The following is a 55,743-nucleotide window of genomic DNA, read 5'->3' as shown; positions in this document are numbered from 1 at the left end:
TCCGGCCCTCGCGTACTCGTTCCACGGTCATCCGCTGATCATGGCCGATCGACCGGATCGCGCCCACCGGCGTGGCCGTCGCGGTCAATCAATTGGCCAGCGGGGAAAGACCGTTCGGGCGCCGCACGGCCTAGGTTCCAAATCGAGACCGCCGAAAGGAGCACGGCCGCGATGACGCCGTCCACCAACAACCTCCACTCCACCCCCGTACCCGGGTCCGCCGCACCCGATGTCGAGGTCGCCATTATCGGCGCCGGCTTCGGCGGGCTGGGCGCGGCCGTCGAACTGCGCCGCGCCGGCATCGAGCGCTTCGTCATCGTGGACAAGAACTCCGATATCGGCGGCACCTGGCATGCCAACACCTATCCGGGTGTGGCCGTGGACATTCCGTCGGTGTACTACAGCTTCTCCTACGAGGCCCCGCAGACCTGGTCGCGGCTGTTCGCGCCGGGCGGCGAGGTGAAGGCGTACGCCGATCAGATCGCGGACAGATACCGGCTGCGTGAGCACCTGCGGCTGAACACCCGCGTCAATGGAGTGACCTGGAACGAGGACACTCACCGGTACCGGATCGACACCGAAAGCGATACCTTCACCGCGCGCTTCGTGATCGGGGCGGTGGGCGGGCTCGAAGTGCCGCGTATGCCCGATATCCCCGGTGTCGACGACTTCGTGGGCAAGGTCGTGCATACGGCCCGCTGGGATCACGACCACGACTACCGGGGCAAACGCATCGCCGTGATCGGCACGGGAGCCACTGCCCTGCAACTGATTCCGGAACTGGCCGACCGGGCCTCGCACCTGACGGTCTTCCAGCGGACCCCTATCTGGGTGGTTCCCAAACCCGATATGCGCATCGACTGGGGGTTCAAACAGGCCCTCGACCTCGTGCCCGGACTGCGGCGCCTGGTGCGGCTGGGCGTCATGGCAACGTTCGACGCGGGCGTGTCCACCGCGGGCGTCTTCTACCGGACCACCAGTCCCGCCATCGGGTTCACGGGCCGAATCATCAAACGCTGGTACGGAACCCAGGTCCAGGATCCGGAATTGCGCGCGCAACTCACGCCCGGCTACGCGCTCGGCTGTAAACGGCCCTCGGTGTCGAACAAGTACCTGCGCACCTTCACCCGCGCGCACGTCGAGCTCATTACCGAACCCATCGCGAAGATCACACCGACCGGTATCGTCACCGTCGACGGCACCGAACACGAGATCGATGTGCTCGTGTGCGCGACCGGCTTCAAGGTGATGGAGAGCGGCGCGACCCCGCCCTTCCCGATCCACGGCAGCCACGGCCTGGAACTCGGACAGTTCTGGCAGGACAATCGCTTCCAGGCCTATCAGGGCGTCTCGGTCCCCGGCTTCCCCAACTTCTTTCTCATCACCGGCCCCTACGGCTTCGCCGCCGCCTCCTACCTCGCCATGATCGAATGCACTGCCCGCCATGCCCGCCGCGCCATCACCGCAGCTCGAGACCGCGCCGCGACCGCCGTCGAAATCCGGCGGGAACCCCATGACCGCTACTGGCGCAAGAGCCTCCGGCGCCACCGCAATGCCCTCTGGCTCAATAACGATTGCGAGTCCTCCAACACCTACTACATCAATCCGCACCACGATGTGGCGGCCATCCGGCCCAGCACCCATCTCGAAATGTGGTGGGGCAACAAGCACTTCCCCCTGACCGATTACCGCTATTCCACCCTGTCCGACTGATCGATCGAATGGCATTTCCACGCCCCGCAGGTGCATGATGTCGGCACTCTCCGGCATCCTCGGAGGAGACCGACGTTTCATCATGCCCGGAGCACACCATGACGACCCGCCGCAGCGCGTCCACCTCTTTATCCGACACCGACATCCAGCGCATCGCCGCGGAGGTCGAAGCAGGCCGCTCGCCCCGAGTCTGGTTCACCGCCGCCGCGGTCGGGATCGACGAAGGCCGATCCGGCAAAGTGGTCGCCGTCGCCGACCCTGCCGAACCCGACTACCTGCACGTCCTGCCCACCGGTAGCGACGACGCACTCGCCTTCTCCCCCGATGAGCTCAGCCTCACCAGACCACCCCGGCGACAGCACACCACCCACAAGCAGCACCACCACGCCGACACCACCGCCCCGGCACTGTTCGACGATTTCGACGGTCACAACCGTGTCGGCGAACGCCCGTGACGGAATAATGGCCTTCGGCGAGTGATACGTCCGGCGAAAGGCGTTGTGCGATGCGGATTCCCCTCACTGACGAAGCCGACTGGGACGAGCGGACCCGGAAGACGCTCGATCAGCTCCAGCGGTTGAACATCTTCAGGGCCCTCGCACATCACCCCGAGCTGCTGCATCGATGGCTGGTGTTCGGGCGGCATGTGCTCGGCGGATCGACACTGCCGGCGCGGGAACGGGAACTGGTCATTCTCCGGACCGGATGGCGGTGTGGGTCGGAGTACGAGTTCGCGCAGCATCGGGTGCTTGGGCGGCGCAGCGGGCTGACCGACGCGGAGATCGACAAGATCGCCTCGGACGCCGACGACTGGGCTGCGCGGGACACGGTGTTGTTGCAGGCCACCGACCAACTCGTCGCCGACCATCGCCTGGACGAGGAGCTGTGGAAGGCGTTGTCGCAGGAGTGGTCTCGGCAGCAGGTGATGGATCTCGTGTTCGCCGTCGGGCAGTACACGCTGGTCTCCACCGCGCTGAACACCTTTCAAGTACCGCTCGACGAGGGATTGCAGGGGTTCCCGTCATGAGCGGACGTCTGCAGGACAAGATCGCCGTCGTCTGCGGCGCCGGGCAGACGCCCGGGACCACCATCGGAAACGGGCGCGCCACAGCGATTCTCTTCGCTCGTGAAGGGGCGAGTGTGCTCGCGGTGGACCGGGACGAGAAGTCACTGGACGAGACCTGCGCGATGATCGCCGAGGCCGGCGGGACGGCCCATCCGCTGGTCGCCGACATCACCGATACCGCCGACTGCGGCACGATCGCACGCACGGCGCTCGACGTCTTCGGCCGAATCGATATCCTGCACAACAATATCGGGATCGGCAGTCGCGACGGCAGCGCGCTGGACGTCACCGAGGAAGCCTGGGATCGCATCCACGCGGTCAATCTGCGCGCGCCGTGGGTCCTCTGCCGGGAAGTCGTTCCGCATATGCGGGAGCGCCGCGCGGGCGTGATTCTCACTGTCTCGTCCATCGCCGCGGTCTGCTCGGCGCCGCTGGTCGCCTACAAGGTGTCCAAGGCGGGGCTCAATGCCCTGACCCATGCCTTGGCAATGGAGAACGCCGGCTACGGGATTCGCGCGAACGCCATCATGCCGGGGCTCATCGACACCCCGATGGCGATAGAGGGCATCTCCGCCGCACTCGGCATGGACCGCGATGAAGTGCGCGCGGCCCGCGACCGCATGGTCCCCCTGAACCGTCATCAGGGCACCGCTTGGGACGTCGCCCATGCCGCGCTCTTCCTCGCCTCCGACGAAGCCGCCTTCATCACCGGCGTTCTGCTGCCGGTCGACGGTGGGCAGAGCGCCCGGATCGGCTGAATCGCCCGATCCAGTGAGGATTCTCAGCGTCACCACAGCGACCGATCACTACCGTCCGGCGTGTGACTGAGAAGACGATGGCCGAGGCCGGCCTCACCCGCCGGATGCTGAGCAAGGTTCCCGAGGTCACGGTGTGGTTCTGGATCATCAAGATCCTGTGCACCACCGTGGGCGAGAGTTTCGCCGACTGGATCAACAGCTCGCTGGGGGTCGGCCTGAGCGGCACCGCGCTGCTGTTCACGGCGATACTCGCCGTGACGCTGGGCTGGCAGCTGCGGCTCAACCGGTATGTGCCGTTCGCGTACTGGCTGACCGTCGTCGTGGTGAGCGTGACCGGCACGCTCTACACCGACATCCTGACCGACAACCTCGCTGTGCCACTCGTGTTGAGCACCGGCGTCTTCGCGCTGGCGCTGGCGGTCGTGTTCGGGATCTGGTTTGCCCGCGAACGCACTTTGTCGATCCACAGCATCACCACCTTGCCGCGCGAATTGTTCTACTGGCTGGCGGTTCTGGTCACTTTCGCGCTGGGCACCGCCGCCGGTGACTGGACATTGCAGCTGACCGGGTGGGGAGCGGGCACCTCGGTGCTGTTGCCCGCCGGGCTGATCGCCGCGGTGGTGCTCGGCCGGCGATTCGGCGCGAATGCCGTGCTGTCGTTCTGGCTCGCGTACATCCTGACCCGCCCGCTGGGCGCCAATCTCGGTGACTGGTTCGCCTCCCCGTCCGCCGATCACGGTCTGGGCCTCGGCACCGCGCTGACCAGCGTCATATTCCTCATCGCGATTCTGGCGGTGGTCGTCTACCTCACCGGTACGCGCAAGGACGTCGTCGACGAGCAGCGCCCGCCGCACGCAGCCGCCGTCGCCGACCCGCAGCGCGAGCGACTCATGCTCGGCTACTACGCCATCGTCGCGATTCTCGCTGGGGCGCTGCTGGTTTGGGCCGCCAACCAGCCGCACGCCAACACGAACAGTGACGAGGAAACAGCGACCACGTCGGCCACTGCGGCCGGACCAGGAGGCCCGACGGCTCATTTCCCGGCCGCCGAGGTCGCCAAGTTCCGCGTCATCACCCAGGACACGCTGGCCAAGGTGCAGGCCGGTCGACAGGGCGATGCCGTCACCCGGATCAAGGATCTGGAAACAGCCTGGGATCAGGACCAGGACACCCTGCAACCGATGGACGACGCCGGGTGGAAGGTGCTCGACGGCAAGATCGACGCCGCATTGAAGGCGGTACGGGCCAAGACCCCGGACTCCACTGTCGAATCACGGGCGCTGACGGCACTTCTCACCGCGCTCGGATAGGACCCAGGATATTCAACCGAAGGGTTGACAATCCTGCCGGGCGCTGACATATTCAACCTTGTGGTTGAGAATTCATCGCAGCAGCTCGATGCCATCTTCCACGCACTGGCGGACCCCACCCGCCGGGCCATGCTGCGCATGCTCGCCGACGGCGAGCTCTCGGTGAGCGAGCTGGCGGCACCGTTCCCGGTGTCGCTGGCCGCGGCGTCGAAGCACATCAAGACCCTCGAACGCGCGGGCATGATCCGGCGATTCGTGCACGGCCGCACACACACCTGCGCCTTGGATGCGACACCGCTGCGTGACGGGGTCGCATGGCTGCACTACTACGAGCAGTTCTGGAACCAGCGATTGGACGCCCTCGAAGCGGCCCTGGCCGCAGACCATCTGGACAAGGAAAAGCCATGAGCGACAGCGAATACGGCGCCCTGATCACCCCGGACACCGTGCGCATCGAACGCGAGTTGCCCGGTCCCATCGAACGGGTCTGGGCCTTCCTGACCGAACCGGAGAAGCGCAAGACCTGGCAGGCGGGCGGCACCTTCGATCCGCGCGTCGGCGGCGCGGTGAACCACGTCTTCCGCAATGCCGAACTCACCGGCGCACCACGCGGCCCCGTCGACGAATACCTGATCGACAGCACGATATTGACTTGGGAGCCACCGCGATTGCTGTCCCACACCTGGGAGGACGGCTCCGTGGTGACCTTCGAGTTGACGCCCGTCGGCGACCGGGTCCGGCTGGTCGTCACCCATCGCCGGATCGCCGATCGCAACGGCCTGGTCAATTACAGCGCGGGCTGGCACGCCCACCTCGACCTGCTCGCCGATCGCCTGGCCGAACGCACACCACCGCATTTCGACGACACCATGACCGATCTGCGCCGCCGATACGCGGCGCGAATCGACGGAGAACGTGAAACACGCTAGGAGACACCGACAATGCGCGAACTCATCGCCGCTTTCAAGATATCGGCAGACGGCAGGATCGAAGGCTCGCAGGGCTACGCCGACTGGGTCGACGGCTGGTCGGACGACTACGGCCTGACCGCACAGGTGGACGCCTGCGTCCTCGGCGGGCGCATGTACCCCGGCTACGAGCAGTACTGGACACGCATCCAGCACCATCCGGACGAGGTACATCCGCAAAGCGGCAGCGTGCCAACGGCTTCGGAGGTCGAATGGGCGAAAGCCACGACGGCCCTGCCGCACTATGTGGTCTCGAAATCGCTCACCTCGGCCGAATGGCCCAATACGAGATTCCTGCGCGGCCTGGACGATGTCGAGGCCCTCAAACATGAAGAGGGCAAGGACATCTATCTCATGGGCGGCGCACGCATCACCGCCGCCGCCATGGATGCCGGACTCGTCGACGAATTGCGGCTGATCGTCTACCCGCTGCTCGCGGGCGAAGGCACCGCCCTGTTCGCGACATCCACCCAGCGCCGCCCACTCGAACTACGCAGTTCCGACCGATGGCCGGACGGCCGACTCAGCCTCGTGTACCGCGTGGCCGGCGCCTGACATCGACAGGGTCGACAGATAGGCGAAGACCGGGCCGAGGAAGTTCATCGCCACCACCGCCACCCAGGCGGCCAGGACATTGCCGTGCTCGAAGCCGAAACCGCCGAAGTAGGTGGCGAAGTACGAGGCGAATCCGAAGAACATGCCCGGGATCAGCGAGAAGACCGGGATACGGCCGGTGTACATCAGAGCCGTGTTGACCACCAGGATGATCAGCGCGAGGACCGTATCCTGGGCGACGCGCGAGGAACCCAGCACGGTACCGATGTGCTGATCGGCGACGACGATCACCAGGGCGAAGGTGGAGCCGACAGGCATTGCGGCCCAGAGCTTCTGCGCCACCGCCAGTGAGGGCCCACCGGCCAGGAACGTGCCCGCCCAGCCGATGAAAATGGCCCACGGCGGGAGATTGAGCGCGGTGCCGCCGATGAAGGCGGTCAGGCCCGCCAGGACGGAGGCGACGATCTCGTGCGGTATGCGGTCACGCATGGGTGAGTACTCCGGTCTCGAAGGCATTCGGGCGCACCAGTTCTCGGGTGCGGGTGGTGCGGGCGACAATGCGGCCGCGTTTGATCACGTAGCAACGGTCCGGCCGATCCAGCAGGACGTCGGCGACGCGGCGGGTGGACAGCACCACCAGATCCGCGGTGGCGCCGGGCCGCAGACCGTACGAGTCGTGCAGCCCGACCGCGCGGGCGGCATTGCCGGTCACCATGTCCAGTACCCGGGCCAGGTCGGCGCTGCCGGACAGGTGGCTGGTCTGGGCCAGGAACAGGCCGATATCGAGCAGGTCGGCATTGCCGTACGGGGTGAAGGCATTGCGAACATTGTTGGAGGAGAACGCGGTCAGCACACCCGCCTCCCACAGCTCCCGGATCGGGGCGATGCCGCGGCGGGTGTTGACGGTGTCGGCGCGGCCGCCCAGATGCATATCGGTGGCCGGTAGCGGGACGACCGCGACTCCGGCGGCGGCCAGCCTCGTCATGGTCGCGCGGCGTTCGGCGGCCGGGCGGCCGGCGAGGGAACTCATGTGGCCCAGGCTGACTCGGCCGTGCATGCCGGTGCGGTCGGTCACCTCCGCGATCCGGTCGGCCAGCGCGAATCGGGGATCGCCGGCGTCGTCGGCCAGGTCCGCGTGCATATCGACCGGGGCGCCGAATTCCGCGGCGAGTTCGAAGACCAGATCGATGTGCCGGTGGCAGTCGGCGAGATCGGCCTCGTTGTAGCAGCAGCCGCCGACCACGTCGGCGCCGCGGGACAGGGCCTCGCGCAACAACTCCAGCGTGCCCGGCGCCTTGAGGATGCCCTCCTGCGGGAAGGCCACGATCTGCAGATCCAGCAGGTCGCGGTATTCCTCGCGGAGTTCGAGCAGCACCTCGACGCCCAGCAGGCCCACGATGGGATCGACGTCGGGGTGGGCGCGCACGACGGTGGTGCCGTTGCCGATCGCCATATCGAGCAGTTGGCGGGCGCGGCCGAGTACCGCCTCCCGGGTGAAGCCGCGCTTGAGTTCACCGGTGACCGCGATGGCTCCGGCCAGCGTGCCGTCCGGGTTGGGGCGCTCACGGTCGAGCAGCGCCTTGTCCACGTGCAGGTGGGATTCGATCAGACCGGGAATGACAACGCGTCCGGCACAGTCGATTTCGGTAGCGCCGGTCACGGCGAGCGCGGGGCCGATCGCGGTGATGACGCCGGCGGTGACGGCGATGTCGACCGTTCCGGTGTCGTCGTCGACGCGGGCGGTGCGGAGCACGAGATCCGCCATGGGTACCTCCGAGGGGAGAGCAGGAACCCGTTTTGTATACGAACCGCGTGTTGCCATCTCCCACGGCGACTTTGTCCGCGATGTTACGAACTGCTCGCAGCGCCCTCGAAATGTTTGCTGCGAGAGTGATATCTACTGATCGAACAGGCAACTATGCCGTCGACCACCGGGTTTCGACCCAACGGTCTCCGAGTTCGCGAACAGCCGGCAAACACCGCCCGTGCGGGGCGGATTCGTATACGACTAGGACTCGGCTGCGCCGCGCAGGCGGTACGCCGAGGCAGCCCGCGAGATGTGCTCGGCGACGATGCGACCGGCCAGCTCCGGATCCCCGGCTTCGACAGCGGCGCAGATCTTTTCGTGCTCGGCCCAGGAATCTCGGCCGCGCCGTGGCAGCTCCACCGCGTACACCCAGGCGATCTTCTGGCTGAGCTGGGTGATCTGCTGCAGCAGTACCGCGCTGCCGGAGGCCTCGGCCAGCACCTCGTGGAAGCGGCTGTTCAACCGCGCCAGCTCGGCGAAACGCTCATCGGCCAGCGCATCCAAGCCCAGGCGCACCAATTCCTTGAGCCGCCCCACCTGTTCCGGGGTGCGGCGCTCAGCGGCACGGCGGGCGCACAACGGCTCCAGCAGCGCGCGGATCTCCAGCAGGTCGGCGGCCTCGGATTCGGTCAGCTCGGCGACGAACACCCCCACATAGGGCCGTGACCAGACGAAACCCTCGGCTTCCAAGGTGCGCAAGGCTTCTCGCACCGGCACCCGCGATACCCCGTACCGTTCGGCCAGCGCCTCCTCGGTCAGCCGCTGCCCCGGCGGGAGGGTGCGCCGGATGATGTCGTCCCGGACGGCCCGGCAGAGTTGCTGCGGCGACAGCCGCCCGGTGGCACTGGTCACACTGACTTCCTTTGCGCGGCCGCTGAAGTGGCGGGCTCGGCCCGGCAGTGGTTGTATACGACCACCTTCCACACCGATTCGGGATGCTCGATGAATCTACTACAACCCAGCTCCGGCACCATATCCGGCGGTGTATACCTCGATGCCGATCCGGACCGCGTCAGCTGGGGCCTGCTGCCCAATGCCCTCGCGAAACCCGTGCTCACGGTCGCCTCGGGCACCGTCGTCTGCGTGGACACCATCAGCCACGAGGGCATCCTCGAGGATCAGGGCCGCGATCCGGCGGAGTTCTTCGCCGCGGCCGGGATCACCGAAATCCTCTCCGACACAGCCGCGGTCGCGGCGACCGTCGCCCACGATCCACTGCGGCAGGGCCCGCATGTGATCACCGGGCCGATCGCCGTCTCCGGTGCGCGGCCCGGCGATGTGCTCGAGGTGGAGGTGCTCGAACTGCGCCGCCGCACCGACTACGGAGTGATCAGCAATCGGCACGGCAAGGGCGCACTGGCCGGCGAATACCCGCAGCCGCCCGCCGGGTACGATCCGGCGCTGCCGGTGCCCCCGGCCTGCACGGTGGCCACGGTCGAAAAGAACCGCGGCGTCATAGGTCTGGGCGACGGGCGCGCGATTCGCTTCCCGCTCGAGCTGTTTCTCGGCATCATGGGCGTCGCGGCGGGCACCGAGCAACAGGTGCATTCGGTGCCGCCCGGGCCGCACGGCGGGAATCTGGATATCCGGATGCTGGGTGTGGGCGCACGACTGTTTCTGCCGGTCCAGGTGCCCGGCGCATTGTTCTACACCGGCGACCCGCATTTCGCGATGGGCGACGGCGAGGTGGCCTTGACCGCCTTCGAGGCGCCGCTGCGTGCCACGCTGCGGCTGACCGTGCACAATGATGCCCGGATGCGTTCGCTGGCAAGTACATTGGCCACGCCGTTCGCCGAGACCGCCGCCGATCATCTGGTGATCGGACTGGATCCGGACCTCGATATCGCCGTGCAGCAGGCCACTCGCAATGCCTTGGCGTTCCTGTCCGAACGCTATGCGGTGCCCGCGCCGCTGGCGCTGGCGTATCTGTCCGCGGCGGCCGATTTCCGTATTTCGCAGGTGGTGGACCAGGTCAAGGGTGTGCACTGTTGCCTGCGCAAGAGTGATCTGGAGGGGCTGTGAACGGATTCGTCTCGTGGCTGCCGGTCACCGCTGCTCCCGCCGGGTTGCGCTTGGCGGTCAAGGATGTCATCGATGTCGCGGGCATGCCGACCGGTGCGGGCAATCCGCGCTGGCTGGCCACCCATCCGATCCCGGAGCAGGACGCGGACGTGGTGCAGCGGCTGCGCCGGGAGTTCACCGTCGTCGGCAAGACCCACACCGATGAACTGGCGTACAGCCTGACCGGCACCAACGCGCATTACGGCACGCCGGTCAATCCGGCCGCGCCCGACCGGATGCCGGGTGGCTCGTCGAGTGGCACCGCGACCGTGGTGGCGGCCGGGCTGGCCGATCTGGGCCTGGGCACCGATACCGCCGGATCGATCCGGGTGCCCGCCTCCTACACCGGTCTGTACGGTCTGCGGCCCAGCCATTCCCGCGTGCCGCGTACCGGAATCGTTCCGCTCGCACCGTCGTTCGACGTGCCCGCACTGCTGGCGCGCGATCCACAGACTCTGCGCGCCGGCGCCCGGCTGCTGCTGGATGCCGTCTCGCCCGCCACGTTGCCGCGTACGGTCTGGTGGCCCGGCGATATCCCGGTGGCCCCGGATGTTCGGGACCTGTTGCGCGGCACTCTGTCCCGTTTGGTGGGCGCGGGCCTGGAACTGACCACCGCACCGCTGTTCGACAGCGGCGGCTGGGACCGGATCCGTGCCGCGTTCACCACCGTGCAGGCCGCCGAGGTCTGGGAACAGCACGGCGACTGGATCCGGCGCGAACGGCCGATCTTCGGCCGGAATGTCTCCGCTCGCCTGCAGCTCGCCGCTGAAGTCACCCCTGCATTGGCCTATGAAGCGCGCTCGATTCTCCGCGAGGCAGCCGATCGCCTGACCCGCATGCTCGGCGAGGATCGAGTATTGGCACTGCCCGCGACTCCCGAACCCGCTCCCCCGCTCGATGATCCGGGACATGCCCGCGCCGCGGTCGTCCGCCTTACCTGCCTCGCCCCGATCCTCGGCGGCCCGTCGGTGAGTCTGCCGGTCGCGCGTTATCACGGCCTGCCGCTGGGACTTTCACTTCTTGCCGCGCCGGGACGTGATGAGACCTTGCTGACGCTGGCCGAGTTGCTGAGTGGGCAGGGGCCCCGGACGTTCGCGGCCGAATCACCGTGACCGCCCGCCGCGGCCCGCGAGTGGTTCCGTGTCGGCCTCGCCGTGCACGGTCCGAACTCGCAGCGACGCCCGCGCCAGCTCGGCGATGGCTGCCATCGACGACTTCAGCGCTGCGGGATCGGGTTCGGCGCCGAACTGCGCGGGCTCGGCCGTCGGGTCCGGTCAATTGTCGGAACCGAGCCGGTGGTGGACCTCGTCGTCACCCACGAGGTTCTCGAGAGTCCCGGCGTCACGTGGTCCGCGACAACGGGATTGGTGATTCGGGGTTGCGGCGTGTTGCGCGATAGAAATGAGACTGGTCGGTTTAGATAGCGGTCGATGGCGAAATCGTGGCAGGAGATTGCAGGCTCGTCCGGCACGCGCATCGGTCGATCGACCGTCCCGATGGCGCTGATCGTCCTGGCCTGCGCGCTGACAGCGGCCCCGCCGGCACCGGTATCCGCGGCTCCGATCGAGGCAGGGGACACATTCCTCGCCACGAACATGCGGGACGGGAGCGCACGAGTTGCGCTGGAGTCCGGGCATTTCGCATTCGATGCCGCCACCGGGGCGGTTGCTGTCGTTGATCAGGCAGGGCGGGTCACCGAGCGAGTGGCGCCGAAAATCCTCGTCGACGGCCGGGTCCGGGATATGCGGTTCGTCCTCGGAAACGCGGGTAAGGAGTTGTCGGTGCAGGTGGTCGGCGGGCTGACCGCCGGCTCGCAGATCGCGGCCGGCGTCCTCGACAAGGTGGGGGTCGCCGCGCAGGCCTGTTTCAACAAGGGCCTGCCCGCCGCGATATTGCCCGGCATTCTCGCCGCCCTCGCCGGCGGGCTGATGGCCCTGCCGTCCGGACCGGCGGGCATCGTGACCGCCGCGGCGCTCGCGGGCCTGGCCGGTGCGTGGACCGGATTCGTCACCGCATGCACCATCGCGGCTCAGGAGAGCTGGGAGAACTCGACTGCGGCACAGGTCCACCGGCTGCACCAGAGCATGCTCTGATCGCCGGTCACCCGATTCGCGGTTTTCGCATTCCGCCGTAGATTCCGCGTCGCACGATAAACGGTTGCAGTAGCGACCAGGCCGGAATCCGGAAGGATCGGCCGCTCGTGGTGAACACTTCGAGGCTGTTGTGCTGTACACCCACGACCGAACCCCAGCGGCGGGCCGCGGGTGTGAAGGATTTCGGTGTGCCGCCGTTCAGTTCCGCACGGATGTTGTGGGCCAGCAGGCCGTCGGCGCGGCTGCGCGCGGATGTGCGGAGCGGGTCGGTGGCGGCGACATCACCGATCGCATATACGCCCGCTGCGCCGGGGACGCGCAGGTAGCGGTCGACCACGACGAAACCCTTGTCGTCGAGCAGATCAGCGGGCAGCCAGCCGGTGTTCGGGGTGACGCTGCCGATCGTCCAGAGCACGGCGTCGGCCTTGCTCGCCGATTGCCCGGTACTCCATTCGACCGGCCCGCTGGTGATCTCGTCCCCGCCGAACCCGTCGGGCACCACCGCACGATGCCGTGGGTGCAACCCGACCCCGAGGCGTTCGAGGCGCGCGCTCAGTGTGCGCCAGACCTTGCGGTGATGGTGCGAAAGTGCTTGCTCACCAGGGAAGTACAGGTCCATGCGCTTGTCCGGCCAGGTGGTGGCCACGTTCAGCGCGCTGCTCACCGCGGCCGCCCCGCCGCCGAGCACGATCACCGTAGCGGCGGCCACCAGACGGTCGTGATCCGCGGCGAGCGCGGCGGCGACCTGGTCGCGGGTCTGCAGATCCGGGCGGCGCCAGAAGCCGTTGGTCACGCCCGTCGCGATCACCAGTACGTCGAAAGGCTCGGTGGCGGAAGCGCCGCCGGGCGTGGTGAGGTGGACGCACCGCGTCGCCAGATCCAGTCGCGACAGGGTGCCGTGCACGGTTCGCACCGAATCGAGCCGGTGATATCGATCGAAGGGCACCCAGTAGTCGCGGGCCCACTCTCGCGGCCGGGCGAGCCGCAAGCCCAGTTCCTGGCCGCTGACCAGACCCGGCTTGCTCGAAATGCCGACCACGTCAGCGTGTTTCGACAGGCGGATGGCCGTCAGCAGCCCGGTGTCACCCAGACCTGCCACCAGCACGCGGGGGCGGCTCATGCTCCGACCGTACCTAGAACATGTTCTTACGCGCATCGCAATCGTGATCAGGATGGAACCGGACGGAGTCCAGCCGTCGGCAGTCCCGCCATAGCCTGGAACGCGTGCCCGAACAGCGAATCGTCAGCGACCAGCGTCCTCCCGTAGTCGTTCGGATCGCGGGAGCGCTGGTGGCAGCGGAAGGACTGGCCGGAGCGGTCGCGGCGGTGATATCGGTGGTCAAGTCCGCCAATACGGAAGGCCCCGACACGGCTTCGGCCGGAGTGACGCTCCTGGTGCTGTTGTCACTGGCCGGAGCGGTGTCCTCCTTCGGAGTCGCCTTGTACCGAGGGCGCTGGTGGCCACGGACATTGACGATCATCGTGCAGATCCTGCTGCTGGCGTATTCGTGGATGGCGTTCACCCAGGGCGCGACGGTGATCGGCACCCTCGTCGCCCTGACCGCGGCAACCGTTCTCGCACTGACCTTTTCACCGCCGGCCAACCGCTGGATGGCCAAGGCCTTCGACCTGTCGGTGCTGCCCGCGGAGCTACCGCGCCGCCGCGGGTGGTTCGCCTCCTCGAATGTGTCCTGATCAGACCGCCAGCAACTGCTTGCCCAGCCGCCAGCGCGGCGGAATCACACCCTCGGTCCGGAACATGCGCAACAGCCGCACCGCGGCATGATGCAAGGTCGGACTGACAGGAATCCCCACACCCGCCAATTCCGGCGGCAGCGGCCGGCTGGGATGCGGAACACCGATCGCCCGCATACCCAGCGTGCACGCATCCAGCAGTCCGGACGTGGAATTCAGCAGCGCGACAACATTATCCGGCGCCATACCGAGCGATTCCAGCACGGTGTAATGCAGGTCCATCGGCGTGTGACGCTCGCTGAAGTCACCGACGACAATGCTGGACACCGGCTCGAACAACCCCGGCATGAGATCGGTCAGCAGCGCCGCATACCTGGCCGCCGCGGTAGTGGCCACCACCACGGGCACATGCGCGGCAACGGCATGCACCAGCGCTTCGGCCCCCGGCACCGGCGCCAGCGTATGCGCCCGCTCCATGACGTAGTCGGTAGCCGACTCGTGTACCGCGGCTTCGTCGCCGGCCGCCGCACTGTGGCGCAGCGCAGCTCGCCAAAGGGCGGTCGATTCGATCAGGGTTCGGTCGAGATCCATCACCACTGCGGCGATCACGCGCACCTCCAACAGTCGACAATCCGGACAATTCACCCACAAGCCTAGCGAAAGCCACGGCACACCAGCGGCTAATCCTGCGGTAGGAACAGGTCAAGCAGTTGAAATCGCCTCGCACACAACTGTGTCAGACGGCGTTGACCTGCGCAGTCATCTGGAGAAGTTCCTCGACGTGATAGATCTCGGTGATCTTGCCGTCGAGAATTCGCACGATGTCGGTGCCGTTGAACCGCACCGGTTTTCCACTGGCCGCCAACCCGAAGGCATCCCCGGTATGCGTGGCGGTCATCTGCCAGTGATTGACCACCCAGCCGCCCGACAACTCCTGCTGGAACAGGATCCGATGCCGCGTACCGGTGAATCCGTCCCGGACCTGACCGATCAGGTACCGCATCCCCTCGATGGCGGAGGCCACTCCCGGCACCGGGTTGTGATCGACGAGATCGGCGGCGAAGACCTCATCGACGCCCGCGACATCACCGGTGTCATAGAGCTCGTAATTACGGCTCGCCACCCGCAAGGCCGCACTGGTAACAGTCACAGTCATTGTTCCTCCTCGAAGAAGCAGATCAGGCTTACAACCTGTATGGTTCCCTCAGGGAACCAGTTACTTCAAATGAACTAATGGAGGAATCGTGAGTGAGGTCGATCACCCACTGCCGGAATGCCCGATCGCCCGCTTCCTGACCGTCCTCGACGGCCCATGGGCCACCCTCATCGTCCGGGAACTACTGACCGGCCCGAAACGCTTCACCCAACTGCGCGCGGCCCTCCCCGGAATCAGCCCCAAAACGCTCTCCTCCCGGCTGCAGCGCTTCCAGCAAACCGGACTGGTGACCCGTACCGCCTACGCCGAAATCCCACCCCGCGTCGAATACGAACTCACCCCCGCCGGCCATCGATTGGACGTCGTCCTGGCAACGATGGCCGACTGGGCCGAACGCGACCTCCCCCGAAACGCCCTGCAGAACAACGCGTAGCAGCCCGCGAGCGACCAATTGGGACAGAGGCTGCTCGACAGGCGTTTCTCTGCACGATAAGGACCGGTAAGCAGCTTTACAGTAGGCCGATCAGCATGCCGAGCTTCTCTGCGGGAAAGGACCACGATGACCACGGAACATCTCGCGTCACCGGCAATCTCGCCGACAGCGATACGAGTCCGGGCGGTACCGGCGATCAGCCGGGATGCCGAGGCCGGCCGCGCGGCACGAGCGCGTGCGCCGCGGCGCGCGGCGGGTGAGTGGGATCCGGACGGGCGTACCGTGCCGGCTCTCGGCAGGTTGCAAGCTCAAGAGGCTGTCCGTGACGCCGAATTGCTGCCCCTGCGGTACGCCCGGATGGCGTCGTCACCATGGGCATACCTGCGTGGCGCAGCGGCGGTCATGGCCGCGGATCTGGCAGCTCGCGAGCATTCCGGATTGACAGTGCAAATGTGCGGGGACGCACACATTCTCAACTTCGGGTTGTGGGCATCGCCGGAGCGGCAATTGCTCTTCGATGCCCGCGACTTCGACGAGACACTGCCCGGCCCGTTCGAGTGGGACCTCAAGCGTCTCTGCACCAGCGTGTACGTACTCGCCGCCACCGAGGGGATCGCCGACACGACGGCCGAGGCCGCGGCAGCGGCGGCCGCGGCCGAGTACCGCTCGGCCATGCGCCGCTACGCTCGAACCGGCGAGCTGGATGTGTGGTACGACCGGATCAGCGCGGATGTGCCACTGCAGCAACTCACCTCCGAATTCGCCAAAGAGGCCAAACGGACGATCGAGAAACAGAGCAGGAAGCGCTCACAGGAGGGCACGGCCCGGCAGCTGGTGACCGTGGAGAACGGCCGCCGCCGCATCTCGGATGATCCGCTCAAACGCCGCCATATCGATCTCACCGACGAGGATCAGATCAATGTGTACGAACAGGTCTTCGAAACCTATCTGGCATCGATCCCACCCCATCTGACACGGCTCGTCGGACGATTCTCCCGGGTCGATACGGTCCAGCAGGTGGTCGGGGTCGGGAGCGTCGGAATGCGCGTCTACCTGCACTTGATGGAGGGCGACACCGGGCAGCTGGTGTTCTTCCAGTTGAAGCAGGCGACCGCCTCGGTGTACGAGGAATTCGTCGGTGCGAGCGAGTTCGACAACCACGGCGAGCGTGTCTGTGTCGGTCAGCGCTTGATGCAATCCGCGAGCGATATCTTCCTCGGCCACGTACGCGTGGACGGAATCGACTATTACGCACGCCAATTCCGCGACATGAAGATCATCCCCAGCGGTAACGAGATTGCGGGTTACCTACCTCAGTTCGCCGGAATGTGCGGAAAAGCGTTGGCCAAGTCCCACGCCCGCAGCGGCGAACCCGAGGCGATCGCCGCCTATATCGGAAAAGGCGAGGCATTCACCTCCGGAATCCTCGACTTCGCTCGCGCCTACGCAGCCCAGACTCATACCGATCACGCCGCGCTGGTAGCAGCGATCGAATCGGGCGGAGTGCGGGCGGCCGAACGGGGTTGGTGAGAGAGTACCGCCATCGCGACGCCGGCGAGGAGGCCGAGGATTGCGGCGGAACCGAAGCCGAGGCGGAATCCGCCGATGTCGATGGCGAAACCGGCGAGGGAGGCGCCTATGCCGCTGCCTAGGGTCATGGCGGCGCCGTGCCACAGCCCATGGCCTCGCCGCGGCCGCCTTCGGGGACTATTCGGCTCAGTTGGTCCACGGAGGCGGTGAGGGTGGGGGCGCAGAATATGCCGGCGATGAATCCGGTGAGGGCGAGTAGCACTGCTACCGCTACGCCCGCGCCGACGCACAGGGCTACGAATTTCACGCCGAACCATTCGCGGCGCGGCACGGCCTCGGTCCGTATCGAATCATCGGTGCGCAGTGCGGGATTCAACCCACATCAGCATGCCCGCGAGTACCAGGCACACCTGGACGGCGAACAGCACCATCCTCGTCGATCCCGCGGCGGTCGCGGCGATACCCACTACCGGCCCGGGCCAGAGGTCAAACGGGAAGGTGAGGGCACGAACTTCTCGATTAAGGCTCGAGAGTGGCGAGGTATGCTGCGGCAGGATTTGCCTCGGGCACCTTTATGCGCCGGAAGATCTCGATAGCTTCCTGCAGTTCGGTGACACCACCACCAAAGTCGCCAGATTCGATGCGGCAGCGGGCAATTCCTTCATGGGCACGGGCTTCTTCAAATGGGGAGTGGACGTCATGCGCCAGTCGGAGTGCATCGGAAAATCGTGTCGATGCCGTATCAAGGTCGTGGGCATTCATCGCCAACGTAGCCAGATCGTTGAGCACCTCCGTCTCGCCGTTGCGGTTGCCAATCTCGCGATAGATGTCCAATGATTGCTGCAGTGAGTTGGATGCCGTCGATCTATCACCGCTGTGCCCGTACGTCAATCCGAGGTTGTTGAGGGCTTCTGCCTCCCCAGTGCGATGCCCGATCTGACGGTGAATCGTTAGAGCCTCTTGCAGCATCTCGACCGCGGTCGATGTGTCGCCGGATTGTTGCCGTGCCCAGCCGAGATTGATCAGCAGATTTGCGACGCCGAGTCGATGGCCGATCTCGCTATGGATCGCCAACGACTGCGCCCATGTCCCGGCTGCGCTCGAGTAATCCCCGGTCCGTCGTTGGACCATACCGAGACCCCGCAGTGCGGCAGCTTCGTCCACCCGATTACCGAGAGCGCGATGGATGGTCAGCGCCTGCTGAAACAGTTCGGTCGCGGCGGGGTAATCGCCGGATCGTTGTCGAACCCAACCCAGGTCGTGGAGCGCGGTGCCTTCCCGAGATCGTGGCCCGATCTCGCGATAAATTGCGAGAGCTTGGTTCAACACCTCAGCGGCAGCAGGAAGTTCGCCTACGTATAGCCGCACCCAGCCAACATCCTGTAGAGCGGCGGCTTCACCACGCCGATCGTCGAGATCGCGGTAAATCGCCAGGGCTTGCGTCCAGGCCGAGGACGCACCAGGAATGTCCGCCATCCGTTCGCGTACCCAGCCAAGATCTTGAAGGCCGTCGGCCTCGCCTGCTCGGTTGCCGAGGTCGCGGTAGATCGTCAATGCGTCCCCCAACAGTGCGACTGCCAGGGGATAGTCGCCGGTTCGGTAGCGCACCAAGGCCAGATCGCGGCGCACATCGGCTTCACCTGCTCGGTCGTCAAGCTCACGGAAGATCGCCAGCGCCGGCTCCAAGAATTCCGCTGCGGCCGAATAACTCCCTGTGAGCTGGTGCGCTACGCCCAGGTCATGTAGGGCGCGTGCCTGTCCAAGCCTGTCACCGAGATTCGTAGCTGAAATGACGGCCCGCTGATAGAGTCTGAGCGCTTCCGACCATGGGCCGTCCAGCTCGAACAAGTTCGCGAGAATGCTGGTGATGACCATTGCCGGTGAAGATTGTTGGCGCGCTGCGTAATCCAGACACGCGAGCATGTTGGGACGTTCAGTTCGTAACCACTTCAGCGCCTCCGGCGCACTATGAAATACCCGATCAGGTAGATGTCTGACAACCTCGTCCGTTTCAGCGATGGGACTTACCACAGTTCGGGTTATACGAACGTCATGTGCAGCCTTGGTGGCCGTCCGTTGGTAGTACTCGATCAGTCGGTCGACCGCTCTGTCGCGAATGTCCGGATCGTCCGCGGACAACAGGGCCCGGGCGTAATCGCGTAACAGATCGTGAACCCTGTAGCGGCCAGGGGTGGTTTCGTCGAGGAGATGATCGGCATACAGCGCCTCCAGCTCGCGCCGCGCGTTCGAGAGCGGAATGTCGCCGAGCGCAGCCGCGGCATACGCATCAACATCCACGCCAGGGTGGAGACCGATCCGGCGGAACAACTGCTGCCGTTGAGGAGGCAAGTCCTGGTAGGACATAGCAAAGGCAGCATAGACGGCACGCTCGCCCAGAGCCAGCGCGTCGAGGCGGTCGCGTGTCGCGGCGAAATCCTCTGCCAGGACTGCAATTGTCCATGTGGGATGATGGGCGAGGCGGCCCGCCAGCAGTACGATCGCCAAGGGTAGATATCCGCATAAACCGACGATTTGTTCAACTGCGGCTTGTTCCTCCATGCTGATGGCCAGGCGGCGAGTCAGACTGATGAACAGCTCGGCTGCGCGCCTAGGCTCCAGGATGTCCAGGGCGAGCGGAAGGGCGTCGTCGAAGGCGAGGAGCCGGCGGCGGCTGGTAACCAGTGTCAAGCAGTGGCGACCAGAGGGAATCAGCGGTTCAATCTGGTCGGCACCCGACGCATCGTCGAGCACCAGTAGTACCCGCTTATCGCCAACGCGATCACGCCACATATCCCGGCGCGCCTCAAGGGATTCGGGCAGAATCCGAGGATCGACACCCAGACACGCAAGGAGCCTGGCCAAGACGTCCGAAGGGTTCGCGGGAGCGTGACCTGGTGTGTGAGCATGCAACTCGACGAAGTAGTGCCCATCGGGGAACTGCTCAGCCAGGGCATGTGCGGCACGTGTTGCCAAGGCGGTCTTACCAACACCTGGCATGCCGTCGATGGTGTAGATCGACTCCCGTCGATCGGGTCTCACCGCATCCAGAATCTGGAGTATTTCTCTTTCCCGATCGACAAAGTTGCTTACGTTGCGGCGCAAAGCGCTGATCACAACTGGCCGGGGAGGCGGGGCGGCCCGGTGTATCGCCGTGACATTGATCGTTCCGGTGTTGTCGCCCGCGACGTTCACCTGCTCGGCGTTGTCCTGCGCATGGAACTCTGACACAGGTCACTTCAGCCGAGGTTGATTGTCCCACTATTGTCACCGCGGATATTGACCTGCTTGGCGCTGTCGAAAGCCTGTGCCACGAAGGTGTCCACTACCTGTTCCCGCCGGGCCTCCGACACTAGTTGATCGATCTGTGCGGCAAAACTCGCATCACTGCGGGCAGCCGCGGTAATCTGTGCCGCAACCGCCATCTTGTTCTCCGGTGTCGGAGCCGTAATCATCGTGGCAACCGCTGCCTGAGCAGCCGGTTCGCTCCTCAACCGTGCAGCCACGACTTCTCCGAGCCGCTTGATCGCGTTCCATGCGCTCTGACCGACGTCCTCGGCGAAACCTTCCCCGAACTTCGATGCCAACAACGCCGCCGCGGCAATCCCCAACGACACTGGCTCCATAGCCGCACTCCTCCAGAGATCTGGCAATCAGACTCCACCATCGTAGGAGTCACCAGAGCTTCGTAGGCTGATGTTCCCAAAGGTTCTTGCCCCCAGCGGCCTTGGCCAGAGTTGCTCGGCGACGGTCTGTATACCGGTTCCGACCGAGGTCGCCAGGATCGGTCGATCCGGCTGCGGAATACATACCCAAAGTTGTTCACCGAAGCACCTTGGCCGAGCCGGCATCGATATAGAGTAGTGCTCGAAGTCCACCAAAATCCTTGCAGGGGGGACGATGTCAGGGAGAAAGCCTTACATCGGCGCGCGCGTTCGTATCACGGCCAAAGGTGTCGTAGCCACCCGAGGGACAGTGGTCAGCCGGCAAGACGGACCAGTACCGAGGTGGGGCGTTCGGTTCGACCGAAGCCCGGAATTGGCCGCCCAGATTGCTCAAGAGCTGGCCAGGAACAGCGGCAGGGCCGACTCGGTCAAGTTGATCAAGGTCTTTAACGAGGACGAACTCATCGTCGAGTAGCGGCGTGACTTCGCTTGGGACCTGACTTCGTTCGATTGTAGCCGTGACCGCCGAATCAGCAGCGAAACCGCTGCAAGAGCACGGCGGAAGTTGCCAATTGCCTACTACAGCAGTGTTATTCGGCGATCACGAGCACTCCCGATGGTTGTTGATCCAGCCAGCATCTCGCCACGAGTCGCTTCATTTTCGAACGCAGCCCTTCCACTTTCGACCGGTCGATCGTCGGGATTCTCAACTGCGCGGCGACCTGCCCGGCTCGCAATCCGTGGCCACCTTCGGCGAGCAGCGCCACGATGTCGTGGTAGTCCTGCGGCAGCGCGATCGCCGCGTCCATCCCAGACTCCCGTTGCGGCACCAGCATCAGGCCGCGAAACCTGTTGCGATTGTCGTTTGTTCGCGGTCTCGTCGAACACATCGGACTAGCTCGGACGTCTTCGGCCCTCGGCTTCGGCTTCGGCTTCGTACGCATCCGCCACCTCATGGCGCACTCACTGTAGATGCGATGACGGTTCACGAATGGGGCAATGTGTACTCAACTCGGCAGTGCAGTGAGTCAGGCCGGCCTCGGATCGGCACCGCCCGTTGATCTTCCGTTTCCCTACGCCGATTCAACGACCTGTCATGGATATTGCTCATTGCAATTATTGCCTTGTGCCACTATCGCTGATAGCATAATGTCACTTTTTGAGTAGTGTGGACAGCGCGCCCCGGGAGACCAGACCCTACTTCGGATGTCCCCCTGAAGGTTGCCCAACGCCCGATGCCAGGCAAGTCCCCGGGGCGCGATCGGGCAGCATCGATCACCAGAGCAATGGAAAAGTTGATGAAAGTCATCGTTTGCGGCGCGGGCATCGCGGGACTGGCCGTCGCGGATCTGTTGACACGCAACGGTTACGAGACGATTGTCGTCGAACAGGCTGCGGGTCCGCGGCCTCAGGGTTACATGATCGACTTCTTCGGGGCCGGATACGATGCGGCCGAAGCCATGGGGCTCCTCCCTCCGATCACCGAATTCGGTTACCGGATAAGGGACTTGACCTACGTCGACAAGCGCGGGCATCGGCGGGCACGAGTGACAATGAAGCAGCTCGATACCGCGGTCGGTGGGCGGTTGACGAGCATTCTGCGCCCGGACCTCGAACGCGTGCTCCGCAAGGATCTTCCGAGCCACGTCCAGCTGCGCTACGGCAATCGTCTGGTCGATGTGACAACCGACGGCGATACGGTGACGACAACCTTTGCCGACGGCAGCCACGAGACCGCAGACCTCCTGGTCGGTGCCGACGGCACGCATTCGACAGTACGCCGGCTCGTGTTCGGTCCGGATGCCGAGTTCTTGCGCTATCTCGGATTCCACACCGCGGCATACATTTTCGATGATCCAAAGCTGGCCGACCAGACCCTTGCGCGGTACGTCCTCACCGACAGCGTCGATCGCGAGCTCGGCATCTACGGATTACGCGACGGCCGGGTGGCCGTGTTCATGTTGCACCGGACTTCGAATCCGGTGCTCCCCGGGGACATCCCCCGGACGCTGAGATTCGAATACGCGCGGCTCGGGTGGCTCGCGCCGCACGTCCTTGCCCATTGCCCACCCGGTGACGAAGTGTATTACGACCAGGTGGCACAGGTGGTGATGCCGAAGTGGAGTGCGGGCCGAGTGGTACTGATCGGCGACGCCTGCGCCGCGGTATCGCTCATGGCCGGGCAAGGCGCCTCGCTCGCGATCGGCGGGGGCTATGTATTGACCGACCAGCTATCGCACGCCGATTCGATCGCCACCGCGCTTTCGGGCTACGAGCGGCTCTGGCGGCCGGTCGTAGCAGACAAACAGCGAGTCGGCCGCGACCTCGGACGCTGGTTCCTGCCCCACTCCCGACTCGAGCTCGCCGTCCGGCGAGTGGCCTTGCGCTCGGCGAATCTTCCTGTGGTGGAACGTTATCTGGCCAGGATCACCGCGGGCAAGACCAGCCACGTCATAAGCGACATCGTGCGGTGACCTCGACGCGAACTTCGCAGTCAAGAACCGGCACCCGACAGCTATCGCTCCGTCGCGTTCAGCCGCCGAATCCGGGGGAAGCGATCCATCGAAATGGATTGCAGGTCAGCCCCTTCCACTGCTCCCATCCAGCCGACGACGAGTGTTACTCTCTGATCGCGTCATACTGCGGATCCATGTAAGCAGCCGTGCCAATGGCGCATGTATGCGATCAGTCGACGATTGCCCGATGGCGCCCAGGTCCTTCGCACGAACCCGGGGCACCATTAACCAAGGCCACGCGGTTCTGGAAAGTTACCCAATGGTTAGCCCGCGACCTATTCTGAAATCCTCGACTCTGAACTTGACCCGGTAACCGCTGTGTGGAACCGGATGGCGGTGGGCCGCAGGCAACCAACCAGGTTCTCCGGTACCGCAATGGAAGGCCGGTCGGTCGGCGGCGCTATGACTACATCACCAGACGGATTCGTGAGCATTTGCCGTGGGCAGCCACCATGCAGGTGAGCGCGCATTGGCTGCGGTACACCACGCTGACATTCGTCGAACGGGAGTTCGGCTACGCCGTCGCGCGCGCCTACGCAGGCCATGCGGAGCCGACCCGGATGGACGGCGCGACCTACGCATATGTGCGTGCAAGTCTCTCCGAGGTAGCCGCAGCCCTGGCCGCATTCTCAGGCGAGCCTCACCCTCTGGCCTCGAACAATCGCTGGCATCCGTCGGCCTGAGCCCGGATCCGCAAGTGAGTGAACCGAAGTGGCGCTTCCATGTGACTGCAGGGCCGGTCCAGGGTGAGTGCATGAACCCTGAACCGAGGCGAAATCGCCGGTCAGGGGTGACTGAAGTAGGGTGCCTGCACATGAGTGATGATCTGGTAGGGAAGAGTGCGCTGGTGACCGGCGCCAGTCGCGGGATCGGGTTTGCGGTGGCGGCGGAATTGCTGTCGCGGGGGGCGAATGTGGTGGTGACCGCCCGGAAGGCGGAGCCGCTGGAGGAGGCCGCGGAGCAGCTGCGGGGGCTGGGGCATGCGGGGAAGATTGTTGCGGTAGCGGGGAATTCGGGGGATGCGGGGGCTCGGGCCGAGCAGGTGGCGGCGGCTGTCGCGCAGTTCGGGTCGCTGGATGTATTGATCAACAACACCGGGATCAACCCCGTCTACGGGTTCCTCATGGATGCTGATCTGGAAGCTGTGCGCAAGATCTTCGACGTGAATGTCGTTGCGGCGCTGGGGTATGTGCAGGAGGCGTACAAGGCCTGGATGGGTGAGCACGGGGGTGCGGTCGTCAATGTGGCGAGCGTGGCCGGGTTGCGGTCCACCGGAGTGATCGCGGCTTATGGCGCGTCGAAGGCGGCGCTGATTCGGCTGACCGAGGAGCTGGCCTGGCAGTTGGGGCCGAAGATTCGGGTGAATGCGGTCGCGCCGGGCGTGGTGAAGACGAAGTTCGCGGATGCGCTCTACTCGGCCGACGAGGATGCGACCGCGGCTACGTATCCGATGAAGCGGCTCGGGTCGCCGGAGGATGTCGCTTCGCTCATCGGGTTTCTCGCGTCGAGTGAATCGTCGTGGATCACCGGCACTACCGTGCGCGTGGACGGCGGGCTGCTGGCCACGGGTGGCATCTGATTCGACTGCACGAAAGGCTGTGCCCGGCATCGGTGTTCGATGCCGGGCACAGCCTTTCGGTGCTGTGATCAGCGCCAGATCAGCGCCGCGAGGGTGTCACTGTGGCGGTACTTGAGGTACTTCTCGACCGTCGGGACATCCACCGCATTGGTGGCGGTGGCCACGGTGACGACCAGGAACTTGCCCTGGCTGCCGTCCTTCCACTTGCCGGTCGCGAAGTCGGCGATGACGCTGTCGGAGGACAGGTTCAGATCGTCATCGGTGAACTGGCCGTCGGCGCCGGACGCCGAATCCGAGTCGCGCATGCCGAGCACCAGCTGGGTGAGCAGCACCGCGCCGCCCTCGGTGCGCCAGGTCAGCTGGGAGGCGGTCTGGCAGCCGAGGCTGGTCAGCTTGCCGGCCTTCTCGATGGGCGCGCAGGTGTCGTAGTCGTGGCCTCCCACCCACGAGGCGGACAGCTGCACATTGCCGAGCTTGAAGTTCCAGTCCTTGCCGTATTCGGTGTAGCTGAAACGGCCGCCGGCCGCCGCCGGGGGCTTGGAGGTGGTGGGTGCCGTGGTCGGCGCCGCGGGCGAGGTCGGCCGCGCGCTGGTCGCCGTGGTCTTGGTGGTGCTGCTGCTCGCGGTATTGCTGCTGTCGTCCTTGGTGACGAACACGATCGCGCCCACGGCGACGGCGAGCACCGCGACAATGCCCAGCACGATGCCGACGATCAGTCCGGTCCTGGACTTGGGCGGCTGCGGCGGCGGGAAGCCCTGCTGCGGGAATCCCGGCTGCTGCGGATAGCCCTGCTGGTAGCCCGGCTGCTGCGGGTAACCCTGCGACCCGGTCCAGGCGGATTGGGCCGGCTGTGGCTGCTGTGGCTGCTGCCAGCCGGATTGGTCGACCGGCTGGCCGGTCCACGTGGGTTGCTGCTGCTGCCAGTCGCCTTGCGGCTGGGCCGGATGATCCCACCAGGCCGCGTCCTGCGGCTGCTGCCCATGGGCATTCGGATCTCCGCCGAATCCAGGACCCGACGGCGGTCCGGGTGGATACGTCATCTGCTCACCTTTCGCGGCGTGCCGGACCCCTCCCGGCACGTCTCTCGTTACCGAAGCGTATGACGGTTGCTGCACATGATCCAATCACGGGCATGACCGACGATCTGCTCGTCTGCGGCGCGGGCCCGGCCGGACGTGCCCTGGCCCATCGTGCGCTTTCTCAGGGACTATCGGTCACGATCATCGAACCGCAACCGCAACGCCCGTGGATCGCCACCTACGCGGCCTGGGCGGATGAGCTCCCGGCATGGCTGGCACCCGAGACCGTCGCCGCCACTATCGATCGTCCGGCAGCGTGGGGAACCCGCCGCGCCGAACTCGACCGGCGCTATGTCGTGTTCGATACGGCCGCGCTGCGGGATTCGCTGGACCTTTCCGGGGCGCGGATCGTGCGTGACTGGGTGCTCGAGATCGTGCGGCCGACGCGTCTGGGCACGGCCGGGCACGATCTGCCGTCGGTGCGGCTGGCCTCGGGGAAGGTGCTGCCCGCCGGGCGTGTCGTCGATGCGCGCGGGGTGGGCCGCTCTCCTGATCTGGCCGAGCAGACCGCGTTCGGGGTGATGGTCGAGCGCGAGCGGTGGGCCGAGGCGGACACGCTCTTCATGGACTGGCGCGGCGACAACGGCGCCGAACCGCACGAGCCGCGCTCGTTCCTCTACGCCGTGCCGCTCGACGATGACACGGTGCTGCTGGAGGAGACCTGCCTGGCCGGTCGCCCGGCCCTGGACATCCGGACGCTGCAGGACCGGCTCGCGCACCGATTGCGTTCGCGCGGACTCGGATTCACCGGTTCGGAACGCATCGAGCGGGTCCGGTTCCCGGTGCACGGCGGCCGCCCGGGACGTGGAACCTTCGGCGCGGCCGGGGCATTCATGCATCCCGCCACCGGATACAGCGTGGCCACCGCGCTCGGCGCCGCGGACGCGATCGTGCACGGCGACCCGGTCTGGACCCCGCAGGCCCGGGCGGTCCGGCTGCTGCGGCTGGCCGGGTTGCGGGCGCTGCTCGCGTTGCCGCCGCAGGACCTGCCGGTGTTCTTCGATGCGTTCTTCGCCTTGTCCCCCACCGCGCAACGCGCCTATCTGTCCGGGCGCGATGATCTGACCGGCACCGCGGCGGCGATGTCGAGACTGTTCGCCGCGCTGCCGTGGCGTATGCGCCGCACACTGGCGCGAGCCGTCGCGATTCCTCGAAAATAGTTGTAGGCAAAAGGTTTTCAGCAAATACGGTCAGCCGTCGGACAACCGCGGCGGCGTGCCGCGCGGCAGCTCGGGGCCGATGGCGACCAGGCTGCCGGGCCGCCGCCCGCGCCCCCAGCCGATCTCGGCCCGGTAGCGCCCGATCTGCTCGGGCGGAATCGCTCCGGCATCCGCCAGCGGGGTGGATTGGGCAGCGACATAGAGGGCGTCGACCGGGCAGTACGCCTCGCACATGAAGCAGGTCTGGCAATCGGATTGCCGTGCGATGACCGGGATTCCGGAGTCGGTGCGGTCGAAGACATCGGTGGGACAGACGTCCACGCACTTGTCACAGCCGATGCACACCTCGGTGAGCACGAGTTCGATCATCGGGCCACCGCCGGGGTTCGCGACACGGCCGGCGTGATCCCCGTCCAGACGTCGTCGAGCCCGCCGGACACGATGTGATGATGCTGCCGGGATCGAGTTCGGGATGGTCGGAGCGCTTACTCATGCCACGACTTTCGGTGCGCGCCAAGGCCGATCGATACATGAGCCGGCCGACCGCGGTGATGGCGGCGGCCTCGCGCGCCCGCACCCGTTCGGGTCCGCTGCGCCCGTACAGCCCGGCGGTGACGCGATCCCACAACGCGTCGAGTTCACCGGCGGCGGCGCCGACCCGATCACCGTGGCGCAGAAGGTTCTTCTCGAACGGGAGCAGTTCACGCTGGGCGGCCTCGACCACGTCGGCCGCACCGACCGACGCCGAGTTCTCGGGCCGGATCCCGGCCCGGCCTGCGGCGCGCAGTGTCCGGGTGTCCGGCCACGGCGTGCGCAGGGAGAAGACCGCCGCACCGCGCCCGGCCCAGCTGCCCGAGGACATGGCCCAGGCCGCATTGTGGCTACCGCCGCCGGTGAAACCGCCGCAGATGCGTTCCCGGGTGGCGGCATCGCCCGCCGCGTATAGGCCCGGAACCGTTGTCGCACAGTCGTCGTCGACGATGTCGATGCCGCCGGTGCCGCGCACGGTCCCTTCGGCGAGCAGGTCCACCTCGAAGCGTTCGGTGAACGGGTCGATCCCGCGGCGATCGAACTGCAGGAAGAAGTTCGGCTGCCCACGCCGCATCTGCGCGCGCACCTGCGCATCGGCGCGGTCGAGCTGTGCGAATACCTTCTCCGACAACAGGGTTCGCGCGATGACCGACCGCCCCTTGGCCGAGCCCGCGCCCTCGACCACCCGCCCGTCCTCGTGGAAGAAGGTCGCGTAGCTGTAGTAGGCGGTCTTGGTGATGGTCGAGCCCTTGGGGACGATGCCGTAGGCGTTGGAGAACTCCATCCCGGAGAAGCGCGCCCCGACCTCGGCGGCCATGAGCGCGCCATCGCCGGTGTCGACATTGGTGCCCAGTGCCCGGGACAGGAACGCGCATCCCCCGGTCGCGACCACTACGGCCCCGGCCGCGATCCGGTAGTCACGGTCCTCCCGGCGCTGATATCCGGCGGCCCCGCGCACCACGCCGTCCGCGTCCACGAGCAACTCCAGTGCGGGCGAGTGATCGAGTACCCGTATGCCGATTCGCTTGACCCAGGCCCGCATTCGCCGCATATACTCCGGCCCTTGCACCCCGGTGCGCAGTGGCACGCCGCTGCCGGGATCCACCGGGAACGGGTATCGGCCTTCCACCGCAAGGCGATTCATGTTCGCGTAGGTCTGATCGAGTACCCGGTCCATCCAGTAGTGGTCGGCGAGGTATCCGCCGAGGGCCTCGCGGCTGGCCTTGGCCTTGGCGCGGGCTTCGTGTTCGGGTGCGGCGTACCAGACTCCGGTGCCGGAAGGCGCTGTGGCGCCGCTGGTTCCGCAATACCCCTTGTCGGCGAGGGTGACTTCGGCACCCGCTTCCCGGGCGTGGATGGCGGCCCAGCAGGCGGCGGGACCGCCGCCGATCACCAGGACGTCGGTACTGCTCTGCCATGGTTCGCTCATGCCACGGTCCTCACATGCGAAGTTGTGCCGGAACCGTAAGCCGCGCACGGGCAGCACCTGAATGTTTCCGATCAGGAGGATCTTGACTCCCAGGGGCAAATCTCCGGGTGGAGGACCCACATTTCACCTGCTACGGTTATGACAACGATTTTCAGTTTCAAGATCTGATGAGGGATGCAAGATGTCTGGGCTTCACGGCAAACGTGTGATGACGGCGGCGATGTGCGCGGCCGCGCTGGCGGTAGTGGCCACCGCATGCAGCACGTCGTCGAATACTTCGTCCGGCTCCACCACCGGCGCGGCGAGCGCGGGCAAGATCGAGGTCGTCGCCACGATCAATGCGTGGGGCAGCATCGCGGCCCAGCTCGGCGGCGACAAGATCCACGAGACCAGCATCATCACCAACCCGGACACCGACCCGCACGATTACGAGCCCTCCCCGGCCGACGCGCGCACGGTGGCCGGCGCAAAAGTGGTGATCGCCAATGGGATCGGCTACGACGCGTGGGCGGACAAGCTGCTCTCGGCCAATCCGGCGCAGGGCCGGCTGGAACTGACTGTCGGCAAGCTGGTCAACGTGCCCGATGACGGCAACCCGCACCAGTGGTACTCCCCCGCCTCGGTCGCCAAGGTGGTCGACGCCATCGTCGCCGACTACAAGCAGGCCGATCCGGCCGACGCGGCCTACTTCGACCAGCAGCGCACCAACTTCAACACGGTCACGCTGGGCAAGTACAACAGCCTGATCGCCGATATCAAGACCAAGTACGCGGGCACCCCGGTCGGCGCGAGCGAGTCGATCTTCGCACCGCTCTCGGATGCCTTGGGCCTCGAGCTGATCACGCCGCCGGAGTTCCTGAAGGCGATCAGTGAGGGCACCGACCCCTCGGCCGCCGACAAGTCGGCCATCGACAAGCAGATCGCCACCAAGGCGCTGAAGGTCTACGTCTTCAACAGCCAGAACAGCACCCCCGATGTGCAGGCGCAGGTGGACGCGTCCAAGAAGCAGGGCATCCCGGTCAGCACCGTCACCGAGACGCTCGCCCCGGCCGATGCCACCTTCCAGGACTGGCAGTCCGCCCAGCTGCAGGCCCTGGAAGACGCGCTACACCAGGCGACCGGCAAGTAGCCGTCATGACCGAGATCAAGGCGCGGGCCGCGATGACCACGGACATCGCGGCCCCGCCGCTCGTTTCCGCTCCCGCCTCCGTGGTTCGCATGAGGGGCGCCGCGGCGGTAGTGGGCGGTAAACGGGTGTGGTCGGGAGTCTCGCTCGATATCGAGCCGGGACAGCTGGTGGCGGTGCTCGGGCCCAATGGGGCCGGAAAGTCCACGCTGCTCAATACGATTCTGGGACTGACCCCCGCCACCGGCGAGATCGCGGTGCTCGGCGGGCCGCCCGGACGCAATCGATCCGGGATCGGGTATCTGCCGCAGCGGCGCGCATTCGACGCGAGCGTGCGTATTCGCGGCATCGACATCGTGCGGCTCGGCCTGGACGGCGCCCGCTGGGGCACGCCGATTCCGGGACTGTCGAGAATCATTGCGCCGCAACGGCATGCCGAACAGCAGCGCCGCCTGCACGAAGTGATCGACCTGGTCGGCGCGAGCGCCTACGCACGCCGGCCGATCGGGCAGTGCTCGGGCGGTGAACAGCAGCGGCTGCTCATCGCGCAGGCGCTGATCCGCCGGCCGCGCCTGCTGCTGCTCGACGAGCCGCTGGACAGCCTGGACGTGCCGAGCCAGGCGGGGATCAGCGCGCTCATCCGTGACGTGTGCCGGCGCGAGAACGTGGCGGTCATGATGGTCGCCCACGATGTGAATCCGATTCTGCCGTACCTGGATCGGCTGGTGTACGTCGCGCGCGGCACCGCCCTGACCGGGACACCGGACGAGGTCATCACCGGGGAAAAACTCACCGCGCTGTACGGGATCCCGATCGAGGTCCTGAAGGACAGCACCGGGCGGCTCATCGTGGTCGGCCAGCCGGATGTCGCGGCCGGGCACGCGGTGCCGAATCCGATTGCGAGGCAGGACGGATGAATCCGGTCGCGACCTGGAATCTGGTGCAGGACGTGCGCGGCATGCTGGCGTACCCGTTCATGGTCAATGCCGTGCGGGCGGGCTCGATCGTGGCGGTGGTGGCCGGGGCGGTGGGCTGGATGATGGTGTTGCGGCGGGAGAGCTTCGCCGGGCACACGCTGGCCACCGTCGGGTTTCCCGGTGCGGCGGCGGCGGTCTGGCTCGGTGTGGCCGCCGGGTACGGGTACTTCATCGCGTGTATCGGTGCGGCACTGGTCATCGCGGTGATTCCGCGGGCGGTGCGCTCACGCGGCGGCGGTGAGCAGTCGGCCGTGATCGGGACCGTGCAGGCGTTCGCGCTGGCCTGCGGCATGTTGTTCGTGAGTCTCTATCACGGTTTCCTGTCCGGGCTGACGAATCTGTTGTTCGGCACCATCGCCGGGATCACCCAGCAGCAGGTCGTGATCCTGCTCGCGGCGGCGGTGCCGTGCCTGGTGCTGCTGTTCGTGCTGGGTCGGCCGCTGATGTGGGCGTCGCTGGATCCGGGAACGGCTGCGGCGCACGGGGTTCCGGTGCGGCTGGTGTCGGCCGGATTCCTGGTGCTGCTGGGTATCGCGGCGGCGGGGACCAGTCAGGTGACGGGCAGTCTGCTGGTGTTCGCGCTGCTGGTGGCTCCGGCCGCGGCGGCGCATCAGTTGACGGGTCATCCCGGTCTGGGTATCACGCTGGCGGTCGTGATCGCGCTGGCCGCGACCTGGGCGGGCATGGGATTCGCGTTCTATACGCCGTACCCGATCGGATTCTGGGTCAGCAGTTTCGCTTTCGCGGCCTATGTGGTCTGTGTGGCCGCGCGGAAAGTGCTGGATCGGCGGGCGCACCGGGCGGTGCGGCCGGGTCGTCTGGTGCAGGGGGTGCCCGCATGAACGCGATCTCGACGATGCTCGCGCATCCTTTCATCGCGCACGCGCTGTTCGCCGGGACGGCCGTGGCCGTATTGTGCGGGCTGACCGGGTATTTCGTGGTGCAGCGCGGTGAGGTGTTCGCCGGGGACGCACTCGGCCACGTCGGGTACACCGGGGCGATGGCGGCGCTGGCCGCCGGAATCAATCCGCGCGCCGGGCTTTTCGCCGCCGCCGTGATCGCCGGCCTGGCCCTGGGTGTGGGCGGGGCGCGCGGGGGTTCCGATGATGTCGCGATCGGATCGTTCTTCTCGTGGGTGCTCGGGCTGGGTGTGCTGTTCCTGGCCTACTACACCACGCATCGCAGTGGCGGGAACGGCAGCGCCAATGTGAACATCCTGTTCGGCAGCATATTCGGGATCAGCGCGTCGGCCGCGACGACGGCCGCGTACATCGCCGCCGGTGCGGTGGTGCTGCTCTTGCTCATTGCCCGGCCGCTGTTGTTCGCGTCCATCGATCCGGCGGTCGCGCGGGCCGCGGGGGTGCCCGTGCGAGTGCTGGGTGCGGTATTCCTCGGACTGGTCGGGCTGACCGTCGCCGAGGCCACGCCGCTGGTCGGCACGATCGTCGTGCTGGGATTGCTCGCCGCCCCACCGGCCGCGGCTGCCCGGCTGACCAACCGGCCCTGGCGGGCGTTCTGGCTCTCCGCGGGGCTGGCCGTATTCGCGGTATGGGCGGGAATCACCATCTCCTACGAGATTCCCGCCGCGCCTGCCAGTTTCACCATCATGTCGGTGGCCGCGGGCTGCTACCTCGCCGCCGCCGTTCTCGACCGAATCCGCCGGCTCCGAGCCGAAACTCATGTCAGCACAGGAGCGATCGCCGTCTGAGACCCGATCAGGGTGTGTCGGCGGAGTTCTGGAAACGGAGGGCGTAGCGGACGGCGTCGGCGCGGGAGTGGAAGCCGGCCTTGGCGAACAGATTGTTGATGTGGGTCTTCACGGTGGCCTCGCTGATCACCAGGCGAGCGGCGATCTCCGGATTGCGCAGGCCCTCACCGATGAGTTGCAGGATCTCGCGTTCGCGCGCGGTCAGCGAAAGCTGCGGGTCGTCGGGCGGGGCGGCGGACTGCTGGCGGGACGCGAGGGTCAGTAATCGCCGCTGCACCGCGGGAGCGAGGACGGTCTGGCCCTGGGCGGCGGTCCGCACGGCCTGCAGGATGGTGGCGCGGTCGGCTTCCTTGGTGAGGTAGCCGCTCGCGCCCGCCTGCAGCGCGGCCAGGATCGAGGCGTCGTCCTCGAAGGTGGTGAGCACGAGAATGGCTGTGGCGGGGTTGGTTTCCCGGATGCGCCTGGTCGCCTCGACGCCGTCGAGCACCGGCATATTGAGGTCCATGAGCAGCACGTCGGGCCGATGGGTGGCGGCGAGTTCGGTGGCTTCCTGGCCATTGGTGGCGGTGGCGACGACCTCGATATCGGGATCGAGGTCGAGCATGATGGCCAGCGCCTCGCGCACCGTCGCCTGATCATCGGCCACACCCAGCCTGATGGTGTTCACGCAGGTATCTCCACTTCCACCGTCCAGCCGGACCCCGGCTCCGGTCCGGCGCGCAGCACGCCGCCCAGCAGGGCGACCCGTTCGCGCATGCCGGCCAGGCCCATACCGGTGCCGTCGGCGTGCCCGCCGGCGTGCGTCGCGGGTCCGTTCGTCACCGTCAGCGTAGTGTGCCCGGCGGCGTAGACGAGCCGGAGGGAGACGGGCGCGCCCGGTGCGTGTTTGGCCGCATTGGTCAGCGCCTCCTGGGCGACGCGGACCAGGGTGTGGGTCGCATCGGGGGGCAGTGGGCGTTCGGCGCCGGTGATGTCGCAGTCGGCGGCGAAGGTTGCGGCCATGTGGCGCAAGGTATCCGGTAGCGGCTGGCTGTCCTCGCGCAGGGCGTGCACCGCGCGGCGGGTTTCGCCGATGCTGTCCACGGCCAGCGCGCGGGCGCGGCGGACGGCGGCGTTCGCTTCCGCTTCGCGGCCGCTCTCTTGGAGGGCGTCGGCCATATCGAGTTGCAGGGCGATGCCGGACAGGGAATGGCCGAGGACATCGTGGATTTCGCGGGCGATGCGGCCGCGTTCGATCAACGCGGCTTCGCGGGCCTCGGATTCGGCTGCGCGACGGTCCTGTTCGGCGGCGCGGCGTTCTTGTTCCACGGCGCGCTGCGCATTGCGGAGCGCGTCCTGGCGATAACGGTTGGAGAAGCCGATCCACACCGGGAGGATGACGGTCAGCGGGGCCCACCACGACCATTGACTGGCGGTCGGGTCCAGTCGCCCGATCACCTGGGCCGCCACCGTGGCCGTGATTCCGCCCAGGATGACGATCGCGAGCGCGGCGCGCCGGGACGAGAGCTTCTCACCGGCGGCCGCGGCCGCGACAAAGGGGAACAAGGCTCCCGCGGTGGTGGTGTGGATCATCGGGAGTACCAGCGCCGCCGACCCCATGAAGACGCTCATGAGGGCGACCTGCCGCCGGGCGGACAGGCGGGTCCACGGCAGGGCGGTGGCCACCGCGGCCAGCGAGGTGAGCAGGAACAACGGCAGCGCCCAGCCCGGATAGGGGATCCGGCTCATCGGCCACTCGATCACCGTGCCGGCAATGGCCACGGCCACCATCACGGGCCGCACCAGGACGTCGGAGAATCGTTCCGGACGCTTGCTGTCCCATTCGGGATCGCTCATCTGCGGTACCTCCCTCCGAAGCGCCTTCGAAGACTACGTCGCCGCCGCACCGGAGTCGTACGGCTCGCGGTGGAGATCCGGGTGGAGACCCTCTCCACCCGGAAATACGGTGTTCGGCGCATGACCGGCGCCGGCCGTAAAAGTAATGTTTTCGATGCCTGGCGAGGAAATGTATTCGACAGCAACACAATTCATTTCCCGCGAACCGGAAAGCTTGTTCATTCCGCCTATTTCCCAGAACCGATCGGGAGTTGTCATGCCTGCACCTGTCCGTGGCCTCGCCGCCACGCTGATCTACGACATCGGCCTGCCCGTCATCGCCTACTTCATCGCCGACCTGTGCGGGGCGAGTAATTACCTCGCACTGCTCATCGGCACTCTCGTCTCGGGGCTGCGCATGGTGTGGGTGGGGGTGCGGCAGCGCCGCCTCGACCCGTTCGCGTTGTTCCTGCTGGCCCTGTTCGGTGCGAGCCTGGCCCTGACCTTCGCCACCGGTGATGCCCGGTTCGTGCTCGTGAAGGATTGCGCCATGTCGGGCACGGCCGGGCTGGTCTTCGTCGGCAGCTGCATCATCAAGCGGCCGTTGGCCTTCTACGCGGCCCAGCGTTTCGCCCGCTCGGCCGGGACTGCCGAGCAGGAGGAATTCGAAGCCACCGCGAAAACCGGTGCCATGTGGGCTCGTTGGTACCGGGTCTCGCTGGTGTGGGGAATCGCGCTGCTGATCGATGCCTCGCTGCGCATCGCGGCCATCTACGCCCTGCCGGTGCGGCTCGCGGCGCCGGCCTCGCAGGTGCTCATGGTGGCGGTGTTCGCCCTGCTGTTCGGGTGGACCGTGATCTCGGCCCGGCGGAATCAGGCCGCGGCGCGGCCCGCGGTCGCCTCGTAACGCGCGGCGCTCAGTATTGCCCGATCCTGGCATTCAGGCCCTGCTCGAGATGGTCGAGCAGGGCCTTCGTGCGTCGCGGCAGGACGGCCGCGCCGGCGTAGGCGGCGTAGACGTCGGCGCTGGGGGTCCGGATATCGGGCAGCACCTGGATCAGGGAGCCGTCCCGCAGCAGCGGGGCGACGTGCCACAGGGAGCGCATGATCAGGCCGCGGCCCTCGAGGCACCAGCGGGTGATCACGTCGCCGTCATTGCTGACGAGGTTGCCCGCGACGCGGACCGCGGTCTCGCCGCGGGCGGGTTCGATGAATCGCCAGAGGACGTAATCGCTTTCGTTCTCGCGCAGCACGATGCAGTTGTGCTGTTCGAGTTCCGCGGTATCGGCCGGGGCGCCGTGTTCGGCGAGGTATTGCGGTGCGGCGCAGACTATCCGGCGGTTGCGGCAGAGGCGTTTGGCGGTCAGGCGGGAATCCGGGAGCGGGCCGACATGGATATCGAGATCGAAACCGGTGCCGGCGATATTCAGAGGTACGGCGGAGAGTTCGAGGTCGACCTGCACCGCCGGATGCCGGGCCACGAACTCGGCCACCAGGTCCGCGATATGGGCGCGACCGAGACCGATGGTGGAGCGTACGTGCAATCTGCCGCGCAGCTCGTCGTGCTGTTCGGCGATCGAGTCTTCCAGCTCCTCGAGCTGGGCTGCGAGCCGTGCGGCGCCGGCGGCATAGCGCTCGCCCTCGGGCGTGAGTGTGAAGCGGCGGGTGGTGCGCTGGATGAGCGGGACGCCCAGGCGGGCCTCGAGCTGGGCGAGCCGCTTGCTGACCGCCGAGACCGAGACGCCGAATTCGCGGGCGGCCTCGGTCAGGCTGCGGGAGCGGGCGACGATGTCGAAGAACAGAATGTCATCGCCCAGTCCGCTGCGCACGCATACCTCCGGTCACTGTTTCCGAGCGGGAAAAAGTCTCTTGCGCTGTCCGTACTTTCACTCCCGGGATACCGCAGCCTACCGTTGTGATCCAGCCGACAAACACCGAACCCTGATCGGCAGTGAGGAGATCCGCAACGATGGGGACACAGCACCGAATCGCGATCATTCCCGGCGACGGCATCGGGAAAGAGGTTGTACCGGAGGGCATCAGGGTATTGGAGGGCGCCGCGGCCGCCTTCGATTTCACCCTGGATCTCGAGTATTTCGACTACGCGAGCGCCGACTACTACACCGCGCACGGGAAAATGCTGCCCGACGGCTGGTTCGATCAGCTGAAATCCTTCGACGCCATCTTCTTCGGCGCGGTGGGCTGGCCCGAGGTGGTGCCCGACCATGTTTCGCTGTGGGGCAGTCTGCTGCAGTTCCGCAGGCATTTCGACCAGTATGTGAACCTGCGGCCGGTGCGGCTGCTGCCGGGCGTGGCCAGCCCGCTGGCCGGGCGCGCACCCGGCGATATCGATTTCTATGTGGTGCGCGAGAACACCGAGGGCGAATACTCGAGCGTCGGCGGGCGGATCTTCGAGGGCACCGAACGGGAAACCGTGCTGCAGGAGACGGTGATGACCCGCACCGGTGTCGATCGAATCCTGCGGTATGCCTTCGAATTGGCGCAGCGGCGGCCGCGTAAGCATTTGACTTCGGCCACCAAGAGCAACGGTATTTCCATCTCGATGCCCTATTGGGACGAGCGGGTGGCGGAAATGTCGGCGAAGTTCCCCGATGTCGCCGTGGATCAGTACCACATCGATATTCTGACCGCGAATTTCGTGCTGCATCCCGATTGGTTCGACGTGGTGGTGGCGAGCAACCTGTTCGGCGATATCCTCAGCGATCTCGGGCCCGCCTGCGCCGGCACCATCGGCGTCGCGCCGAGCGGGAACATCAACCCGGAGCGGCACTTCCCCAGCCTGTTCGAACCGGTGCACGGTTCGGCCCCGGATATCGCCGGGCAGGGGATCGCGAATCCGATCGGGCAGATCTGGAGCGCTTCCATGATGCTCGAGCATCTCGGGGAGCCTGCGGCGGCCGCCGCCGTCCTGGCGGCGATCGAATCCGTGCTCGCGGCCGGCGGGGACGTACTGACCCCCGACATGGGCGGTACGGGCACCACCGAGTCGCTGGGCAAGGCGATCCGGGCAGCGTTGGAAATCCGGTGAGCGGCAATGAGTTCCACGAGCAAGGCGCCACGGGCCGCATGGCGTGTCATACCCGACATCGACGGGGTGCCGCTACTGGTTCCGCTGGTACTGACCGCGATCGTGCTGATCGCGGGGATCTGCCGGGCGATTCCGGAGGACATGATCGGCGGCCTGGCGGTGATCGTCGGGCTGGGCATGCTGCTCGGCCCGCTGGGTAATCGGCTGCCGATCGTCTCGCGGATCGGCGGCGGAGCGCTGGTCTGCCTGATGGCGCCGTCGATCCTGGTGTACGCCAAGGTATTCGACGGCAATACCGTGAAGGCCGTCGCCGCGCTGATGAAGCAGGCGAACTTCCTGTACTTCGTGATCGCCACCCTGGTGGTGGGCAGCATTCTCGGCATGAGCCGCAAGCTCATGATCGGCGGGCTGGTGCGGATCTTCCCGCCGCTGGTGGCGGGCACGGCCGCGGCGGTGACGGTCGGGCTCGGCGTGGCCATGTTGTTCGGCAACAGTTTTCACCGGTCGCTGTTCTACATCGTGGTCCCGATTCTCGGCGGTGGCATCGGCGAGGGTGTCATTCCGCTGTCGTCGGGTTACGCCTCCGCGCTCGGTGGTGAGCCCGGAAGCTATGTGGCGGAACTGATTCCGGCAGCCATCATCGGCAATATCGCCGCGATCGTCACCGCGGGCGTGCTGCGGCGGCTCGGGGACAGGCGTCCGCAACTGGACGGTGGCGGGCGGCTGGTACACGAATCGGTGCCGGAACTGATCGTGCCGCAGCAGGAGACGCCGCCCGAGCGGGAACCGAACTATGCGCTCGGGGTCCTGATGATCACGGGGCTGTTCGTCTTCGCTTCCCTGCTGGGGAAGCTGATACATCTGCCCGCGCCGGTGGTGGTCATCATCCTCGCGGTGCTGTGCAAGCTCGCCGGGGTGTTCCCGCCCGCGGTGGAGGCGGACGCGCGGGCGGTGTACACGATCATCTCGCGGTTCTTCATCTTTCCCACCATGGTGGGGCTCGGCATGGTGTACCTGCCACTGAACAATGTGATGGCGGTACTGTCCGTCGGATACGTGATCACTTGCACCGCAGTGGTTCTCACCATGGCGCTGACCGGATTCCTGGTCGGCAAGGCAATCGGCATGTATCCGGTCGACGCCGCCTTGGTGACGGTCTGTCACAGCGGGCTCGGCGGCACCGGCGATGTGGCGATCCTGTCCGCCGCCGACCGCATGAACCTGATGCCCTTCGCCCAGATATCCACCCGCATCGGCGGGGTGACCACCGTGATCACCGCGGCCTGGCTCATCCGCCTGCTCGGCTGACCGGAAAGCTCACCATGCGCGTACTGATCGCACCCGACAAGTTCAAGGGCAGCCTGTCCGCCGCGGAAGTGGCGCACTGCCTGGCCCGCGGCCTGGCCGCCGCGGGCGCCCACCCCATCGAACTACCGCTGGCCGACGGCGGCGACGGCAGTGTGGCGGCCGCGATCCGGGCCGGATACACCGCGCACACCGTGACGGTGGCGGGTGCGACCGGTCTGCCGCATCGAGCCCGGATCGCGGTGTCCGGCGGTGCTCAGGACACACGGACAGCGCTGGTGGAGATCGCGGATACCTGCGGTCTCGCCACGCTGCCCGGTGGCCGGCTCAGTGCGCTGGACGCCTCCAGTCTCGGTTTCGGCCAGGCCGTCCGGCAGGCCTTGCGGCATCGGCCGGCGCGGCTGGTGCTGGCTTTGGGTGGCAGTGCGAGTACCGATGGCGGTCTCGGGCTGCTGACGGCTCTCGGTATCCGCGGGCTGGACGCGGCCGGGCTACCGCTGTATCCATGCGGGCGTGCGCTTTCGGCGCTCGCACGGATCGACGCGAGTTCGGCGATCGAGCTACGCGGCGTCGAGCTCGTGGTGGCCTCGGATGTCACCAATCCCCTGACGAGTCCGCGCGGTGCGGCGCATGTCTTCGGTCCGCAGAAGGGTGCGTCGGACAGCGAGGTCACCCTCCTGGACCGGGGACTGTCGCATCTCGTGAAAGTCCTCGCGAAATCCGGTTTTCCGCAGGCTCAGGCCCTGGCCGCGGCACCGGGCGCGGGCAGTGCCGGCGGAATCGGTTTCGCCGCAACACTGCTCGGCGCGCAACTGATCTCGGGTGCCGAATTCTTCCTCGATCTACTGGATTTCGACACCCACGCGGCCCGCGCCGACCTGGTCATCACCGGCGAGGGCAGCCTCGACGACCAGTCCGCCCACGGCAAACTCCCGACCGTCATCGCCGGCCGCGCGGCTCCGATCCCGGTGATCGCGGTGGCGGGCCGCAGCACCCTCCCCCGAAATCATTGGTCCACAGCAGGTTTCACGCAGGTCCACGCCCTCGCGGACAGCACCGCGCTCGACACGAGCCGGAACCGCCCGCTCACCGAGCTCCTGCTGGAACGCATGGGCCATCAGATCGCCGACACCTACCGCCGCTAGAGCAACTCGACCTCGTCGAACCCCACGGTGAAGCTGTGCCGCTGCTCCCGCAGCACGCCCCCTTCCCGATGCACGGTGCCCTCCCGGAAGTCGATGCGCAGCTCCTCCCGCCGCGCATCGACCTCCTGTACTACCGCGCACACCCCACTGAACGGCCCCTCCGGGAAGTAGACGACATCACCCGGTCCATATTCGCTGAATCCCACGCCGCCACAGTAATCCCGCACCGCGGTCACGTCCGATCATCGGATTCGGGAACGTAGACGTCCATCGCGGACATGAGCTGCCGCAGCACCGTACGAAACTCACGCTGCTGCTCCGCCGTCAGCGGCGCCAGAGCTCGTTCTTCCACCTGCTTCGTGGCGGCCTGTGCCCGTTCCAGCAATTCCATTCCGGCAGTGGTGATCTGGATGTCCAGTCTCCTGCCGTGCGTGGGATCCGGGGCGCGGACCACGAGGCCGCGGTCGAGCAGGGCGGCGGTAGCGGTGGACATGGACTGGGTGGTGACGCCGGCCCGGCGTCCGAGTTCCGAGCTGGTCAGCGCCCCTGGGCTTTCCAGTCCGAGTTGCGCCAGTGCCGCGAGCTGGGCGTGCGTGAGTGACAACGGGCGCAGGGCCCGTTCGAGCCGGCGCGACAGCTCGTTGCTGACCATCCGCATCATGTACGGCAACCGCTGGCCGAAGTCTTCAGGCACCGACTGTCCTCTCCTCGTGGGGCAACCTTATGCCCTATTGACGAATATCAGTTGCCTGATATGTTAACTGATATAAGTCTTCCGGGGCCACGCGGCACCCGCCGAACATCGTGAGGTTCGTAGATCATGAGCATCGGAATCACCTCTCACCCCTTCCACATCCAGTCGGCAGCCACGGTCGTGCGCGATGGTTTCCCGTATGCCGCACACCATGATTCGGTGTCGGCACTGTGGTCATCGAAGTGGCGCACGGCGTGCGCGGCCGGAATCTATCCGTTCACCGACGGCCGGATCGAGGACTTCGAGCCGATCTTCGCCGAACTCATCCGGACCTCCGCTGACGATCCGGACGTGCTGTACCGGCCGGACGACTACGCCCGGCCGTTCCTCCCGGTCGCGGACCGGCTCGAAACCGCTGCGCAGCAGGCACTGTCGAACGGTGACACGCCGGTGGCGCGGGGCCTGTTCCTGCGCGCGGCGGCCGTATATCGGATCGCGCGATTCCCCATCAACCGATCCCCACTGAGCGGCGAAGCATGGGAGAAAGGCAAGGCCGCATATGAACAAGCCGGCCGCCTGCTCGACCCGCCGAGTATTCCGGTCGACATTCCGTTCACCCATGCCGACACCTCCGCCGGGGATCTCGACGCCGGCATCCCGGCATACCTGCGGCTGCCCCTCGGACCGCGGCCGGCGGGCGGATGGCCCGTACTGCTGTTCGTATGCGGGCTGGACGGCTACCGCACCGATCAGACGCCCAGCACCCAGGTGCACGTCGAGCGCGGTTATGCGACAGTGATTTTCGAGATCCCCGGCACCGGCGACTGTCCGGCCGCGCCGAACGACCCGGCGGCGTCCGACCGGTTACTGAGCAGCGTCCTCGACTGGGTGGCCGCCACCGCCGCCGAACACGGATTCGATCCTGAGCAGGTTCTCGCCCGGGGTGTCAGCACCGGCGGCTACCACGTGCTCCGTGCCGCACACACCCATGCCGAGCGGCTCGTCGCGGTCGTGGCGCATGGCGGCGGCTGCCATCATATGTTCGACCCCGACTGGATCACCGCGCAGAACCAGATGGAATACCCGTTCGCCCTATCCGAGGCGCTGGCCTGCAAATTCGGCTACCGCGATCCGGATCCGGCAACCGCGGTCGCGCGGTACCGCTCCGAGGCGAAGAAGTTCAGCCTCGCCGACTCCGGAGTGCTCGACACCCCGTCGTGCAAGGTGCTCCTCATCAACGGGATGGAGGACTCCATCTTCCCGATCGAAGACAGCATCCTCGCCGCCACACGAGGTCGCGACGCCGACCTCGTCGCCCTGGGCGGCCGCCCGCACATGGGCAATCCCGACGCCGAGGCGATTCTGTACGACTGGATCGACAAAGCCGTCACCGGAAAGCCCTGACGCGTCTTCGGAATCCCTTCGATACAGGAACAAGGTGAGAAGTGATGACATCAGCAGGAACCCCGCGGTTCGCGGGCAAGGTGGCAGTGGTGACCGGCGGCAGCCGGGGAATCGGCGCGGCTGTCGCCGCCCGGCTGGCCGGTGAGGGCGCGGCCGTCGCCATCGGTTACCGCAGCGGCCGGGAGGCCGCCGACGAACTTGTCGCCGAGCTGAAAACCCAAGGCGCCGAGGTGATCGCGATGCGGGCCGATGTGGCCGACCCCGATGAGACCGAGGCCCTGATCGAATACGCGGTGGCAGAGTTCGGACAGCTCGACATCCTCGCCTCCTGCGCGGGCATCGAGCATTTCGACGCTCTGGAGAATGTCACCCCCGCCGACTTCGACCGCGTCTACACCGTCAATACCCGCGGCCAGTTCTTCGCCGCCCAGCACGCCGCCGCCCGCCTGCGTGCGGGTGGCAGGATCGTCCTGACCTCCTCGGTCAGCGCCTCCCGTGCGATCTTCGCCCACACCCTCTACGCCTCTTCCAAGGCCGCGGTCGAGTCGATGGTCCTCAACCTGGCCCCCGAACTCGGCGCACGCGGAATCACCATCAACGCCATCGCCCCCGGCGGCACCGCGACCGACATGGCCGCCGAACACGCCGCCAGTTACCAGCACCCCAAGCTGGCCGGGAAGATCCCCATGACCGAATGGCTGACAACGCACGGAGCCCTCGGCCGCTTGGCCGACCCGGCCGAAATCGCCGCCGGCTACGCCTTTCTGGCCTCCGGCGACGCCTCGTACATGACCGGCCGCACCCTCCAACTCGACGGCGGCCACTTCTGACCCGAGGCGAATCCGTGATCGGCCGGCTTCCACACACGACCGATGTCCGAGCGGCGCATGCCGCACAGACCGGGGACCGCCCCTCGGCGTTCACCCTGAGATTGCCTCTGTATCAACCGAAGAACCGGACGGTATCAGTCGGTGGTCGCGCGGCCGCTGACCAGGCACGGACTGGCGCGCTTGCACTGGTGAGGGTGATCGGTGGCGCTGGACCGGGACGGGGATGTCCGGGTTCGAGTAGGGTTTACTGGTTCTGGATGTTGCTGGGGCGCAGAACTGGTAGGGGCCTTCATGTCGGCGGTGGGACGACCAGGGTGGGTGCTTGCGGGGCGGTATCGGCTGATCGAGAAGTTGGGGAGTGGGGGGTTCGGGACCGTGTGGCGGGCTCGGGATGAGCGGTCCCGGGTCGATGTGGCGGTGAAGGAAGTGTTGTTGCCGCAGGCGGAATCCGGTGCGGAGCATGCGGAGCGGGTGGCTCGGGCCGAGCGGGAGGCTCGTAATGTCGCGCGGCTGCGGGACCATCCGAATATTGTCGGGGTGCTGGATGTCGTCACCGATGGTGGGACGCCGTGGATCGTGATGCGGCTGGTTTCGGGGCGATCGTTGAAGCAGCGGCTCGACAGTGACGGGGCGGTGGGCGCCGCAGACGCTACTGCTATTGCGGCAGCGTTGCCGGAGCTACGTCCCGCGATCCCGCAGGCCTTGGCGTTGCTCACGGGTGAGGCGCCGGCCGTCGCGCCGAAACCGGAAGCACCCAAGGACAATTCACGATCACCGAGAGCCGGCCGTCGCCGTGGTGAAGTCGGTCAGTTGCTGGCCCGGGCCCGCGACAGCCAGAAACGCGGTGATATCGGCGAAGCGGAGCGGCTCCTACGCCAGGCCGCCGCACTGAATGACGCCCTTTCCATGTCCTTCCTGGCGCGACTTCTCGAAAACCGCGGCGCCCGCACCGAAGCCGAACGCTGGTACCGGCAGGCCGCCGAGAGCGGTGAAACGCTCTCGATGCTCACCCTGGGTCATATGTGTATGAAGGCGGGCGACCTCAGCCAAGCCGCCTACTGGTACCGGCGCTACGTCGATCACGGCCACATCCTCGGAAAAGTCCACCTGGCAACGGTTCACGAGGCCAGGGGCGAGGACGATCGAGCCGAAATCCTCTACCGCGAGGTGGAACAGGACGGGGACATGGTCGCCCTCAAAGCCCTGGGCGACCAATGGAAGTCCATGGGGCGCACCGACACCGCCAGACGCGTGTACCGCAAATCCGCTCAGGCCGGCTACGCCCCCGCGAAGGAAGCCCTCGAGGACTGACCGCGCGCTAGCCCGCCTGGTGAACCTCCTCCGCTGCGCGAGGTTCCGATTCGGCTGCGGGTTCGGATTGGGCTCGGACTGCCGGGAGGAAAGAGCAGGCGAGGCAGATGATTCCGAAGAAGAGGTAGCCGAGGGTGACCTTCGGGGCCGCGGCCCAGGCGACCTGACCGGCGTGAATGAGGCCGATCCAGGCCAGGGCGGCGCCGATCACGCACGCGATACCTGCTGTGCGGAACCGCTTTTCGAGGATGAAGGTGACTATCGTGCCCAGGACCAGACCGGCCAGGACACCGCCTTCGCCGAGAGTCTTCATACCGTCGTAGACGACGCCTGCCTGGCCCAGGGCGTCCATGCCTACCTTGTCGGCGGTGGTGCCGGCAGCGCTGAGGGCATCGTCGATCTGGCCGGTGGCCCATTCGGCGATATTGGGGATGAGGGCGGCGACCACGGCTACCGCGTGCAGGCGCGGAACTGCCTGGAACGCTTGGGCTCCGATGAGGAGGCCGATGTAGAGCAGGATCGGGACGATCGCGGGGATCGGGAGGATGGTGGAGAGCACGCCGAAAAGGCCCAGCAGGCACATGAGGCCGATGACCACGCCGCTGGCAAGGGAGTAGCCGGTGCGGCCGCCGGCGTCCTTCCAGCCGGGGTGGCCGATGTAGACGGCGGGCGGGAAGGGCGAACCGAAGGCGGAGCCGATTATCGCGCCACACCCGTCGGCCAGGAGGACGCTGCGGAGGTTGTAGTTGTCGCCGGCGGCCGCGGCGCTCTCTACATTGCTCATGCCCTCGGTGAAGTTGTAGACGCCCAAGGGAATTGCGGTCGCGAGCAGCGGGGAGAGGTTGCCGAGGCCCTGGAAGAGTAGATGCAGCCGCAGGGTCGGCAGGCCGACGGCGATATCGTGGGCAGCCTTGGTGACTTCGGGAACCGACATATAGCCGCCGATCCAGCCGATGGCCGTGCCGACGAGCAGAGCGACCAGGCCGATGGGGATATTGCCGGGCAGGCGGACATCGGTGAAGAACCCGATCAGGATGATGGCGAGCACAGGCAGCGCGATCCAGGCAGCGTCGAACATCTGCGCGGCAGGACGCATGGCGATGAAGGTGATCGAGATGCCCGCAAGGGTGCCGAGCATGGCGGCGCGCGGTGTGATCCGGCGGATGTACGGGCCGACCAGCGCGCCGATGATCACGATCACGCCGATCATGAACGCCCACGCCAATCCCGCCGACCAGGCCTTGATCGGATCGTGGGTCTTCAGATAGATGGGCAGCATGACCACGAAGACCACGATGAACATGTGCGGCACACTCGGGCCGTACGGCAGGGCCGTCACCGTATCGCGGCCCTCACGCCGGGCCAGCCGCCGCGCGAGCACCATGTAGTAGCAGTTGCCCAGCACCAGCGCGACACCCAGCGCGGGCAGCATGGTGCCGAGCACATCGCGACCGGGGATCTTCACGACCGCGATCGAAAGAGTCGTCAGGGTAAGGACATTGACGAGGATATTGAACGACAAACCGAAGAAGGCATTGGTATCGCCGCGGGTCCACCACGGCAGCGGCATCGGGGTGACGGTGGCGGATTGCGGGCCGGCGGGGGCATCGACGGACATCGGAATTCCTGTTCGCTAAGCCGGGGTGGTCGAGGAGACCGGGGTGTTCGAAGTGGCGATCGACAGTGCGCCGATCACCGGGGCCGCGGGGGCGACCCAGCCGAAGATGCCGCCCTGTGCGGCGATCATGTCCAGTCCCACGCGCTGGAATTCCGGGAAATACGAACCGACGCAATCGGAGACGACCAGGCATTCGTAGCCGCGGTCGTTCGCCTCACGGACGGTGGTGTGCACGCATACTTCCGTGGTCACGCCGGTGACGAGCAGGGTCTGGATCTCTTTGTCGTTCAGGACGGCTTCGAGTTCGGTGGCGTAGAAGGCGCCCTTGCCGGGCTTGTCGATCACGACTTCCCCGGGCGCGGGGGCGAGTTCGTCGATGATGTCGTGGCCGTATTCGCCCCGGATGAGGATGCGGCCGAAGCGTCCGGGATCGCCGATGCGCTGGGAGGGATTGCCGCGCAGTAGTTTCGCGGGCGGGCAGTCGGAGAGGTCGGGCAGGTGACCTTCCCGGGTGTGGATCACCGGAATCCCGCAGCTCCGGGCGGCGGCGAGCAGGTCGGCGAGCGGATCGATCACCGTGCGCAGCAGGGCGACATCATTGCCGAGGCTCTCGCCGAAGCCGCCGGGCAGCAGAAAATCGCGCTGCATATCGATGATGAGCAAGGCGACGGTGTGCGGGTCGAAGGTGAAAGGTCCCGGCCGGGCCGGGATTTCGTGGACTGCGGTCATCGTGGTTCTTTCTGTGCGAGCCGGATGTGGGTCTGCGCCCGCACGGGGCGCGGCTCGTCGAGGAGGCGGGCGGCGGCCGCCAGTACGGTGTCGTCGCTGAGCGCGGGGCCCAGCACCATGGCCGAGAGCGGCCTGCCGTCCGCGGTCGTACCGGCGGGGACGGCAATGGCGGTGAGATCCAGCAGGTTTCCGAAGTGGGTGTAGTGGCCCAGGACCGTATTGGTGCGAATCGGGTCGGCGAGGACCTCCCCCACGGTGAAGGTGGTGCCGATGGTAGGCACCACCATCACATCGAAGTCCGCCCACAACCGCGCGACCACCGATCGCAGCCGCTGCAGCTCCTGCTGGGCGCGGAAGACGTCGACGGCGTCGAATCGGTATCCCCCGGTGAGTATTTCGCGGATGACCGGCAGAATGGACTCGGGATGCTCGGCCAGGAAGTCGCCGAATTCGACCAGTCGTTCGGCCACCCACGGGCCTTGGTACAACAGTTCACCCGCGTCGAGGAACGGCCGCAACGTCGTTGTGACGCAGTCGAAGCCGAGGCGGGCGAGACGATCGCGGAGGGCGAGGTGCGCGACCCCGAAGACGTCGTCGCCGAAGAACTCCAGCTCGTCCTCGGCGGGCAGCCCCACCCGCAGCCGGGTGCCGTCGTAAAGCGGGCCGCGGGTTCGGCTCCACGGATCATTCGGGTCGACCGCGCCGATCACTTCGAAGACCCGGTCCAGATCCTCGACCGTGGCGGCCATCAGCGTCATGCAGTCCAGTGACTTGCAGGCGGGCACCAGCCCGACCGCGCTGATCAGTCCACGCGAGGGCTTCCAGCCCACAATGCCGTTGAGCGCGGCGGGCACCCGGCCCGAGCCCGCGGTATCCGTCGCGACACAGAACGGCACCTGCCCGAGTGCGACGGCCCGCGCGGAGCCCGAACTCGAACCGCCGCAGATCAACTCGTCGCCGTACACACTGCGCGGTATCGGATAGGGCGTGCGCGTGCCGTTGAGCCCGGTGGCGAACTGGTCCAGGTTGGTCTTCCCGACGCACAAGGCCCCGGCATCCAGCAGCCGCTGCACCGCCGGTGCGGTCTCCGTGGCGGTATAGGCGTAGTCCGGGCAGGCGAGGGTGGTGGGCAGGCCCGCCACATCGATGCTGTCCTTCACCCCGAACGGGACACCGTACAGCGGTAGTGTCCGCGCTCCCGGTCGCCGCTCGATTTCCGCTGCCGCGGTGAGCAATTCGTCCCGGGAGCGCCGGGTGATCCAGGTCCCGTCGTCCCCGGCGGCGGTCATGGCGTCCGCGACGCGTGCTGCCGTGGCGGTCGGTGATCCGCTGCCGCTCTCGTGCGAGGCGAGGATCTCCGCGATGGTGGGGCCCGATATCCGCATTTGTCGATTGTCGACAGAATGTGTGAAGTCGGTTGTCTCCGTATGTATCCGCTGTGTTAGCGGATCTCGAGATCCAGGTAGGCCCGCTCCCCGTGCTGCCGCAAGGCCGCGCAGGCCACCGCGGTGTCATTGGTCTCCAGGGCGGCGAGCAGATCCTCGTGCCGCCGGATGCCATTGCGCCGCGCCGTCACCCGCTCCTCCCTGCGCATATTGCGCGCCATCGGGAGCTGCAGTTTCAGCAGGATCGGCGCGTAGGCGAGATCCAGCTGCCGGTTGCCCGCCAGCGCGACGATCGCACCGTGAAACCGCCGGTGTGCATTGTCCCGCTCGAACAGATCCCCTGCCGCGTCCGCGGCACGCATATCTTCCAGCGCCGCCCGCACCTCCCGCAGCGGATCGCCTTGCTCCGCCAGCGGAAACGCCGATTCCATCGCATGCCGTTCCAGCACCCGCCGCAACTCGAACAACTGCAGGATGTCCGTCGCCGACCACACCGCCACCCGGAACCCGCGCCGCGGCAGATGCTCGATGAGCCCTTCCTGCGCAAGCAATCTCAGCGCTTCCCGCACCGGCGCCCGGCTCGTCCCCAGCCGCGCGCACAGTGCCTCCTCCCCCACCCGCTCCCCCGGCTCGAACCCGCCACTCAGGACCTCGGCACGCACATGTCGCGTCACCATTTCCACCAGACTCGGTGGCAGCACCGCTACTTCCGCACTCGACGTCATGACACGAGTGTACGAATCCGATGATCAGTCACCGGCCGAGTGATTTTCAGTGGCAGCCGTCGGTGGTGAGCAGGCGTGAGCGGGATCGAAGTGGTAATCGAGGTCGCCGGTTCCCGGGTCCGGCTCGGATTGCAATTGCCGCACTGCGTGGTCGCGGAAAGTCGGCGCGAATTGGCCGGGAAACCGGCACAGGGCACTCCATCAAATCCGAAGCGTCACTGCTTCGGACATTCCGGCATTGCCCTCCGACACTCATACTCATTTGCTCGATAATTGCTGTTATCTCCGAGTATGATTCCTTGGCAGCGCATGGCTCCGCTGTTCCTCATTCTCCGAAGACCGCTACGTCGCGTGATATTTCTCCAATCATGGTGTATGGCTGGAGGTTTAATGGCACGGCTCGACGGTGGGCAGCTCACGACGCTGGGTGTGCAACTTGCGGTAACCCAGTGGGCGCTGGTGGGAGTTTCCACTATTTATATTGCGTTGATCGGCGGGCTCGGCGTCCGGGAATTGGCGGCCGGTGGGCTGGCGCTGATGTTGTTCGATCAGGTGCGCAATACCTGTGCCGGACTGATCAGCGCGACCGAGAACCGGGTGGCCGGGGTACTGGGCGAGCTCGATCGGTTCGGCGCGTCCTCGGAGTCGGTGGCGGATACCGGGATCGAGGACGTACTGCGGTCGAGTTTCCTCATCGCGACCAGCTCCGGAGTGCTCGGGACACTGCTCCTCGTCGGGCTCGGGTGGGCGCTGCGGTGGATGAGCCAGGACCTGCAGGTGGTGGGCGGCGCGCGGGTCGTACTGCTGGGCCTCGCACCCGGGCTGGTGCCGAGCCTGTGGTTCCTGGTGATGCGGCAATACCTCGTGGGCCGGCAGCGCCCGCGCAAGCTCATGCTGGTGGCCCTGGCCGCGGTGCCGGTGAATGCCGGGCTGGGCCTGATGTTCATTCACGGCTGGGGCGGGTTTCCGGCCTTGGGGCTCACCGGATTCGGCATCGCCATGTCCGTCGGCTACACCCTGATCTTCCTGGCCCTGTGGACGGCGGTCCGCAGGGACCGCGAACTCGGCCCCGCCCTCCCCCACGGCCCGACCGGCCCGACTCGGCACAGCGTCCGCACCGACCTCCGGCTGGGCACGCCGATCGCCCTCACCTACGGCGCCGAAACCGGCATGTTCTCCCTCCTGGCCACCGTCATGGGCGCCCTCGGCCCCGAAGCACTGGCCGCGTACACCGTTGTCTCCCAACTGATGCACATCGCCGCACAAGCAGCCACCGGCCTCGCACACGGCGCCTCGGTCCTCGTCAGCCACGCGGTCGCCCGGCACCGCAGCCACGAGGCCCGCGCGGTAGCGTGGGGCGCGCTACGCCGCGCAACCGTCGTACCCGTATGCGCCGGCCTGTTCTACCTCTTCTGGGCCGACTGGATAGTGCGCCTGTTCCTGCACGGCGACACCACGGACACCGTCGCCGACCTCGCCCGCTGGCTCCTGCTCATGGCCGTACTCCTGCAGTTCTTCCACGCCGGCCAGCACCTCGGCATCGCCCTGCTCCGCGGATTGCACGCCACCACCACGGGCTTCCTGCTGGCTATCACCGGCTCCTGGGCGATCGGCGTGCCCACCGCCGTCCTGCTGGCCTTCCCCGCCCACCTCGGCGCTCTCGGCGCACTGACGGGTCTCGGCCTCGGCATGGCCGCCACCTCGGCACTCACCCTCCGCCACTTCTTCTTTCGTTTCGAGCCCGTCTTCAACGGCATTGGTCCGGACCGGCTCTCACCGGCGACCGAATGGCACCGCCCGTAACAGTCTGTCCGGCAAGGACATCGAACAATGGCCGAAGACGCGATCTCTTTACACTCCAGCACACGTCGAGCTATCGTTGCTCGCATTCGAACCGTGTGAGATTGGGGTGATGTCGATGGCGTCCGGCCTGCGGCAACTGCTGTCGGAGTCCCGGATGATCGTGGCCCCGGGTGCGCATGACGCCTTGGCCGCGAAGGTATTCGAGGCCGCCGGCTTTCCCGCGATCTACCTGAGCGGAAATGGAACCTCCGCCTCGTTGCTCGGGGCGCCCGACATCGGACTGCTCACCATGACGGAGATGGTCATGCGTGCACGCGCGATCGTTGCCGCGACGGGCGTACCGGTGATAGCGGATGCCGATACGGGTTACGGCAACTCGGTGAATGTCGCCCGCACGGTGCAGGAATACGAGGCAGCAGGGGTCTGTGCGATCCATCTGGAGGATCAGGTCATGCCGAAGAAGTGCGGCGCCATGGCCGGTCTGGAGCTGGTCTCGGCAGCCGAGCACGCCGATCGGATTCGCGCCGCGGTCGATGCCCGGAGCAATCCGGACTTCGTGATCATCGGCCGCACCGATGCACGGTTACCACTCGGGTTCGATGAGGCAGTGCGTCGAGCTCGCACCTATGCCGATGCGGGGGCGGATCTGGTTCTGGTCGAAATGCTGCAGTCGCCGCGGGAGATAGAGACCCTGGTGCGGGAGATGCCGGTCCCGGTCATGATGAACGCGGTCTCGGGGAAGACCCCGGATCTTGCACCGGCCGAGTTCGCGAATCTCGGTGTCGCGATTCTGGCCTATCCGCTGGCGTCGATACTCACGTACACGCGATCGATGCGGGACCTGGCCGCTCATCTCGCGCGCGGAAAGTCTCCGGCGCAATTCTCGCCGGCGGAGTTGTCGTTGGAAGAGTACGCACGGACGCTGAGTTAGGCCGAGCTTCGGCCCGGCCGTCGCGGAACACCTTGGTGTTGCCAGGTTTCGGGCATGAAGAAGCCCCGCACCTTGGGTAGGCAGGTGCGGGGCTTCGCCCTCGCGCGCGAGCTGGGCGGGTTGTCGCCTAGATCGCGCCCCAGCGCGAGTTCAGGGTGCGCTCGGCGGTGGGGGTGAGGGAGCCGAGGACGCGCAGGCGGGCTACGCCTCCGTCGGGGTAGATGTCCAGGCGGACGTGGGTCGCGGGGCGCTGGGCGTCGGGGCGGACGCGGAAGCGGTGCGGGGTGTCCGGCTGGACCGGGGTGCGGGGCTGGAGTTCGAACCAGGCCGGGTCGTCGGCGCCGGGGAGGGGGCCGGTGCCGTCGTGATCGATGGCCAGCAAGCGGATTTCACCCGGGGAGTTGAAAACCAGGTTGGTGGTATCGAATTCGATGAGGTCCGGGATGCCCTGGGCGGCCAGGCGAATGGTCGCCCAGTCGTTGGCGTCGTCGCGGCGGCGGCCGGTCTCCCAGCCTTCGGCCTGGTTGCGGGCCAGGCCGGGGGCCAGCATATTGTCCGGGGCCGAGTAGAACATGTTGGAGCAGGCCTCGACCCGGGCGCCGTTCTCCAGCGCCGCGAGGTCCACGGTCAGCCCGGTCAGCATGGTCGGGTCCGGGACCACGTCACCGTGCACGCGGATGCGGGCGATGCCGCCGTCCGGATGCATGTTCAACCGCACATGAGTGAAGACACGCTCGTCGGAGACCGGGAATTCGTGCTTGGCGTCGCCGCCGATCGCGCTCTTGGGCACGATCTCCACCCACTTGGCGGCCGAATTCAGTTGCGCCACGGACGGATAACCCGAAACGCGGCAGGCCTCCACCGAGATGTGCGGCGGGTAGTTGCCCTTGAACCAGGCGGTATCCACCACCACGCCGCGGATGACACCGGTCAGTCCCAGCCGCACGATCGCCCAGTCGTTGCCCGGACTGCGGCGGCGCCGGGTTTCCCAGCCGTCGTACTCCTGGCCCTTGGGCCCGAAGGTCTCCGGGGAGAACCGGGGTTCCCACGGCTGGATGAGGTTCTCGCGCTCCTCGAAGGATTCGTCGTTGGCGGCGACGACCGCGCCACGATTACTGCGCAGGGCGAGATCCGGGAGGCTGGTGAAATCCGACATGTCTTCTCTCACTGGGGGTTCAACGGGACAGTTCGCGATCCAGGTGATCGGCGGCGATCCGCGTGGCCAACTGCTCCAGCAGATCCCCGGCATTGCTCATGCAGACCTCGGGATCGGGTTCGATATCGGTGAGGGCGTAGGCGTCCTCTATTCCGTAGGGGCGCAATTCACTCGGTTCGATCAGGCGCCGGCCGGAGACGGCCAGCACCGGCACCTCGGCCTTGGCCGCGGCGCGTGCCACGCCGATCGGGGCCTTGCCGTGCAGGGTCTGCTCGTCGAGCGAACCCTCCCCGGTGAGCACCAGGCGGGCGCCGGCCAGGGTGGCGTCGAAATCGACCTGCTCCAGGATGATCTCGATACCGGGCCGGATGTTCGCGCCGAGGAACGCCAGCGCCGCGAAGCCGACCCCGCCGGCGGCTCCCGCCCCCGGACGATCGGCCACATCGTGGCCCAGCTCGCGCCGCGCCACCTCGGCGAAGCGCGCGAGACCGCGCTCCAGTTCGGCGACTTCGGCTGTGCCCGCGCCCTTCTGGGGCCCGTACACCGCCGCCGCGCCGCGCTCACCCAGCAGCGGATTGTCGACATCGGAGGCCACGACCACCGGCACCCTCATCAGGCCGGTGAGATCGATGCTCTCCAGCCGCTGCAGGGCCGCACCGCCGGGCGGCAGTACCCGGCCGTCGGCGTCGAGCAGGCGCGCGCCGAGCGCGGTGAGCATGCCCGCTCCGCCGTCGGTACAGGCACTGCCACCCAGACCCAGGACGACCCGTCGCGCACCACCCAGGACCGCGGTGCGGATCAGATCGCCGGTGCCCGCGCTGGTCGCCGCCAGCGCGGTAGCCGGGGTGGGCTGATCGGGCAGGCGCCGCAGCCCGGAGGCCTCGGCCAGTTCGATGACGGCCGACTCCCCCTTCATGGCGAAGGAGGCGACGACGCGGTTGCCGATCGGCCCGGTCACGGCGGTCTGCAGGCCGGCGTAGCCCGCGGCCACCATGGCGTCCACGGTGCCGTCGCCGCCGTCGGCGACCGGCACGGTCACGACCGGAATGTCCGGCCGGGCCTGCCGGAGCCCGGCGGCCAGGTGCGCGGCGACCTCGGGAGCGGTGAGCGAGCCCTTGAACTTGTCAGGGGCGACGACCACATGTCCTTCGTTCCACCCCTTGTTGCCGCCGCGCACCTGGATCATCGCGCGCTCCCCGCCGCTTCGAACTCCGGCTGCGCCGCAATGGCGGTGGGGGCGTCGTCGAACGATTCGGCGAGCTCCTCGAATTCGGTGACGGCGTCGATGTTCGCCGCACCCATGGACACATTGGTGACGCGCTCGAGGATGACCTCGACCAGCACCGGCACCCGGTGCTCGGCGAGCAGCTGCTTGGCCTCGTCGAACGCCGCGCCCAGCTTGCTCGGGTCGGTGACGCGAACGGCCTTGCAGCCCAGGCCTTCCGCCACCTTGAGGTGGTCGACACCGTAGCCGTTGACGTCCGGGCTGTTGATGTTCTCGAAGGACAGCTGCACGTAGTAGTCCATGTCGAACGCGCGCTGCGCCTGACGGATCAGGCCCAGGTACGAGTTGTTCACCACGACGTGGATGTACGGAATGTTGAACTGGGCGCCGACGGCCAATTCCTCGATGAGGAACTGGAAGTCGTAGTCACCCGACAGCGCGACGACCGGGGTGCTCGGGTCGGCCGTGGCCACACCCAGCGCGGCGGGCAGCGTCCAGCCCAGCGGCCCGGCCTGGCCGGCGTTGATCCAGTGCCGCGGCTTGTAGACGTGCAGCATCTGCGACGCCTGGATCTGCGACAGCCCGATGGTGGTGACGTAGCGGGTGTCGGGTCCGAACGCGCGGTTCATCTCCTGGTACACGCGCTGCGGCTTGATCGGGATATTGTCGAAGTCGGTCTTGCGCAGCAGGTTCCGCTTGCGGTCGCGCACCTGGGTGGCCCACTCGGAGCGGTCGGGCAGGGTGCCCGCGTCCTTCTGATCCTGCGCGACCGCGATGAAGGCGTTCAGCGCGGCGCCCGCATCGGAGACGACACCGTAATCGGGCGCGAACACACGGCCGATCTGAGTCGGCTCGATGTCGACGTGCACGATGGTGCGGTCCTTGGTGTAGGTGTCGATGCCGCCGGTGTGGCGGTTGGCCCACCGGTTACCGATGCCCAGCACGAAGTCCGAGGCCAGCAGGGTCTCGTTGCCGTAGCGGTGCGAGGTCTGCAGGCCGACCATGCCCGCGTGCAGCGGGTGGTCGTCGCCGATGGCGCCCCAGCCCATCAGGGTCGGGACCACGGGAATGCCGGTCAGCTCGGCGAATTCGAGCAGCAGATCCGCGGCGTCGGCATTGATGATGCCGCCGCCCGCCACGATCAGCGGACGCTCGGCCGCGGCCAGCATGGTGAGCACCTTCTCGGCCTGCGCGCGGCTCGCGGCCGGGCGGTGCACCTCGAGCGGCTCGTAGGTCTCGATGTCGAACTCGATCTCGGCCAGCTGCACATCGATCGGCAGATCGAGCAGCACCGGGCCGGGACGACCGGAACGCATGAGGTGGAACGCCTTCTGGAAGGCGCCCGGCACCTGGGCGGGCTCGAGCACGGTGGTGGCCCACTTGGAGACCGGCGCGGCGATCGACGAGATGTCGACGGCCTGGAAGTCCTCCTTGTGCAGCTTGGCCACCGGCGCCTGCCCGGTGATGCACAGGATCGGAATGGAATCCGCACTGGCGGAATACAATCCGGTGATCATATCGGTGCCGGCCGGACCCGAGGTGCCGACGCAGACGCCGATATTGCCGGCGGCGGCGCGGGTGTAACCCTCGGCCATGTGCGAGGCGGCCTCGACGTGGCGGGCCAGCACGTGCTTGATCCCGCCGTGCGCCTTCATGGCGCTGTAGAACGGGTTGATCGCGGCGCCGGGCAGGCCGAAAGCCTGGGT

At 66.8% G+C, this 55,743-nt stretch carries 57 protein-coding genes and 1 pseudogene (2 of these 58 cut by a window edge); 31 read left to right on the top strand and 27 right to left on the bottom strand.

The features are described from left to right. A protein-coding gene (locus ACH438_RS06965) for an enoyl-CoA hydratase-related protein (protein ID WP_397002084.1) crosses the window boundary here: on the bottom strand, positions 1-31 show its 5' end (the start). Its footprint begins 719 nt before the window's first position; only the first 31 of its 750 coding nucleotides appear in the window; the start codon lies at positions 29-31; its stop codon lies off the left edge, out of view. A gap of 140 nt (positions 32-171) precedes the next feature. On the opposite strand from ACH438_RS06965, the gene ACH438_RS06960 reads away from it, so the two are divergent. The 8 genes from ACH438_RS06960 (at position 172) to ACH438_RS06925 (ending at position 6,370) form a co-directional block, all read left to right on the top strand. Then, positions 172-1,713, top strand: coding sequence for a flavin-containing monooxygenase (locus ACH438_RS06960; protein ID WP_397002082.1), 1,542 nt, complete (start codon positions 172-174; stop codon positions 1,711-1,713). 98 nt (positions 1,714-1,811) lie between these two features. After that, entirely contained in the window at positions 1,812-2,168 is a 357-nt protein-coding gene (locus tag ACH438_RS06955; protein ID WP_397002080.1) for a hypothetical protein, read from the top strand. Between the two features lie 50 nt (positions 2,169-2,218). After that, complete coding sequence (locus ACH438_RS06950; RefSeq protein ID WP_397002078.1) at positions 2,219-2,740, top strand: carboxymuconolactone decarboxylase family protein; 522 nt, start codon at positions 2,219-2,221, stop codon at positions 2,738-2,740. Beyond that, positions 2,737-3,537: an SDR family NAD(P)-dependent oxidoreductase gene (locus tag ACH438_RS06945; RefSeq protein ID WP_397002076.1), complete on the top strand. Its 801-nt coding sequence runs from the start codon at positions 2,737-2,739 to the stop codon at positions 3,535-3,537. Before ACH438_RS06950 ends, ACH438_RS06945 begins: the two co-directional genes overlap by 4 nt. A gap of 104 nt (positions 3,538-3,641) precedes the next feature. Beyond that, positions 3,642-4,847, top strand: coding sequence for a hypothetical protein (locus ACH438_RS06940; RefSeq protein WP_397002324.1), 1,206 nt, complete (start codon positions 3,642-3,644; stop codon positions 4,845-4,847). Between the two features lie 60 nt (positions 4,848-4,907). Then, positions 4,908-5,255, top strand: a complete 348-nt coding sequence (locus ACH438_RS06935; protein WP_397002074.1) for an ArsR/SmtB family transcription factor — start codon at positions 4,908-4,910, stop codon at positions 5,253-5,255. Next, positions 5,252-5,776, top strand: a complete 525-nt coding sequence (locus ACH438_RS06930) for an SRPBCC family protein (protein WP_397002072.1) — start codon at positions 5,252-5,254, stop codon at positions 5,774-5,776. Before ACH438_RS06935 ends, ACH438_RS06930 begins: the two co-directional genes overlap by 4 nt. Before the next feature lie 12 nt (positions 5,777-5,788). Beyond that, positions 5,789-6,370, top strand: a complete 582-nt coding sequence (locus ACH438_RS06925) for a dihydrofolate reductase family protein (protein WP_397002070.1) — start codon at positions 5,789-5,791, stop codon at positions 6,368-6,370. Here ACH438_RS06925 and ACH438_RS06920 read toward each other — a convergent pair. From ACH438_RS06920 to ACH438_RS06910, 3 genes are all read right to left on the bottom strand, one after another. Continuing rightward, positions 6,305-6,859 (bottom strand): DUF1097 domain-containing protein, encoded by a 555-nt coding sequence (locus tag ACH438_RS06920; protein WP_397002068.1) that lies wholly within the window; start codon positions 6,857-6,859, stop codon positions 6,305-6,307. The genes ACH438_RS06925 and ACH438_RS06920 overlap by 66 nt on opposite strands. Further along, positions 6,852-8,135 (bottom strand): amidohydrolase family protein, encoded by a 1,284-nt coding sequence (locus ACH438_RS06915; protein ID WP_397002066.1) that lies wholly within the window; start codon positions 8,133-8,135, stop codon positions 6,852-6,854. Before ACH438_RS06915 ends, ACH438_RS06920 begins: the two co-directional genes overlap by 8 nt. Before the next feature lie 243 nt (positions 8,136-8,378). Continuing rightward, a complete protein-coding gene (locus ACH438_RS06910; protein WP_397002064.1) occupies positions 8,379-9,029 on the bottom strand; it encodes a GntR family transcriptional regulator in 651 nt (216 codons plus the stop codon). A gap of 90 nt (positions 9,030-9,119) precedes the next feature. On the opposite strand from ACH438_RS06910, the gene ACH438_RS06905 reads away from it, so the two are divergent. The 3 genes from ACH438_RS06905 (at position 9,120) to ACH438_RS06895 (ending at position 12,331) form a co-directional block, all read left to right on the top strand. Next, positions 9,120-10,199, top strand: coding sequence for an acetamidase/formamidase family protein (locus ACH438_RS06905; RefSeq protein ID WP_397002062.1), 1,080 nt, complete (start codon positions 9,120-9,122; stop codon positions 10,197-10,199). Further along, on the top strand, positions 10,196-11,350 hold the full coding sequence (locus ACH438_RS06900; RefSeq protein ID WP_397002060.1) for an amidase family protein: 1,155 nt from the start codon (positions 10,196-10,198) through the stop codon (positions 11,348-11,350). Before ACH438_RS06905 ends, ACH438_RS06900 begins: the two co-directional genes overlap by 4 nt. A 318-nt stretch (positions 11,351-11,668) precedes the next feature. Continuing rightward, positions 11,669-12,331, top strand: a complete 663-nt coding sequence (locus ACH438_RS06895) for a hypothetical protein (RefSeq protein ID WP_397002058.1) — start codon at positions 11,669-11,671, stop codon at positions 12,329-12,331. A 7-nt stretch (positions 12,332-12,338) separates the two neighbouring features. Here ACH438_RS06895 and ACH438_RS06890 read toward each other — a convergent pair whose 3' ends face one another. Continuing rightward, complete coding sequence (locus tag ACH438_RS06890; RefSeq protein ID WP_397002056.1) at positions 12,339-13,451, bottom strand: FAD-dependent oxidoreductase; 1,113 nt, start codon at positions 13,449-13,451, stop codon at positions 12,339-12,341. Between the two features lie 104 nt (positions 13,452-13,555). On the opposite strand from ACH438_RS06890, the gene ACH438_RS06885 reads away from it, so the two are divergent. Next, positions 13,556-14,026, top strand: a complete 471-nt coding sequence (locus ACH438_RS06885; protein WP_397002054.1) for a hypothetical protein — start codon at positions 13,556-13,558, stop codon at positions 14,024-14,026. Here the strand turns inward: ACH438_RS06885 and ACH438_RS06880 are convergent, their stop codons facing one another. Continuing rightward, positions 14,027-14,635, bottom strand: coding sequence for a hypothetical protein (locus tag ACH438_RS06880; RefSeq protein WP_397002052.1), 609 nt, complete (start codon positions 14,633-14,635; stop codon positions 14,027-14,029). It abuts the gene before it with no gap. Positions 14,636-14,762: 127 nt separating this feature from the next. After that, entirely contained in the window at positions 14,763-15,182 is a 420-nt protein-coding gene (locus tag ACH438_RS06875; RefSeq protein WP_397002050.1) for an ester cyclase, read from the bottom strand. Between the two features lie 88 nt (positions 15,183-15,270). On the opposite strand from ACH438_RS06875, the gene ACH438_RS06870 reads away from it, so the two are divergent. Together ACH438_RS06870 and ACH438_RS06865 are read left to right on the top strand one after the other, a co-directional pair. Continuing rightward, positions 15,271-15,615 carry a winged helix-turn-helix transcriptional regulator gene (locus tag ACH438_RS06870; RefSeq protein WP_397002048.1) on the top strand — a complete coding sequence of 115 codons (345 nt, stop codon included), beginning with the start codon at positions 15,271-15,273 and terminating at the stop codon, positions 15,613-15,615. Between the two features lie 126 nt (positions 15,616-15,741). Beyond that, on the top strand, positions 15,742-17,145 hold the full coding sequence (locus tag ACH438_RS06865) for a DUF2252 domain-containing protein (RefSeq protein ID WP_397002046.1): 1,404 nt from the start codon (positions 15,742-15,744) through the stop codon (positions 17,143-17,145). A gap of 124 nt (positions 17,146-17,269) precedes the next feature. Here ACH438_RS06865 and ACH438_RS06860 read toward each other — a convergent pair whose 3' ends face one another. The 4 genes from ACH438_RS06860 to ACH438_RS06845 form a co-directional block, all read right to left on the bottom strand. Further along, a complete protein-coding gene (locus tag ACH438_RS06860; protein WP_397002044.1) occupies positions 17,270-17,521 on the bottom strand; it encodes a hypothetical protein in 252 nt (83 codons plus the stop codon). A 143-nt stretch (positions 17,522-17,664) separates the two neighbouring features. Further along, positions 17,665-20,373: a tetratricopeptide repeat protein gene (locus ACH438_RS06855; RefSeq protein WP_397002042.1), complete on the bottom strand. Its 2,709-nt coding sequence runs from the start codon at positions 20,371-20,373 to the stop codon at positions 17,665-17,667. A gap of 8 nt (positions 20,374-20,381) precedes the next feature. Then, positions 20,382-20,768, bottom strand: coding sequence for a hypothetical protein (locus ACH438_RS06850; protein WP_397002040.1), 387 nt, complete (start codon positions 20,766-20,768; stop codon positions 20,382-20,384). A 629-nt stretch (positions 20,769-21,397) separates the two neighbouring features. Beyond that, positions 21,398-21,616 (bottom strand): hypothetical protein, encoded by a 219-nt coding sequence (locus ACH438_RS06845; RefSeq protein ID WP_397002038.1) that lies wholly within the window; start codon positions 21,614-21,616, stop codon positions 21,398-21,400. Positions 21,617-22,105: 489 nt separating this feature from the next. Here ACH438_RS06845 and ACH438_RS06840 point away from each other — a divergent pair, with 489 nt between their 5' ends. The 3 genes from ACH438_RS06840 (at position 22,106) to ACH438_RS06830 (ending at position 24,902) form a co-directional block, all read left to right on the top strand. Further along, positions 22,106-23,281, top strand: coding sequence for an FAD-dependent monooxygenase (locus tag ACH438_RS06840; protein ID WP_397002036.1), 1,176 nt, complete (start codon positions 22,106-22,108; stop codon positions 23,279-23,281). Between the two features lie 476 nt (positions 23,282-23,757). Continuing rightward, the gene (locus tag ACH438_RS06835; protein ID WP_397002034.1) at positions 23,758-24,006 is read left to right on the top strand and encodes a hypothetical protein; all 249 of its coding nucleotides are present in this window, start codon (positions 23,758-23,760) and stop codon (positions 24,004-24,006) included. A gap of 131 nt (positions 24,007-24,137) precedes the next feature. Next, on the top strand, positions 24,138-24,902 hold the full coding sequence (locus tag ACH438_RS06830; RefSeq protein ID WP_397002032.1) for an SDR family oxidoreductase: 765 nt from the start codon (positions 24,138-24,140) through the stop codon (positions 24,900-24,902). 68 nt (positions 24,903-24,970) lie between these two features. Here the strand turns inward: ACH438_RS06830 and ACH438_RS06825 are convergent, their stop codons facing one another. Continuing rightward, on the bottom strand, positions 24,971-25,942 hold the full coding sequence (locus tag ACH438_RS06825) for a hypothetical protein (protein WP_397002030.1): 972 nt from the start codon (positions 25,940-25,942) through the stop codon (positions 24,971-24,973). 92 nt (positions 25,943-26,034) lie between these two features. Between ACH438_RS06825 and ACH438_RS06820 the strand changes: the two genes are divergently transcribed. Further along, entirely contained in the window at positions 26,035-27,141 is a 1,107-nt protein-coding gene (locus ACH438_RS06820) for a lycopene cyclase family protein (protein WP_397002028.1), read from the top strand. A gap of 30 nt (positions 27,142-27,171) precedes the next feature. Here the strand turns inward: ACH438_RS06820 and ACH438_RS06815 are convergent, their stop codons facing one another. Continuing rightward, complete coding sequence (locus tag ACH438_RS06815) at positions 27,172-27,510, bottom strand: 4Fe-4S binding protein (protein WP_397002026.1); 339 nt, start codon at positions 27,508-27,510, stop codon at positions 27,172-27,174. Further along, positions 27,507-29,101 (bottom strand): annotated as a pseudogene (locus tag ACH438_RS06810) (FAD-binding protein). Before ACH438_RS06810 ends, ACH438_RS06815 begins: the two are co-directional and overlap by 4 nt. A gap of 181 nt (positions 29,102-29,282) precedes the next feature. Here ACH438_RS06810 and ACH438_RS06805 point away from each other — a divergent pair. From ACH438_RS06805 to ACH438_RS06790, 4 genes are read left to right on the top strand one after another with little or no spacing between them, the layout of a single operon-like run. Beyond that, the gene (locus tag ACH438_RS06805; RefSeq protein ID WP_397002024.1) at positions 29,283-30,230 is read left to right on the top strand and encodes a metal ABC transporter solute-binding protein, Zn/Mn family; all 948 of its coding nucleotides are present in this window, start codon (positions 29,283-29,285) and stop codon (positions 30,228-30,230) included. A 5-nt stretch (positions 30,231-30,235) separates the two neighbouring features. After that, the gene (locus tag ACH438_RS06800) at positions 30,236-31,144 is read left to right on the top strand and encodes a metal ABC transporter ATP-binding protein (RefSeq protein WP_397002022.1); all 909 of its coding nucleotides are present in this window, start codon (positions 30,236-30,238) and stop codon (positions 31,142-31,144) included. Further along, positions 31,141-32,046 (top strand): metal ABC transporter permease, encoded by a 906-nt coding sequence (locus ACH438_RS06795; protein WP_397002020.1) that lies wholly within the window; start codon positions 31,141-31,143, stop codon positions 32,044-32,046. Before ACH438_RS06800 ends, ACH438_RS06795 begins: the two co-directional genes overlap by 4 nt. Beyond that, complete coding sequence (locus ACH438_RS06790) at positions 32,043-32,912, top strand: metal ABC transporter permease (protein WP_397002018.1); 870 nt, start codon at positions 32,043-32,045, stop codon at positions 32,910-32,912. The genes ACH438_RS06795 and ACH438_RS06790 overlap by 4 nt, the downstream gene beginning before the upstream one ends. A gap of 7 nt (positions 32,913-32,919) precedes the next feature. Here ACH438_RS06790 and ACH438_RS06785 read toward each other — a convergent pair whose 3' ends face one another. From ACH438_RS06785 to ACH438_RS06775, 3 genes are read right to left on the bottom strand one after another with little or no spacing between them, the layout of a single operon-like run. Continuing rightward, on the bottom strand, positions 32,920-33,579 hold the full coding sequence (locus tag ACH438_RS06785) for a response regulator (RefSeq protein WP_397002016.1): 660 nt from the start codon (positions 33,577-33,579) through the stop codon (positions 32,920-32,922). Next, positions 33,576-34,748 carry a sensor histidine kinase gene (locus ACH438_RS06780; RefSeq protein WP_397002014.1) on the bottom strand — a complete coding sequence of 391 codons (1,173 nt, stop codon included), beginning with the start codon at positions 34,746-34,748 and terminating at the stop codon, positions 33,576-33,578. Before ACH438_RS06780 ends, ACH438_RS06785 begins: the two co-directional genes overlap by 4 nt. A gap of 33 nt (positions 34,749-34,781) precedes the next feature. Beyond that, positions 34,782-35,006 carry a hypothetical protein gene (locus ACH438_RS06775; RefSeq protein ID WP_397002009.1) on the bottom strand — a complete coding sequence of 75 codons (225 nt, stop codon included), beginning with the start codon at positions 35,004-35,006 and terminating at the stop codon, positions 34,782-34,784. Between ACH438_RS06775 and ACH438_RS06770 the strand changes: the two genes are divergently transcribed. Continuing rightward, a complete protein-coding gene (locus ACH438_RS06770) occupies positions 35,005-35,634 on the top strand; it encodes a VC0807 family protein (RefSeq protein ID WP_397002007.1) in 630 nt (209 codons plus the stop codon). The genes ACH438_RS06775 and ACH438_RS06770 overlap by 2 nt on opposite strands. 10 nt (positions 35,635-35,644) lie before the next feature. Here the strand turns inward: ACH438_RS06770 and ACH438_RS06765 are convergent, their stop codons facing one another. Next, positions 35,645-36,556, bottom strand: coding sequence for a LysR family transcriptional regulator (locus ACH438_RS06765; protein ID WP_397002005.1), 912 nt, complete (start codon positions 36,554-36,556; stop codon positions 35,645-35,647). Between the two features lie 140 nt (positions 36,557-36,696). Here ACH438_RS06765 and ACH438_RS06760 point away from each other — a divergent pair, with 140 nt between their 5' ends. Genes ACH438_RS06760 through ACH438_RS06750 form a run of 3 tightly spaced genes read left to right on the top strand, consistent with a single transcriptional unit; the run spans position 36,697 to position 40,226 of the window. Beyond that, entirely contained in the window at positions 36,697-37,776 is a 1,080-nt protein-coding gene (locus ACH438_RS06760) for a tartrate dehydrogenase (RefSeq protein ID WP_397002003.1), read from the top strand. Between the two features lie 6 nt (positions 37,777-37,782). After that, positions 37,783-39,084 (top strand): 2-hydroxycarboxylate transporter family protein, encoded by a 1,302-nt coding sequence (locus ACH438_RS06755; protein ID WP_397002001.1) that lies wholly within the window; start codon positions 37,783-37,785, stop codon positions 39,082-39,084. 14 nt (positions 39,085-39,098) lie between these two features. Beyond that, the gene (locus ACH438_RS06750) at positions 39,099-40,226 is read left to right on the top strand and encodes a glycerate kinase (RefSeq protein WP_397001999.1); all 1,128 of its coding nucleotides are present in this window, start codon (positions 39,099-39,101) and stop codon (positions 40,224-40,226) included. On the opposite strand, the gene ACH438_RS06745 is transcribed toward ACH438_RS06750, so the two are convergent. Together ACH438_RS06745 and ACH438_RS06740 are read right to left on the bottom strand one after the other, a co-directional pair. Further along, positions 40,223-40,432, bottom strand: a complete 210-nt coding sequence (locus ACH438_RS06745; protein WP_397001997.1) for a hypothetical protein — start codon at positions 40,430-40,432, stop codon at positions 40,223-40,225. The two genes, ACH438_RS06750 and ACH438_RS06745, sit on opposite strands and share 4 nt — an antisense overlap. Positions 40,433-40,458: 26 nt before the next feature. Next, a complete protein-coding gene (locus tag ACH438_RS06740; RefSeq protein WP_397001995.1) occupies positions 40,459-40,920 on the bottom strand; it encodes a MarR family winged helix-turn-helix transcriptional regulator in 462 nt (153 codons plus the stop codon). Between the two features lie 126 nt (positions 40,921-41,046). Between ACH438_RS06740 and ACH438_RS06735 the strand changes: the two genes are divergently transcribed. From ACH438_RS06735 to ACH438_RS06725, 3 genes are all read left to right on the top strand, one after another. Next, a complete protein-coding gene (locus ACH438_RS06735; protein ID WP_397001992.1) occupies positions 41,047-42,324 on the top strand; it encodes an alpha/beta hydrolase family protein in 1,278 nt (425 codons plus the stop codon). 44 nt (positions 42,325-42,368) lie between these two features. Beyond that, positions 42,369-43,154, top strand: coding sequence for an SDR family NAD(P)-dependent oxidoreductase (locus tag ACH438_RS06730; RefSeq protein WP_397001990.1), 786 nt, complete (start codon positions 42,369-42,371; stop codon positions 43,152-43,154). A 291-nt stretch (positions 43,155-43,445) separates the two neighbouring features. Beyond that, complete coding sequence (locus ACH438_RS06725) at positions 43,446-44,465, top strand: Sel1-like repeat-containing protein kinase family protein (RefSeq protein WP_397001988.1); 1,020 nt, start codon at positions 43,446-43,448, stop codon at positions 44,463-44,465. A gap of 7 nt (positions 44,466-44,472) precedes the next feature. Here ACH438_RS06725 and ACH438_RS06720 read toward each other — a convergent pair whose 3' ends face one another. From ACH438_RS06720 to ACH438_RS06705, 4 genes are read right to left on the bottom strand one after another with little or no spacing between them, the layout of a single operon-like run. Beyond that, a complete protein-coding gene (locus ACH438_RS06720; protein ID WP_397001985.1) occupies positions 44,473-46,083 on the bottom strand; it encodes a regulator in 1,611 nt (536 codons plus the stop codon). A gap of 15 nt (positions 46,084-46,098) precedes the next feature. After that, entirely contained in the window at positions 46,099-46,812 is a 714-nt protein-coding gene (locus tag ACH438_RS06715) for a cysteine hydrolase family protein (RefSeq protein WP_397001983.1), read from the bottom strand. Then, positions 46,809-48,197 carry an allophanate hydrolase gene (locus ACH438_RS06710; RefSeq protein ID WP_397001981.1) on the bottom strand — a complete coding sequence of 463 codons (1,389 nt, stop codon included), beginning with the start codon at positions 48,195-48,197 and terminating at the stop codon, positions 46,809-46,811. Before ACH438_RS06710 ends, ACH438_RS06715 begins: the two co-directional genes overlap by 4 nt. A 56-nt stretch (positions 48,198-48,253) precedes the next feature. After that, positions 48,254-48,922, bottom strand: a complete 669-nt coding sequence (locus ACH438_RS06705; RefSeq protein WP_397001979.1) for a GntR family transcriptional regulator — start codon at positions 48,920-48,922, stop codon at positions 48,254-48,256. Between the two features lie 390 nt (positions 48,923-49,312). On the opposite strand from ACH438_RS06705, the gene ACH438_RS06700 reads away from it, so the two are divergent. Beyond that, positions 49,313-50,725 carry an MATE family efflux transporter gene (locus ACH438_RS06700; protein ID WP_397001977.1) on the top strand — a complete coding sequence of 471 codons (1,413 nt, stop codon included), beginning with the start codon at positions 49,313-49,315 and terminating at the stop codon, positions 50,723-50,725. Positions 50,726-50,834: 109 nt separating this feature from the next. Next, a complete protein-coding gene (locus ACH438_RS06695; protein ID WP_397001975.1) occupies positions 50,835-51,656 on the top strand; it encodes an oxaloacetate decarboxylase in 822 nt (273 codons plus the stop codon). A gap of 127 nt (positions 51,657-51,783) precedes the next feature. On the opposite strand, the gene alc is transcribed toward ACH438_RS06695, so the two are convergent. The 3 genes in view from alc to gcl are tightly spaced (at most 19 nt apart) and all read right to left on the bottom strand, a layout consistent with a single transcriptional unit that may run on beyond the window. Beyond that, complete coding sequence (gene alc, locus ACH438_RS06690; RefSeq protein WP_397001973.1) at positions 51,784-52,812, bottom strand: allantoicase; 1,029 nt, start codon at positions 52,810-52,812, stop codon at positions 51,784-51,786. Between the two features lie 19 nt (positions 52,813-52,831). Continuing rightward, the gene (locus ACH438_RS06685; RefSeq protein ID WP_397001971.1) at positions 52,832-53,998 is read right to left on the bottom strand and encodes a glycerate kinase; all 1,167 of its coding nucleotides are present in this window, start codon (positions 53,996-53,998) and stop codon (positions 52,832-52,834) included. Beyond that, positions 53,995-55,743, bottom strand: the 3' portion of a protein-coding gene (gcl, locus tag ACH438_RS06680; protein WP_397001969.1) for a glyoxylate carboligase. The gene runs 57 nt beyond the window's last position; 1,749 of the gene's 1,806 nt are visible here — the last part of the coding sequence; its start codon lies off the right edge, out of view; it ends in the stop codon at positions 53,995-53,997. The genes ACH438_RS06685 and gcl overlap by 4 nt, the downstream gene beginning before the upstream one ends.

The sequence above is a fragment of the Nocardia sp. NPDC020380 genome, assembly GCF_044386975.1.
GTDB lineage: Bacteria > Actinomycetota > Actinomycetes > Mycobacteriales > Mycobacteriaceae > Nocardia.
This window is presented reverse-complemented; position numbering and strand designations above follow the sequence as displayed.

Coding starts and splice junctions, on each gene's coding strand:
- ACH438_RS06795 (WP_397002020.1), top strand. CDS start 31,141: ATGAATCCGGTCGCGACCTGGAATCTGGTGCAGGACGTGCGCGGCATG.
- ACH438_RS06955 (WP_397002080.1), top strand. CDS start 1,812: ATGACGACCCGCCGCAGCGCGTCCACCTCTTTATCCGACACCGACATC.
- alc (WP_397001973.1), bottom strand. CDS start 52,812: ATGTCGGATTTCACCAGCCTCCCGGATCTCGCCCTGCGCAGTAATCGT.
- ACH438_RS06920 (WP_397002068.1), bottom strand. CDS start 6,859: ATGCGTGACCGCATACCGCACGAGATCGTCGCCTCCGTCCTGGCGGGC.
- ACH438_RS06865 (WP_397002046.1), top strand. CDS start 15,742: ATGACCACGGAACATCTCGCGTCACCGGCAATCTCGCCGACAGCGATA.
- ACH438_RS06735 (WP_397001992.1), top strand. CDS start 41,047: ATGAGCATCGGAATCACCTCTCACCCCTTCCACATCCAGTCGGCAGCC.
- ACH438_RS06755 (WP_397002001.1), top strand. CDS start 37,783: ATGAGTTCCACGAGCAAGGCGCCACGGGCCGCATGGCGTGTCATACCC.
- ACH438_RS06845 (WP_397002038.1), bottom strand. CDS start 21,616: ATGGACGCGGCGATCGCGCTGCCGCAGGACTACCACGACATCGTGGCG.
- ACH438_RS06725 (WP_397001988.1), top strand. CDS start 43,446: ATGTCGGCGGTGGGACGACCAGGGTGGGTGCTTGCGGGGCGGTATCGG.
- ACH438_RS06925 (WP_397002070.1), top strand. CDS start 5,789: ATGCGCGAACTCATCGCCGCTTTCAAGATATCGGCAGACGGCAGGATC.
- ACH438_RS06730 (WP_397001990.1), top strand. CDS start 42,369: ATGACATCAGCAGGAACCCCGCGGTTCGCGGGCAAGGTGGCAGTGGTG.
- ACH438_RS06760 (WP_397002003.1), top strand. CDS start 36,697: ATGGGGACACAGCACCGAATCGCGATCATTCCCGGCGACGGCATCGGG.
- ACH438_RS06905 (WP_397002062.1), top strand. CDS start 9,120: ATGAATCTACTACAACCCAGCTCCGGCACCATATCCGGCGGTGTATAC.
- ACH438_RS06825 (WP_397002030.1), bottom strand. CDS start 25,942: ATGACGTATCCACCCGGACCGCCGTCGGGTCCTGGATTCGGCGGAGAT.
- ACH438_RS06830 (WP_397002032.1), top strand. CDS start 24,138: ATGAGTGATGATCTGGTAGGGAAGAGTGCGCTGGTGACCGGCGCCAGT.
- ACH438_RS06930 (WP_397002072.1), top strand. CDS start 5,252: ATGAGCGACAGCGAATACGGCGCCCTGATCACCCCGGACACCGTGCGC.
- ACH438_RS06800 (WP_397002022.1), top strand. CDS start 30,236: ATGACCGAGATCAAGGCGCGGGCCGCGATGACCACGGACATCGCGGCC.
- ACH438_RS06790 (WP_397002018.1), top strand. CDS start 32,043: ATGAACGCGATCTCGACGATGCTCGCGCATCCTTTCATCGCGCACGCG.
- ACH438_RS06840 (WP_397002036.1), top strand. CDS start 22,106: ATGAAAGTCATCGTTTGCGGCGCGGGCATCGCGGGACTGGCCGTCGCG.
- ACH438_RS06895 (WP_397002058.1), top strand. CDS start 11,669: ATGGCGAAATCGTGGCAGGAGATTGCAGGCTCGTCCGGCACGCGCATC.
- ACH438_RS06875 (WP_397002050.1), bottom strand. CDS start 15,182: ATGACTGTGACTGTTACCAGTGCGGCCTTGCGGGTGGCGAGCCGTAAT.
- ACH438_RS06710 (WP_397001981.1), bottom strand. CDS start 48,197: ATGCGGATATCGGGCCCCACCATCGCGGAGATCCTCGCCTCGCACGAG.
- ACH438_RS06780 (WP_397002014.1), bottom strand. CDS start 34,748: ATGAGCGATCCCGAATGGGACAGCAAGCGTCCGGAACGATTCTCCGAC.
- ACH438_RS06770 (WP_397002007.1), top strand. CDS start 35,005: ATGCCTGCACCTGTCCGTGGCCTCGCCGCCACGCTGATCTACGACATC.
- ACH438_RS06750 (WP_397001999.1), top strand. CDS start 39,099: ATGCGCGTACTGATCGCACCCGACAAGTTCAAGGGCAGCCTGTCCGCC.
- ACH438_RS06945 (WP_397002076.1), top strand. CDS start 2,737: ATGAGCGGACGTCTGCAGGACAAGATCGCCGTCGTCTGCGGCGCCGGG.
- ACH438_RS06940 (WP_397002324.1), top strand. CDS start 3,642: ATGCTGAGCAAGGTTCCCGAGGTCACGGTGTGGTTCTGGATCATCAAG.
- ACH438_RS06720 (WP_397001985.1), bottom strand. CDS start 46,083: ATGTCCGTCGATGCCCCCGCCGGCCCGCAATCCGCCACCGTCACCCCG.
- ACH438_RS06685 (WP_397001971.1), bottom strand. CDS start 53,998: ATGATCCAGGTGCGCGGCGGCAACAAGGGGTGGAACGAAGGACATGTG.
- ACH438_RS06815 (WP_397002026.1), bottom strand. CDS start 27,510: ATGATCGAACTCGTGCTCACCGAGGTGTGCATCGGCTGTGACAAGTGC.
- ACH438_RS06700 (WP_397001977.1), top strand. CDS start 49,313: ATGGCACGGCTCGACGGTGGGCAGCTCACGACGCTGGGTGTGCAACTT.
- ACH438_RS06915 (WP_397002066.1), bottom strand. CDS start 8,135: ATGGCGGATCTCGTGCTCCGCACCGCCCGCGTCGACGACGACACCGGA.
- ACH438_RS06705 (WP_397001979.1), bottom strand. CDS start 48,922: ATGACGTCGAGTGCGGAAGTAGCGGTGCTGCCACCGAGTCTGGTGGAA.
- ACH438_RS06695 (WP_397001975.1), top strand. CDS start 50,835: ATGTCGATGGCGTCCGGCCTGCGGCAACTGCTGTCGGAGTCCCGGATG.
- ACH438_RS06820 (WP_397002028.1), top strand. CDS start 26,035: ATGACCGACGATCTGCTCGTCTGCGGCGCGGGCCCGGCCGGACGTGCC.
- ACH438_RS06775 (WP_397002009.1), bottom strand. CDS start 35,006: ATGACAACTCCCGATCGGTTCTGGGAAATAGGCGGAATGAACAAGCTT.
- ACH438_RS06715 (WP_397001983.1), bottom strand. CDS start 46,812: ATGACCGCAGTCCACGAAATCCCGGCCCGGCCGGGACCTTTCACCTTC.
- ACH438_RS06805 (WP_397002024.1), top strand. CDS start 29,283: ATGTCTGGGCTTCACGGCAAACGTGTGATGACGGCGGCGATGTGCGCG.
- ACH438_RS06850 (WP_397002040.1), bottom strand. CDS start 20,768: ATGGAGCCAGTGTCGTTGGGGATTGCCGCGGCGGCGTTGTTGGCATCG.
- ACH438_RS06950 (WP_397002078.1), top strand. CDS start 2,219: ATGCGGATTCCCCTCACTGACGAAGCCGACTGGGACGAGCGGACCCGG.
- ACH438_RS06960 (WP_397002082.1), top strand. CDS start 172: ATGACGCCGTCCACCAACAACCTCCACTCCACCCCCGTACCCGGGTCC.
- ACH438_RS06890 (WP_397002056.1), bottom strand. CDS start 13,451: ATGAGCCGCCCCCGCGTGCTGGTGGCAGGTCTGGGTGACACCGGGCTG.